The organism is Haloarcula terrestris (genome assembly GCF_031624315.1).
Taxonomy (GTDB): domain Archaea; phylum Halobacteriota; class Halobacteria; order Halobacteriales; family Haloarculaceae; genus Haloarcula; species Haloarcula terrestris.
This window is the reverse complement of record NZ_JAMQOM010000003.1, coordinates 167,139-224,809: the sequence shown is the minus strand read 5'-3', so window position 1 is coordinate 224,809 and position 57,671 is coordinate 167,139. Positions and strand designations below refer to the sequence as shown.

Annotated in this window: 52 protein-coding genes and 1 tRNA gene (2 of these 53 cut by a window edge); 24 read left to right on the top strand and 29 right to left on the bottom strand. The window is 63.5% G+C overall.

Annotated elements, in window-relative coordinates; all coding sequences use genetic code 11:
• Nucleotides 1–454, top strand: partial view of a branched-chain amino acid ABC transporter ATP-binding protein gene (locus tag NDI54_RS08185; protein ID WP_310895968.1) — the 3' portion only. It extends 284 nt beyond the left edge of the window; 454 of the gene's 738 nt are visible here — the last part of the coding sequence; its start codon lies off the left edge, out of view; its stop codon occupies nt 452–454.
• Between the two features lie 27 nt (nt 455–481).
• Here NDI54_RS08185 and NDI54_RS08180 read toward each other — a convergent pair whose 3' ends face one another.
• A complete protein-coding gene (locus NDI54_RS08180; protein ID WP_310895967.1) occupies nt 482–1,186 on the bottom strand; it encodes a helix-turn-helix domain-containing protein in 705 nt (234 codons plus the stop codon).
• 108 nt (nt 1,187–1,294) lie between these two features.
• Between NDI54_RS08180 and NDI54_RS08175 the strand changes: the two genes are divergently transcribed.
• A complete protein-coding gene (locus NDI54_RS08175) occupies nt 1,295–1,879 on the top strand; it encodes a GNAT family N-acetyltransferase (protein ID WP_310895966.1) in 585 nt (194 codons plus the stop codon).
• Nucleotides 1,880–1,960: 81 nt separating this feature from the next.
• Here NDI54_RS08175 and NDI54_RS08170 read toward each other — a convergent pair whose 3' ends face one another.
• Nucleotides 1,961–2,434 (bottom strand): FKBP-type peptidyl-prolyl cis-trans isomerase, encoded by a 474-nt coding sequence (locus NDI54_RS08170; RefSeq protein ID WP_310895965.1) that lies wholly within the window; start codon nt 2,432–2,434, stop codon nt 1,961–1,963.
• 130 nt (nt 2,435–2,564) lie between these two features.
• Between NDI54_RS08170 and NDI54_RS08165 the strand changes: the two genes are divergently transcribed.
• Nucleotides 2,565–4,247 (top strand): acyl-CoA mutase large subunit family protein, encoded by a 1,683-nt coding sequence (locus NDI54_RS08165; RefSeq protein WP_310895964.1) that lies wholly within the window; start codon nt 2,565–2,567, stop codon nt 4,245–4,247.
• 75 nt (nt 4,248–4,322) lie between these two features.
• Entirely contained in the window at nt 4,323–4,712 is a 390-nt protein-coding gene (gene mce / locus NDI54_RS08160) for a methylmalonyl-CoA epimerase (protein ID WP_310895963.1), read from the top strand.
• 23 nt (nt 4,713–4,735) lie between these two features.
• Here mce and NDI54_RS08155 read toward each other — a convergent pair whose 3' ends face one another.
• Nucleotides 4,736–5,386, bottom strand: a complete 651-nt coding sequence (locus tag NDI54_RS08155; RefSeq protein ID WP_310895962.1) for an NUDIX hydrolase — start codon at nt 5,384–5,386, stop codon at nt 4,736–4,738.
• An 84-nt stretch (nt 5,387–5,470) separates the two neighbouring features.
• Here NDI54_RS08155 and NDI54_RS08150 point away from each other — a divergent pair, with 84 nt between their 5' ends.
• Nucleotides 5,471–6,439 carry an NDP-sugar synthase gene (locus NDI54_RS08150; RefSeq protein WP_310895961.1) on the top strand — a complete coding sequence of 323 codons (969 nt, stop codon included), beginning with the start codon at nt 5,471–5,473 and terminating at the stop codon, nt 6,437–6,439.
• 200 nt (nt 6,440–6,639) lie between these two features.
• Here the strand turns inward: NDI54_RS08150 and NDI54_RS08145 are convergent, their stop codons facing one another.
• Genes NDI54_RS08145 through NDI54_RS08130 form a run of 4 tightly spaced genes read right to left on the bottom strand, consistent with a single transcriptional unit; the run spans nt 6,640 to nt 10,325 of the window.
• Nucleotides 6,640–7,359 (bottom strand): diphthine--ammonia ligase, encoded by a 720-nt coding sequence (locus NDI54_RS08145; protein ID WP_310895960.1) that lies wholly within the window; start codon nt 7,357–7,359, stop codon nt 6,640–6,642.
• A gap of 35 nt (nt 7,360–7,394) precedes the next feature.
• On the bottom strand, nt 7,395–8,516 hold the full coding sequence (locus NDI54_RS08140) for a DUF373 family protein (protein ID WP_310895959.1): 1,122 nt from the start codon (nt 8,514–8,516) through the stop codon (nt 7,395–7,397).
• Nucleotides 8,517–8,556: 40 nt separating this feature from the next.
• Nucleotides 8,557–9,552, bottom strand: coding sequence for a signal peptide peptidase SppA (gene sppA / locus NDI54_RS08135; protein ID WP_310895958.1), 996 nt, complete (start codon nt 9,550–9,552; stop codon nt 8,557–8,559).
• Nucleotides 9,552–10,325 carry a proteasome assembly chaperone family protein gene (locus NDI54_RS08130; protein WP_310895957.1) on the bottom strand — a complete coding sequence of 258 codons (774 nt, stop codon included), beginning with the start codon at nt 10,323–10,325 and terminating at the stop codon, nt 9,552–9,554. The genes sppA and NDI54_RS08130 overlap by 1 nt, the downstream gene beginning before the upstream one ends.
• Before the next feature lie 51 nt (nt 10,326–10,376).
• On the opposite strand from NDI54_RS08130, the gene NDI54_RS08125 reads away from it, so the two are divergent.
• Nucleotides 10,377–11,288: an RsmB/NOP family class I SAM-dependent RNA methyltransferase gene (locus tag NDI54_RS08125; protein WP_310895956.1), complete on the top strand. Its 912-nt coding sequence runs from the start codon at nt 10,377–10,379 to the stop codon at nt 11,286–11,288.
• Complete coding sequence (locus tag NDI54_RS08120) at nt 11,285–11,785, top strand: DUF7122 family protein (protein WP_310895955.1); 501 nt, start codon at nt 11,285–11,287, stop codon at nt 11,783–11,785. The genes NDI54_RS08125 and NDI54_RS08120 overlap by 4 nt, the downstream gene beginning before the upstream one ends.
• Nucleotides 11,786–11,802: 17 nt before the next feature.
• Here the strand turns inward: NDI54_RS08120 and NDI54_RS08115 are convergent, their stop codons facing one another.
• The 3 genes from NDI54_RS08115 to NDI54_RS08105 form a co-directional block, all read right to left on the bottom strand.
• Entirely contained in the window at nt 11,803–13,392 is a 1,590-nt protein-coding gene (locus NDI54_RS08115; protein WP_310895954.1) for a DUF790 family protein, read from the bottom strand.
• A 76-nt stretch (nt 13,393–13,468) separates the two neighbouring features.
• Nucleotides 13,469–14,740 (bottom strand): TIGR00341 family protein, encoded by a 1,272-nt coding sequence (locus NDI54_RS08110; RefSeq protein ID WP_310895953.1) that lies wholly within the window; start codon nt 14,738–14,740, stop codon nt 13,469–13,471.
• Between the two features lie 161 nt (nt 14,741–14,901).
• The gene (locus tag NDI54_RS08105; RefSeq protein WP_310895952.1) at nt 14,902–16,236 is read right to left on the bottom strand and encodes a DEAD/DEAH box helicase; all 1,335 of its coding nucleotides are present in this window, start codon (nt 16,234–16,236) and stop codon (nt 14,902–14,904) included.
• Between the two features lie 284 nt (nt 16,237–16,520).
• Here NDI54_RS08105 and NDI54_RS08100 point away from each other — a divergent pair.
• Both NDI54_RS08100 and NDI54_RS08095 read left to right on the top strand, forming a co-directional pair.
• A tRNA-Pro gene (locus NDI54_RS08100) sits at nt 16,521–16,591 on the top strand.
• 209 nt (nt 16,592–16,800) lie between these two features.
• Nucleotides 16,801–18,051 (top strand): mandelate racemase/muconate lactonizing enzyme family protein, encoded by a 1,251-nt coding sequence (locus NDI54_RS08095; protein ID WP_310895951.1) that lies wholly within the window; start codon nt 16,801–16,803, stop codon nt 18,049–18,051.
• A gap of 77 nt (nt 18,052–18,128) precedes the next feature.
• On the opposite strand, the gene NDI54_RS08090 is transcribed toward NDI54_RS08095, so the two are convergent.
• The 10 genes from NDI54_RS08090 to NDI54_RS08045 form a co-directional block, all read right to left on the bottom strand.
• Nucleotides 18,129–19,463, bottom strand: a complete 1,335-nt coding sequence (locus tag NDI54_RS08090; RefSeq protein ID WP_310895950.1) for a PAS domain-containing protein — start codon at nt 19,461–19,463, stop codon at nt 18,129–18,131.
• 55 nt (nt 19,464–19,518) lie between these two features.
• Nucleotides 19,519–21,138, bottom strand: coding sequence for an AMP-binding protein (locus tag NDI54_RS08085; protein WP_310895949.1), 1,620 nt, complete (start codon nt 21,136–21,138; stop codon nt 19,519–19,521).
• A complete protein-coding gene (locus NDI54_RS08080) occupies nt 21,131–21,985 on the bottom strand; it encodes an alpha/beta fold hydrolase (protein WP_310895948.1) in 855 nt (284 codons plus the stop codon). The genes NDI54_RS08085 and NDI54_RS08080 overlap by 8 nt, the downstream gene beginning before the upstream one ends.
• Complete coding sequence (locus NDI54_RS08075) at nt 21,982–22,137, bottom strand: hypothetical protein (RefSeq protein WP_310895947.1); 156 nt, start codon at nt 22,135–22,137, stop codon at nt 21,982–21,984. The genes NDI54_RS08080 and NDI54_RS08075 overlap by 4 nt, the downstream gene beginning before the upstream one ends.
• A complete protein-coding gene (locus NDI54_RS08070; protein ID WP_310895946.1) occupies nt 22,134–23,297 on the bottom strand; it encodes a branched-chain amino acid ABC transporter permease in 1,164 nt (387 codons plus the stop codon). The genes NDI54_RS08075 and NDI54_RS08070 overlap by 4 nt, the downstream gene beginning before the upstream one ends.
• A 136-nt stretch (nt 23,298–23,433) precedes the next feature.
• Nucleotides 23,434–24,423 carry a branched-chain amino acid ABC transporter permease gene (locus tag NDI54_RS08065; protein WP_310895945.1) on the bottom strand — a complete coding sequence of 330 codons (990 nt, stop codon included), beginning with the start codon at nt 24,421–24,423 and terminating at the stop codon, nt 23,434–23,436.
• Nucleotides 24,420–25,118: an ABC transporter ATP-binding protein gene (locus tag NDI54_RS08060; protein ID WP_310895944.1), complete on the bottom strand. Its 699-nt coding sequence runs from the start codon at nt 25,116–25,118 to the stop codon at nt 24,420–24,422. Before NDI54_RS08060 ends, NDI54_RS08065 begins: the two co-directional genes overlap by 4 nt.
• A complete protein-coding gene (locus tag NDI54_RS08055; protein WP_310895943.1) occupies nt 25,115–25,921 on the bottom strand; it encodes an ABC transporter ATP-binding protein in 807 nt (268 codons plus the stop codon). Before NDI54_RS08055 ends, NDI54_RS08060 begins: the two co-directional genes overlap by 4 nt.
• Nucleotides 25,922–25,923: 2 nt before the next feature.
• Nucleotides 25,924–27,336 (bottom strand): ABC transporter substrate-binding protein, encoded by a 1,413-nt coding sequence (locus NDI54_RS08050; RefSeq protein ID WP_310895942.1) that lies wholly within the window; start codon nt 27,334–27,336, stop codon nt 25,924–25,926.
• 493 nt (nt 27,337–27,829) lie between these two features.
• Nucleotides 27,830–28,534 carry a helix-turn-helix domain-containing protein gene (locus tag NDI54_RS08045; protein ID WP_310895941.1) on the bottom strand — a complete coding sequence of 235 codons (705 nt, stop codon included), beginning with the start codon at nt 28,532–28,534 and terminating at the stop codon, nt 27,830–27,832.
• A gap of 154 nt (nt 28,535–28,688) precedes the next feature.
• Here NDI54_RS08045 and ppc point away from each other — a divergent pair, with 154 nt between their 5' ends.
• Nucleotides 28,689–31,385 carry a phosphoenolpyruvate carboxylase gene (gene ppc / locus NDI54_RS08040; protein WP_310895940.1) on the top strand — a complete coding sequence of 899 codons (2,697 nt, stop codon included), beginning with the start codon at nt 28,689–28,691 and terminating at the stop codon, nt 31,383–31,385.
• Between the two features lie 73 nt (nt 31,386–31,458).
• Nucleotides 31,459–31,911, top strand: a complete 453-nt coding sequence (locus NDI54_RS08035; RefSeq protein ID WP_310895939.1) for a universal stress protein — start codon at nt 31,459–31,461, stop codon at nt 31,909–31,911.
• Between the two features lie 27 nt (nt 31,912–31,938).
• Here NDI54_RS08035 and NDI54_RS08030 read toward each other — a convergent pair whose 3' ends face one another.
• From NDI54_RS08030 to glpA, 3 genes are read right to left on the bottom strand one after another with little or no spacing between them, the layout of a single operon-like run.
• Nucleotides 31,939–33,315 carry an anaerobic glycerol-3-phosphate dehydrogenase subunit C gene (locus NDI54_RS08030; RefSeq protein WP_310895938.1) on the bottom strand — a complete coding sequence of 459 codons (1,377 nt, stop codon included), beginning with the start codon at nt 33,313–33,315 and terminating at the stop codon, nt 31,939–31,941.
• Nucleotides 33,312–34,586, bottom strand: a complete 1,275-nt coding sequence (gene glpB, locus NDI54_RS08025; RefSeq protein ID WP_310895937.1) for a glycerol-3-phosphate dehydrogenase subunit GlpB — start codon at nt 34,584–34,586, stop codon at nt 33,312–33,314. The genes NDI54_RS08030 and glpB overlap by 4 nt, the downstream gene beginning before the upstream one ends.
• Nucleotides 34,576–36,306, bottom strand: coding sequence for an anaerobic glycerol-3-phosphate dehydrogenase subunit GlpA (gene glpA, locus NDI54_RS08020; RefSeq protein WP_310895936.1), 1,731 nt, complete (start codon nt 36,304–36,306; stop codon nt 34,576–34,578). Before glpA ends, glpB begins: the two co-directional genes overlap by 11 nt.
• A gap of 677 nt (nt 36,307–36,983) precedes the next feature.
• Here glpA and NDI54_RS08015 point away from each other — a divergent pair.
• The 4 genes from NDI54_RS08015 (at nt 36,984) to NDI54_RS08000 (ending at nt 41,205) form a co-directional block, all read left to right on the top strand.
• A complete protein-coding gene (locus NDI54_RS08015) occupies nt 36,984–37,157 on the top strand; it encodes a hypothetical protein (RefSeq protein WP_310895935.1) in 174 nt (57 codons plus the stop codon).
• A gap of 149 nt (nt 37,158–37,306) precedes the next feature.
• Nucleotides 37,307–38,839 (top strand): glycerol kinase GlpK, encoded by a 1,533-nt coding sequence (gene glpK, locus NDI54_RS08010; protein ID WP_310895934.1) that lies wholly within the window; start codon nt 37,307–37,309, stop codon nt 38,837–38,839.
• Between the two features lie 3 nt (nt 38,840–38,842).
• The gene (locus NDI54_RS08005) at nt 38,843–39,964 is read left to right on the top strand and encodes a hypothetical protein (protein WP_310895933.1); all 1,122 of its coding nucleotides are present in this window, start codon (nt 38,843–38,845) and stop codon (nt 39,962–39,964) included.
• A 65-nt stretch (nt 39,965–40,029) separates the two neighbouring features.
• Nucleotides 40,030–41,205 carry a Cdc6/Cdc18 family protein gene (locus tag NDI54_RS08000; RefSeq protein ID WP_310895932.1) on the top strand — a complete coding sequence of 392 codons (1,176 nt, stop codon included), beginning with the start codon at nt 40,030–40,032 and terminating at the stop codon, nt 41,203–41,205.
• A gap of 28 nt (nt 41,206–41,233) precedes the next feature.
• Here the strand turns inward: NDI54_RS08000 and NDI54_RS07995 are convergent, their stop codons facing one another.
• From NDI54_RS07995 to kdgK1, 3 genes are all read right to left on the bottom strand, one after another.
• On the bottom strand, nt 41,234–42,205 hold the full coding sequence (locus NDI54_RS07995) for an ROK family protein (RefSeq protein ID WP_310895931.1): 972 nt from the start codon (nt 42,203–42,205) through the stop codon (nt 41,234–41,236).
• Between the two features lie 52 nt (nt 42,206–42,257).
• A complete protein-coding gene (pyk, locus tag NDI54_RS07990) occupies nt 42,258–44,048 on the bottom strand; it encodes a pyruvate kinase (protein WP_310895930.1) in 1,791 nt (596 codons plus the stop codon).
• Between the two features lie 100 nt (nt 44,049–44,148).
• Nucleotides 44,149–45,108, bottom strand: coding sequence for a bifunctional 2-dehydro-3-deoxygluconokinase/2-dehydro-3-deoxygalactonokinase (kdgK1, locus tag NDI54_RS07985; RefSeq protein ID WP_310895929.1), 960 nt, complete (start codon nt 45,106–45,108; stop codon nt 44,149–44,151).
• 349 nt (nt 45,109–45,457) lie between these two features.
• On the opposite strand from kdgK1, the gene NDI54_RS07980 reads away from it, so the two are divergent.
• The 4 genes from NDI54_RS07980 (at nt 45,458) to NDI54_RS07965 (ending at nt 49,380) form a co-directional block, all read left to right on the top strand.
• Nucleotides 45,458–46,651 (top strand): ABC transporter substrate-binding protein, encoded by a 1,194-nt coding sequence (locus NDI54_RS07980; protein WP_310896326.1) that lies wholly within the window; start codon nt 45,458–45,460, stop codon nt 46,649–46,651.
• 2 nt (nt 46,652–46,653) lie between these two features.
• Complete coding sequence (locus NDI54_RS07975) at nt 46,654–48,579, top strand: HAMP domain-containing protein (protein WP_310895928.1); 1,926 nt, start codon at nt 46,654–46,656, stop codon at nt 48,577–48,579.
• Between the two features lie 54 nt (nt 48,580–48,633).
• Nucleotides 48,634–49,062 carry a hypothetical protein gene (locus NDI54_RS07970; protein ID WP_310895927.1) on the top strand — a complete coding sequence of 143 codons (429 nt, stop codon included), beginning with the start codon at nt 48,634–48,636 and terminating at the stop codon, nt 49,060–49,062.
• A 168-nt stretch (nt 49,063–49,230) separates the two neighbouring features.
• Nucleotides 49,231–49,380, top strand: a complete 150-nt coding sequence (locus NDI54_RS07965; RefSeq protein ID WP_310895926.1) for a hypothetical protein — start codon at nt 49,231–49,233, stop codon at nt 49,378–49,380.
• Between the two features lie 592 nt (nt 49,381–49,972).
• On the opposite strand, the gene NDI54_RS07960 is transcribed toward NDI54_RS07965, so the two are convergent.
• A complete protein-coding gene (locus NDI54_RS07960; RefSeq protein ID WP_310895925.1) occupies nt 49,973–50,095 on the bottom strand; it encodes a hypothetical protein in 123 nt (40 codons plus the stop codon).
• Between the two features lie 1,135 nt (nt 50,096–51,230).
• Here NDI54_RS07960 and NDI54_RS07955 point away from each other — a divergent pair.
• Together NDI54_RS07955 and NDI54_RS07950 are read left to right on the top strand one after the other, a co-directional pair.
• The gene (locus NDI54_RS07955) at nt 51,231–51,644 is read left to right on the top strand and encodes a DUF5805 domain-containing protein (protein WP_310895924.1); all 414 of its coding nucleotides are present in this window, start codon (nt 51,231–51,233) and stop codon (nt 51,642–51,644) included.
• The gene (locus tag NDI54_RS07950) at nt 51,641–52,678 is read left to right on the top strand and encodes a tyrosine-type recombinase/integrase (protein ID WP_310895923.1); all 1,038 of its coding nucleotides are present in this window, start codon (nt 51,641–51,643) and stop codon (nt 52,676–52,678) included. The genes NDI54_RS07955 and NDI54_RS07950 overlap by 4 nt, the downstream gene beginning before the upstream one ends.
• 71 nt (nt 52,679–52,749) lie before the next feature.
• Here the strand turns inward: NDI54_RS07950 and NDI54_RS07945 are convergent, their stop codons facing one another.
• Together NDI54_RS07945 and NDI54_RS07940 are read right to left on the bottom strand one after the other, a co-directional pair.
• Complete coding sequence (locus NDI54_RS07945; RefSeq protein WP_310895922.1) at nt 52,750–53,220, bottom strand: MaoC family dehydratase; 471 nt, start codon at nt 53,218–53,220, stop codon at nt 52,750–52,752.
• 277 nt (nt 53,221–53,497) lie between these two features.
• On the bottom strand, nt 53,498–54,820 hold the full coding sequence (locus tag NDI54_RS07940; protein ID WP_310895921.1) for a class-III pyridoxal-phosphate-dependent aminotransferase: 1,323 nt from the start codon (nt 54,818–54,820) through the stop codon (nt 53,498–53,500).
• Between the two features lie 789 nt (nt 54,821–55,609).
• On the opposite strand from NDI54_RS07940, the gene NDI54_RS07935 reads away from it, so the two are divergent.
• The 3 genes from NDI54_RS07935 to NDI54_RS07925 form a co-directional block, all read left to right on the top strand.
• Nucleotides 55,610–56,335 carry a DUF7260 family protein gene (locus NDI54_RS07935; protein ID WP_310895920.1) on the top strand — a complete coding sequence of 242 codons (726 nt, stop codon included), beginning with the start codon at nt 55,610–55,612 and terminating at the stop codon, nt 56,333–56,335.
• A gap of 87 nt (nt 56,336–56,422) precedes the next feature.
• On the top strand, nt 56,423–57,112 hold the full coding sequence (locus NDI54_RS07930) for a YqjF family protein (RefSeq protein WP_310895919.1): 690 nt from the start codon (nt 56,423–56,425) through the stop codon (nt 57,110–57,112).
• 206 nt (nt 57,113–57,318) lie between these two features.
• On the top strand, nt 57,319–57,671 hold the 5' portion of the coding sequence (locus tag NDI54_RS07925) for a plastocyanin/azurin family copper-binding protein (RefSeq protein ID WP_310895918.1). The gene runs 157 nt beyond the window's last position; only the first 353 of its 510 coding nucleotides appear in the window; its start codon is at nt 57,319–57,321; the stop codon falls past the right edge of the window.

Below are 57,671 nucleotides of genomic sequence, written 5' to 3'. Positions count from 1 at the left end.
GATGACCGTCGACGAGAACTTCCGGCTCCCCATCTGGACCAGCGGGAAAGCCCGCGGCATCGACGACGAGGACGCGGTCATCGAGAGCGTCTACGACGTGCTGACCGAACTCGACGACCGCCGGGACGCGAAGGTCCAGAACCTCAGCGGCGGCCAGGCGAAGATGGTCGCCATCGGCCGGGCGCTCGCGCTCCAGCCCGACCTGCTCATCCTCGACGAACCGCTGGAGGGGCTAGCTCCGGTCGTCGTCGAGAGCCTCAAACGCTACATTCAGGAGATTAACGACCGCGACATCGCCGTTCTCATCGCGGAGTCGAACGTCACGCACGTTCCCGAAGTCGTCGACCGCCTGTACGTCATCGAGCGCGGCGACATCGTCGCCAGCGGCGACCCCGAGGAGCTGGCAGCCGATGAGGACATCCAGAAGCTGATGCAGGGGAGCGGGACGGAGTAGGGACAGCACAGCGCCCCAGCCAGGCAATCAGTCGGTCACGTCGTTCATCGCCGTCGTGACGCGGTCGAGTATCTTCCGCTGGCTCCGTCGGAGGTTCTTCGAGATGGCCATCTTCGACACGTCGAACTCCTCGGCGAGCGACGACAAGGTCGCGTCCCTCGGCGTGTCGAAATAGCCGCCCTCGACAGCTTTCTCCAGCGTGTCTCGCTCCACATCCGACAGCTCCCGGCAGCCGTCGACCAGCCGCTTCGCCGAGTCGATGTTCTGCAACAGGTCATAGTAGTCCTCCAGGTCGACTGATTCCCGGGACCGGATGGTGTAGTCGTTGTCCCGTTCCAGTTCCGACAGCGTCCCGTCCGCGACCCGTTCGGTGTCGAAACCGACGTGCCAGATTTCCGAGCCCTCCCGGATGCGGAACGGTCCGGTGATATAGCCGCTGTGGTCGCGGATAACGTTCATCGCGTTCGTCTCGTCGATGCGCGAGCGGATGAGCGCCAGATCGCCCTTCCGGCGGAGGAGCTGATACGACTCCATGTGGTCGTGAGCTTCGAGCGCGTTCAGCCCGCGGTCCAGTTCCTCCCGGTCCGCGCCGTTGACCATGATCCGCGTCTCCAGCTCCCGCTCGACGGGGTGGAAATCCCACTGCTTGGCCAGGAACGACACCTCGTAGTCCAGTGTCGTGTCGATGTACGGACAGTCGTACTGGACCATGTCCATCTCGAGCGAGATCATAGGTAATCAATCGTGTGGGATTGTCTTAGTGGTTGGCTATCAGTCACGTAACCCACCCACACCAGTCACGCCGCAAACCCTTTTCACCGGGGGAGTTAATTTTCAGGCATGTACGTCCGGGATGCGAAAAACAGAGAGGAGGTCTGGCTGTTGGACCGTATCGAGGAGATGGGGCTGGACGAGACGGCCTTCAGATCCCGGGACTACGTTGTCGCTATCGACGAGGAGAGCCACGAAAAGGCGGGCTTTGGCCGCATCCGTATCCACAAAGGTGACGAGGAGCGAGTCTGTGAACTCACCAGCATCGGCGTCCTGCCCGAATGGCGCAACCAGGGCGTGGGCGCGCACGTCATCGAGCGCCTGGTCGAGTACGGCGGCGACGAGGGGTTCGACACCGTCTACTCGCTGACCAACGCCGCGGAGTACCTCGCGCAGTTCGGGTTCGAGCCGATCGACCCGGCACAGTTGCCCGGCTCGCTCCGGGACCGACTCGCGACGAAACAGGAGAACATCCAGCCCGACGCGGTGCCGCTCCGGGTGGCCGTCGACCGCTTCCAGGTCCCGGGACACCTCCGCAAGCGGTTCAAAGAGGCCAGTGCCGGCGAGTCCGAGGAACCCGAACCGGAGGCGGGTCCCGAAGACTTCGGCATCGACCCCGACGAAGCGACCTACAAGTACGACACCGGCGACTGATACTGTCGGCTGTCCCTGGTGCAAGATATTCGCCGTTCCGGGATGGCGAAGTCCTTCACAGACGGACAGCCGACAGTATGACTACCGCACATCGACGACCTCGATGTCGAACACGAGCGTTTTGCCGGACAGCTCGTGGTTGAAATCGACCTCGACGGCGTCGTCTCGAACCGCAGTCACGTCCCCGTGGAGACCGTTCTCGGCCTCGACGTGGAGGCCGACTTCCGGTTCTTTGCCGACCATCCCCTCGAAGGTCTCGGGATCGTACTCGCGGACGCGGTCGGCCTGGAACTCCCCGTAGGCCTTCGTCGGGGGCACCGTGACGGTGGCCTCCTCGCCCGCGGTCATTCCGACGAGGGCCTCATCGAGTCCCTCGATGATCTCACCCGCACCGACGGTAAAGGAAAGCGGCGTGTACTCGCTCGCATCGACGCCCTGGGCCTCGATGAGTCCGTGCTCCCTGGCGATTTCGGGACGGGACGTGTCGAAGACCCCGCCGTCATCGAAGCGACCGACGTACTCGATGGTGACGCCGTTACCCGGTTCGATTGGCATACGTCTCCGTTGGACACGGACAACATAAACCCACCACGGAACGGTGCGCTATCGTTTCGACGGGAGACGGGCATTACAAACCGTGAAGGATTTGGGAACCCTTAAGCCTCCGCCGTCCGAGGGTCCGTCCATGTTTGACCCCGACGAGCTGGAGCAGATACGGGCGTCGAAGGCTCAGTGGGAGGAAGACGATGTCCAGCCTACCGTCGACCGCTTTGGCGAGCGCAAGGAGACGTTCACCACGGACACCGAGGGCCACGAGGTAGACCGTCTGTACACGCCCGAAGACATCGCCGATCTCGACTACGAGGAAGACCTGGGCTTTCCCGGTCAGGAGCCGTACACCCGCGGGGTGTACCCGACCGGCTATCGGGGTCGCCTCTGGACGATGCGTCAGTACGCCGGGATGGGGACGGCGACGGAGACCAACGAGCGGTTCAACTACCTCCTCGACCAGGGCCAGACCGGGCTCTCGATGGCGTTTGACCTCCCGACGCAGATGGGGTACGCCTCTGATCACCCGATGGCCGCCGGCGAAGTCGGCAAGACCGGCGTCGCCATCGACTCGTTAGACGACATGGAGACCGTGTTCGACGGCATCCCGCTAGACGAGGTGTCGACGAGCATGACAATCAACGCCCCTGCGTCGGTGCTTTTGGCGATGTACATCGCTGTCGGCGACAAGCAGGGCGTCGACCGCGAGGAACTCCGGGGAACCATCCAGAACGACGTGCTGAAGGAGTACATCGCCCGGAACACCTTCATCTATCCACCGGAGCCATCGATGCGGCTCATCACCGATATCTTCGACTTTTGTGCCGCCGAGACGCCGAATTTCAACACCATCTCCATCTCGGGGTATCACATCCGCGAGGCCGGCTCGACGGCCGCCCAGGAGATCGCGTTTACGCTCGGCGACGGCATCGAGTACGTCGAGGCCGCCATCGAGGCCGGGCTTGATGTCGACGAGTTCGCCCCGCAGCTATCCTTCTTCTTTGCCTCCTACAACAACATCTTCGAGGAAGTGGCGAAGTTCCGGGCGGCGCGTCGTCTCTGGGCGAAAATCATGGACGAGCGCTTCGACGCCCAGAATCCCAAGTCCAAACAGTTGAAGTTCCACACCCAGACCGCCGGGTCGACGTTGACCGCCCAGCAGATCGAAAACAACGTCGTCCGCGTCTCTTACCAGGCGCTCGCGGCGGTGCTTGGCGGGACCCAGAGCCTCCACACCAACGGCAAGGACGAGGCTATCGGCCTCCCGACCGAGCAATCCGTCCGAACGGCGCTGCGGACCCAGCAGATTCTCGCGCATGAGTCCGGCGCAGCCGACACTATCGACCCGCTCGCCGGCAGCTACTACGTCGAATCGCTGACCGACGAACTCGAAGCCGAAGCCCGAACGCTCATCGAGGAAGTCGACGAGCGCGGCGGGATGCGCCGCGCCATCGAGGAGCAGTGGGTCCAGCGCCAGATTCAGGACGTGGCCTTCGAGCGCCAGCGCGAACAGGAAGACGGCGAGCGAATCATCGTCGGCGTCAACGAGTACCAGGTCGAAGAGGAGGGCGAACAGGACATCGAGGAGGTCGACGAGGCCGTCGAGCAGGCCCAGCAGGACAACGTCGCCACCGTGCGGGAGGAACGCGACGACGAGGCCGTCGAGGCGAAACTCGAAGCACTTCGAGGGGCCGCCGAGGGCGACGAGAACGTCATGCCATACATCATCGACGCCGTGAAGGTGTACGCCACGACCGGTGAGGTGTGTGACGTGCTCCGGGACGTGTTCGGGGAGTACCAGCCCGGCTCGTCGATGTAAGCGCGGTGCGGAGGTGAGTTCGGCCGTGTTCCAGCGGCTCCCAGAACTATAAGCCACCCCGGTGTACGGTCGCCCATGCGCTTCGACCACGCCGGGATTGCGACCGACGACGCCGACCCGCTTGCGGACCTGTTCGCCGACGCCTTCGAGACACCGGTCGTCCACGAGGAGACGTTCGACGGGCTGCAGGTGACGTTTCTCGATATGGGCAATGGCTACTTCGAACTGTTAGAGCCGCTACCGGATGCAGACGGCGCAATTCCCGGATACATCGACAGCAACGGGCCGGGCATCCACCACGTCGCACTGGGGACCGAAGACATCGCGGCCGCGCTAGAGGCGGTCAGTGACTGTGGCATCGACCTGATAGACGAGGAGCCACGGCCGGGCGCGTGGGGCCACGACGTGGCCTTTCTCCATCCGAGCACGACCGGCGGCGTGCTCGTGGAGTTAGTCGAACACTAATTTACGTCTCCTCGGGTGCGGACTCACTCGCCGCTGTCGAGAAAGGCCGCGAACCGTTCCTCGGCTCCCGGCGTCAACCGTTCCGGCGGCTCCGCGAACCACGCCGCCCCCACGAGTTCCGACTCGTCCACGTCGAGAGCGCCTTTCTTGTACGCCGCTTCGAGGTAGATATCCAGCGTGTGTACCGACCCCTGCGCGTCGGTGTCCGGGTAGTACTTCGAGTGAACGACCTCCGCGACGCCGGTGACCGTACAGCGGATGCCGGTCTGTTCGTTGACGCGACGGACCGCAGTGCCCTGGACCGACTCGTACTCGTCGCCCTTGCCGCCGCCAGGCAGTGCCCACATGTCAGCGCCGCGGCCCAACACGAGCAGCACGCGGTCGCGGGTGTCGCCGGCCGCCTGGTCGGGTATCTGGTCGCTCAGCTCCGGGAACTCCGTGCCGTCGCGGGTGACGAACACGACGCTGTTGCCGGAGTAGCCGGTCCCGCGCGTCGCGGCGAACACGTCAGCGTATTCATCCGGCGACAGCTCGAAGCTCTCCTCGGTGACCGGGACCTCGTCGTAGGCTGCTTCCAGACTCGAAATGCGCTTGTCGACGTTCGTCTGATTGATCTTCTCCGTGAGATTCGTGTCACCGGCCCCCGCGTCGGCTGGGGTGTCGTCGTCAGTCATACGGGGTGATACTGCGGGGCACCGATAAGTGCCGCGGTCCAAACAATGAAAAAGAACTTGTATTTTGCTTGTCTCTTTCCGGACATGAAAGCGATTGTCCTTGCGGGAGGGTACGCCACTCGGCTCTGGCCAGTCACCAAGCACCGGCCCAAGATGTTGCTTCCCGTCGGTGACACGACCGTCATCGACCGGATTCTCGGCGAGTTAGAGGAGGACAATCGCATTACGGACGTGTTCGTCAGCACGAACCAGCGCTTTGCCGACGATTTCCGGGACCACATCGCTGCGAGTAGCTTCGAGAAGCCGTCCCTGACCGTCGAGGAAACCGCCGAGGAGGACGAGAAGTTCGGCGTCGTCGGCGCGCTCGCCCAACTAGTCGACCGGGAAGGACTCGGCGACGAGGACCTGCTGGTCATCGCCGGCGACAACCTCATCAGCTTCGACATCGCCGAGTTCATCGACTACTTCGAACAGTACGACGACCCAACGCTCGCCGCCTACGATGTCGGCTCCCGCGAGAAGGCCAGTTCCTACGGCCTCATCGAACTCGACGGCGAGGCGGTCACGGATTTCCAGGAAAAGCCAGACGACCCCAACAGCACGCTCGTCTCTATCGCCTGCTACGCGTTCCCGGCCGATGCGATCCGCTTCGAGGAGTATCTCGAAGACGGCAACAACCCCGACGAACCCGGCTGGTTCATCCAGTGGCTCGTCGACGACGGGCCAGTCCGTGCGTTCACCTTCGACGACGCCTGGTACGACATCGGGACCCCCGAGAGCTACCTGGAGGCCGTCGCCTGGGAACTCGACGGCGACAACGTCGTTGCGGAGGACGCAACCATCGAGAACACCACGCTCGGCGAGAACGTCCACGTCCTCTCGGGGGCCGAGGTCGTCAACTCCAGTCTCGACGGCACCATCGTGTTCCCCGACACGACCATCATCGATTCGGACATCCGCCAGTCGATCATCGACCGGGATACGCAGGTCGAGAGCCTGGACCTGGCCGGCGCGCTCATCGGCGCGCACACGCAGCTCACGGACGGAACCTGACCGATCTAGCCGTTTTCGACCGTCCCGATTACGCCAGCCACGCGTCTTCAATTTTGAGCGTCCCCCGGCTGCCATCGTACCTTTTTCATCGTCGGGTGTCCTCGGGCCGATGGCCCTGTGGGCACCACTCGATGAAAAATCTACGCTAAAAAGCCGGTCGCTCGTTCGCGTTGCTCACTCCCGACCGGTCCGACACCGAATCACGCCAGCCACGCATCTTCAATTTTGAGCGTCCCCCGGCTGCCGTCCCACTCCGTCTCGTACTCCAGTTCGATACGGCGGTCCATGTGTGGCCCGTCGGTCACGAGCGTCTCGAACTCGCCGCCCTCCCCGAGAATGTGGACGCCGTACTCGTCGTTGAGCGCCTCCAGTTCGTCGAGTGCGTCGGCATCGAGCGTGCGGCCCAGCCAGGACTCGTCGAGGCCGTAGGCGGCCACGCGGATGATCCGTATTTCGAAGCCGGCATCCAGCATCGCGTCGGCGAGGTCGCGGGGGTTTTCCTGCCACAGCGGCGCGAACACGTTGGCTTCAAGGCGGTCGGCCATCGATTCGATGCGGGTCGTCTGGTACTCGCTTTCGACCGCGCCGGCGGTGACACCGGTGATGCCGCCATCCAGGTCGGCGTCAAGCTCCCGCAGCGCGGCCTCCAGCGGTTCGAGTTCGGCATCGCCCTGTGCGCCGGAATCGGGCACGTCGTCGGCGTCGAAATCGTCCGGTTCGACTTCGACCAGCGGGATACCGATGCTCTCGGCGGCAAGCCCGGCCAGGCGGGTCGCCGGCACGTGGTACATGTAGGAATCTCCCTCCGGGTGCACCGTCACCAGTCGCTCGACAGGATGACCGCGTTCCAGTGCTCGGTACAGCGCCCATGAAGAGTCTTTGCCGCCGGAGAACAGCGACACCCACGCACCGTCTGTCATAGCCATCGGTAGCCGACGGCGGCGTAAATCGCTGTCTATTCCACCAGTTCGTCCTCGATGTCGGTGTGGCTGACGTAGGTCGCCACCCGGACGCCGACGAGGCTGATGAGGATGCCGGCGAGGATGAAAACCGCCAGCCGGGGGCCGGCATCCAGCGTGAAGCCCTGAATCTGGACGACACCGAGATCAGTCGGTCGAACGCGGAACGGCCCGAATACACCGCCGCGTTCGAGGAAGTACGCAGAAAAACCGCGAACGACGAGACCGACCGCGACCGCACCGAACGGCAGGTTCACGTACGCGCTCCGGACCCCTTCTTGCTGGATGAGTTCGTCCAGCAGGCGACCCAGCGAGGCGGCCAGCGCAGCGCCGGTCAGCCACGGCACCGACGCGAAGGCAAAGCGGTTCACAAGCAGGAACAGGCTGATGTCTTCGACCGCCGAGACGCCCAACACGCCAGCGAAGATGCCGACGAGCGAGAGGCCGGCGGCGACGACGTACGTCACGAGCGACACCTGGCCCGAGTACAGCGCTTCCCGAGTCTGGCCAGGCAGGCGTGAGAGGTACGTATCGATACCGAGGCCCTTGTAGATGAGGAACACGCCGATGGCGGCTGCGATAGCACCGACGGCGATGGTCGGGCTGGTGACGACGAGCAACAGCGGGAACGCGAGCATGATGATCCCGACCGGGACCAGTACGGTCTTGCGCAGTTCCTCGTCGGCCAGGAACTGCTTAAGCAGGTAGTACGTCGACTCGATGTCGCGGGCCTGGCGGACGACGACCCGGTCGACGGCGTCGACCTGAACCCGGCTCTCGATGATGGGGACCAGCCGCTCGTCGTCGGCGCTATCGACGACGACGACCGCGGAGTCCGGGTCGTGCTCGGCGACCAGGTCGTCGATCTGGCTGGCGATTTCCCGGTCCGAGCCGACGCTGTCGCTCCCGCCCCCGACGACGGCGAGGATCGGTTCGGAGCCCTCGGCTTCGAGTTCGTCCGCGACCGCAAGCCCTTCCAGAAGGCAGTTGACCCGGCTGTCTTCCGGATCCACGACGCCAGTCTGCGTGATGAGTGCCTCGACGGCGTCGCGGCCGACGACGGGACACGCCGCTGTGGCCGGACTGTCCCTGTCGATACACACCACCAGCGTAGTCACACTACGGCGAAGGCGGTCCCCGAATAAAAAACCTCCCGAGCTATCGCCGGAAGGAAAGCCCCTCAATGTCGCCGTCGGCGACGCCGGCGATACCCGCGCCGAGGGCGAAGGCGACCTGCTGTGCGCCCCCACGGAGCTTGCCCGCGAGCCCGCGCTCGGGCTCGTACTGCTTGACCGTCACGTCCTCGCCGAGTCGCTGCTCCAGGCTGGCCTCCACGTCGTCACGCGTCCCGAGCCGGTCGACAAGCCCGCGTTTCTCGGCCGCGTCGCCGAGGAAGATACGCGCCTCGGTGTCTTTGAGCGTCTCGGCGTCCATCTCGCGGCCCTCGGCCACGGTGTCGATGAACTGGTCGTAGTAGTCATCGACGATGCCCTGCAGGTACTCGCGCTCGTCGTCGGTCATTTCCTTCAACGGCACACCGGCGTCCTTGTACTCGCCGGCGGTGAACTGCTCGTAAGAGAGGCCCAGGCGGTCGGCCAGCTCCTTGCCGTTGACCCGCGAGCCGACGACGCCGATAGAGCCGACGATAGAGCCCTCCCGCGCCCACAGTTCGTCACAGCCGGCGGCGATATCGTAGCCGCCGCTGGCACAGACATCCGTCGCATAGGCGATGGTCGGGCCGTCGAACTCTTCGGCTGCGAGACGGATGTCCTCGCTGGGAACGATCTCGCCGCCGGGGGTGTTCAGTTTCAGCATGAGCGCCTGCGAACCGCGGTCATCGTCGGCGCGTTCGATCTGTTCCACGATGTCGTCGGCCGACGCGCCGACCGGCGGACTGGTGATGCCGCCACCGCCGTCGCGGCTAATCGGCCCCTCGACGGCGACTTCCGCGACGTTGTGTGCTGGCAGCAGCGACCCGGCGACGTTGCCGCCGATGCGTGCGGCGGCGACGGCAACGGCAAGGACCAGCACGACGCCGAGCAACTGGGCGAGGTTGTCGGGGACGGTGACGAACAACGCCCAGCCCACGACAACGGCGATACCGATGATGACCAGAACTAGCAGCCCACGAACGATGTCGTCTCCGCCCGCCATTACTGATACATCCCGAGCGGTCGCGCGCTCGTGCTCTCCTCCTGGTTCTCCTGAAGTTGCTGTGCAAGTTGGGCCTTGGCCCGGCCGATCTCTTCGGCCTGTTCGACCAGCGCCTCGGTGTCGACCTCGAAGTCAGCCAGCGGGCTGATAGCGGTCTGCAGGAGCGCTCGCGCCGCTTCTGGGTCGGGGAACTGCTGGTCGGCTTCGGCGATGAGCCCGATACTCGTCAGCCCGACTCGCTGTGATTCATGCACCAGCGCGCCGGTGGGGCCGGTGATCGCCCCGTTTTCCGAGGGCGGGTCCACGTTCGCCTCTTTGAGCATCGCCGCCCCGTCGCCGGTCGAAACGCCGTACACGTCCGGCACCCCGTCTTTCTCTGCGGGGCGGCCGCTGAGATAGATCGGCGTCACGTCGTTTTCCAGAAACCAGCCGACGATACAGCCGGCGAAGTCCGTCGCGCCGGAGGGCGAGATCGGCGCGTCGCTCTGGAGGACGAGCAGGTTGCGTTCCTCGTCCGCGTACAGCCGGACTGGCGGACGGATTTCCGGGTCCTCATCCGCGTACACGGCGATTTCCGGCAGCCCGTCACAGTGGACTGCAGCGTAGTACTCCATGTCGTAGGCATCGACGAGATGGTCGGCGGCTATCTTGCCGACGAGGCCGACCCCCGGGAGTCCTTCGACCAGTGTCGGCGAGTCGAGCGAAATGTCGTCGCGGTGGACCTGTACGTGTGCCATACCACAGGTATCGGCCGCCGGCGGCTTGAAAGCCATGGGCCGGTGCCGTTCGAAACCCACAAACCGACCGCCAGCGAACGCCGGACAATGGAACCACTCGACCGCTACCGACCCATCATCGACGACTTCGAGGCGTTCATCGACGCATGTGAACGCCCGTTGCCGTCGGCTGTGCGGGTCAACACCATCAAAGCCTCCGTCGAGCGGGTCCGGACGGCGCTTGCGGAATCGAACATCGCCTACGACCCCGTCGACTGGCACGACGGCCTGTTCGTCCTGCCCGAGGACTCTCCCGGCGCGAACTGGCCGTATTTCCACGGCTGGATTCACGGCCAGGAGGAGGTGTCCGTGATTCCTGCCGAAGTCCTCGACCCACAGCCCGGTGAGCGGGTCTGGGACGCCTGTGCCGCACCGGGCAGCAAGACCACCCAGCTCGCCTCGCTGATGGAGGATACCGGCGAAGTCGTCGCCACCGACAACAACCTCGGGCGGATCTCGGCGCTGCGGACCAACACCGAACGACTGGGCGCGACAACAGTGGCCGTCACCCACGAAGACGGCCGCAACCACTCGGTCAAGCCCTTCGGCGGCGAGGAATACGACCGGGCGCTCGTGGACGTGCCCTGCTCCTGTGAGGGAACGGTCCGCAAGAACCCCGACACGCTGGAGGACTGGACGCTCTCGCACGTCGAAGGCATCTCCGGCGTCCAGAAGGGCATCCTCAAACGCGCCGTCGAGGTGACCGAACCCGGCGGTACCGTCGTCTACTCGACGTGCACGTTCGCCCCGGAGGAGAACGAGGCCGTGCTGGACTACGTGCTGGAGGAGGCGGCCTGCGAAATCGTGGACTACGACCTTCCGCTGTCCCACGCACCCGGAATCACCGAGTGGCAGGACGACACATTCGACCCGAGCGTGACCAACGCCAAGCGCATCTACCCGCATCACAACGACACGGGCGGGTTCTTCTGTGCGAAACTGGAGGTGCCAGCCGAATGAGCGACCAGAGCACGGTGTTCACGCGGCTCCCCGAAACGGACGACGAGCGCGAGGACCCCGAGCGGGCGACGCGAGCCGAAGTCCTCGACTTCTGGCAGGACCGCTTCGGCGTCCCGCCGGATACCTTCGAAGGCTACACGTTCTGGGAACGCGGCGCTGGCAAACTGTGGCTGTATCAGGGCAGCCCGCCGTCGCCGGTCGACATCGAAGGCCTGGGAATGACGGTCCTGCGGACACGCCAGGAACACTGGAAGCCCACGCTGGAGGCCGTCCAGCGGTTCGGCGACCGTGCCTCGAAAAACGTCATCCACCTCGACGAGGACGCCGCCCGAGCATTCGTCGCCGGCGAGGACCAGGAACGCGACTGGGACGGCGACTGGGGGTATCTCGTCGTCACGCACGACCTGGCTGGCGGGACCGAACCGGTCGGCGTCGGCCTGTACGTCTACGGCGAACTCCGGTCACAGGTGCCGAAGGGCCGCCGGCGCGAGGTCTGACCGGCGGGTGCGGTTCGCTACGCTTCTCGGTCCCGCGGCTCGATAGTCCCGCTCCCCAGCCCTTCCCAGGCGACGCGGTACCCGAGGCGGGCGAGGGCGGCGCTGTCGTCCTCGATACCGTAGTCGGCAAGCCGCTCAGTCGCCGTCTCGTAGGCCATCCCGGGCTGGATTTGCTCGGCCAGTTCGTCCAGCACGGCGGGGTCGACGAGCGTGCGGCCGACGCGCTCGTGGGCGGGAAAAGCCATGTCTTCGAGCACGTCCTCGCTAACGCCGTGCTCCGCGGCGAGGTCGGCGAGCGAGATAACTGCGGCGTCCGGACGGAGTTCGTCGGGAATCTCCGCGGCACTTTCCCGTACCAGTCGCTCCTCGTAGGGCCGCAGCGCGTCCCGCACGTCTTTCACTCTAACTGTACCAGAATACGGAATTGCCCGGTTGTCCGTCGCTTCGATTTCGTCCCCGACGCCGAGTGACTCGTCGACGGCGACCAGCATCTCCACGTCCTCCAGCGCGTCGAGGCGAGCGAGTTTCTTCGCGACGTACTCCGGCGTCCAGAAGCCCATAATCTCGAAGAAAACGCGGAACGGGGCGTCGTCACCGGCAGTTCCGTCAGCCCCGTTCGAATCCCCGTCACCTCGCCCGGTGTCCCGCACTCCGGTATCAGCACCGGGTCGCCACTCGAAGGCGAAATCCGGGATGACGACGTGTTCGCCGGCCGCCAGGGGTTCGGGCTCGCGGATCAGGTCCCAGTCGAGGCCCAGTGCGGCGAACCGGCCGGCGAAGTCGGCTTCGACGCCGCTGTCGTAGCTGACCTCGGCCACAGGGTCAACGCCGGGAACGGAGATGTCCCCGTCCGAGAGGGTGAGTTCCCGCTCGGTTCCCCGGTCATCGATGGTCGCCGTCAGCTCCCACTCACTCGCGGCCGCGACCGTCCGAAGGAGGCGGGCGAAGCGCGTGCCGTACCGGCGCGTGTTCGAGAACAGCGCGTCCGGTCCTGTGACGACCACTTCACGGCCGGTCTCTGTCCGCCGGATCTCGTACATCAGCCGGAGGCGTTTGACCGCCGAAACGAGCGCTTTTGGGTCAGAGGAGCGAACCTGCACCTCGGTCGCGTCGAACAGCGCCGTCTGTGCCAGCGAGAGGTTGTACTGGGTCCGCAGTTCGGCCGGTCCCCAACGCGAGGCGACGTTCGTGAGAATCTGGCGCGATTCCCGGTCGGCGTACAGCGCGTCGGCCAGCGCCCCGGCGTCCGTACCGAAGTGGTCGGCCGCTTCGGAGAGTGCCTGCTCACGCTCCGCCTCGCTCACGACGCCGACGCCTGCGGCGGCTTCGAACACCCGTCGCCGCACTCGAACTGGGTCGACCGGGGCCTGCGTCTCGAAGGTGGCCTCCCGCTCGACGAGTTTCGCCAGCCCGCGAACGAGCTTGAAATCGTCGGCCTCCCGCTCTACGTTCGCGAGTGCTGCCTCCAGCGTCTCGCGGGACTCGCCGACGTGGCCCTGGTAGATACCCAGGACGCGGGCCGCCAGCCGCTCCGCCTCGGCGTCGGCGAACTGCAGGTGGTAGCCGCCGCCGGCCCGGGACACCCGCAGGAGGTCTTTCGTCAGCACACGCGTGTGTCCGCGACGGAGCGACAAAAACGCGGGGAGTCGGGGCAACCGCCCGGCCGCCTGTGGTCGGGCGGCGTCACCCGGCCGGATGCCTGTCCTCGAACGTGACTTCGACAGTGGCGTCGCCCTCTATGGACCGGGTGATGGCGCGTTCGAAGTCTGAGACGAGGTCCGGATACGCCCGGTCGGCAGGCCGACTGACCGTGACGGTGACTTCCCGGTCCAGCCGGTAGACTGAGACGCCGCCGAAGCGGGTCTGGACCGACTGGAGTCGGAGTCGCTCGTAGGCTTCCTCGGACAGCACTTCGGTGACCGCATCGTTCACGGACGTTTCGACCTGCATCTGCTGGGCGGTGACTGTTCCAGCACCGGCAAAGGCGACCAGCAGCGCCAGAACGGCCACGACGGTCGGTGCGTAGGTCCGGACCGTCTCGGTCGGGGCGCGGTCGGTCGCCCAGTCCACCGGGCGGAATCCGAGTCCCCAGAGGACGAGAAAGCCGGTGAGGTTGATCGACGCGACGTTGACCAGCAGGAGGATTCCGGCACCGAGTGCGACGGCCGGCAGTCCCCAGGCGATACCGACTCCGACGGCCGCAGCGGCGGGGATGAGCGCGGCGGCGATCATCACCCCGACGAGCGAGACCGGCAGCGCCGTCGCCAGCCCGAACGCCCCGGCGGCTCCCGCACAGAGGCCGACCGCGAGCGAGAGGAAGCCCGGCGAGATGCGCTGGGCGATCTGCTGGACCATCGTGACACGGAGCTGTCCGGGGACGAACCCGCTGTGGCGGATGAACAGGCCGAACAGGCCCGCGCTTCCGATGGCGACGGCGAGCCCGAGCAACTGATCGCGGACGCCTTCGACGATGAGCCGGCGGTCACTGAGCGTCGTCCCGACGCTGGCGATGAGCGCGGAACTGACCTGCGGCGCGATGACCATCGACCCGACGACGATAGCCGGCGAGTCGAGTAGCAGCCCCGCCGTCGCGACGATTGCACTCAGGACCGTCATCCCGTAGTAGGTCCCCTGTCCGGGGTTCATGCCGACAGCGCGGCCGCGGAGTTCGTCGTGCGAGATGCGGTCCTCGTGGCGACGGGCCGAGTCCGACTGGTCCGGCCTGGCGGTCTCGGCGTTCCCGACGACCGTGTACCGGTCGGCGTCGAGCCCGGTCGCTTCGAGGTCTTCGAGCACCTCGTCGACGGCCTCCGGCGGGAGCGGAAACTGCAACAGCCACGCTTCCTCGTCGTCGCTCGCCTCTTCGGTCCGGACGTAGCTGATGTCCCGGTCGTCCAGAACGTCGCGGACGCTGTCGAGGCTGGCGTCCGGAACGCGGATGTGAATCAGCCGCACTCGACATCACTCCGCGGCCCGCGACGCCGGCGGGTGGCATCGCGCATCTGTCTGTCCCTCGCCGGAGACGACGATAGTTATCAAGGAGGTAAAGCCGGTCATCGTGACGGGAACATGCAGGCAATCGGGCACAGATCGCTTCGGCGTCGGCCGCCGGCCGCTTATCTGCGACGCCTAGCGACCCGCTCCTCGGCGGTCTCCTCGGTCACGAGTTCGTACAGCAACGCCCGTCCACCGTCGGCTTTCGGCCGGAGAATCCGGCCGAGCCGCTGGGTGAACTCCCGTTCCGAGCCACTGCCCGAGAGCACGACCGCGACGTTTGCGTCGGGCACGTCCACGCCCTCGTCGAGGACGTTCGCCGTCACGACCCGGGAGTACGTCCCGTCGCGGAACCGCTCTAAGATCTCCCGGCGCTCGCTCGCGCCAGTCTCGTGTGTTATCGCCGGGATAAGGAACCGCTCGGAGAGGCGATACACGAGGTCAGTGTGGGCGGTGAAGACGATGATTCGGTCCCCGCGGTGACGGTCAAGAATCGTCGCCAGCCGGTCGACCTTCCGCTGGGCGTTCATCATCACCTCGCGTGCGCGCTGTTTCGCCAGCAACGCCTCGCGGGCCGCCGGGTCGTTGCCCGAGCGCTTCACGAGTTCCTGGTAGTCGCTTCCCGACCGGAGTTGGATATTGGACTGCTTGAGGTAGTCGGTGAACGTCCCCTGGTGCTCCTCGTAGCGGTCCCGTTCGTCCGGCGTGAGCGCGACTTCGATTCGCTTGATGTCGTAGTCCGCGAGGTGCTCGCCGGCCAGGTCGTCGACGCTGACCCGCTGGACGAGCGGGCCGACGAGGTCCGCGATTATCTCGTGAGCGCCGTCCGGGCGTTCGAACGTCGCCGTCAGCCCGACCCGTGCCGGCGCAGCGAGCAGCCGAGCGATGTCCCGATACCCCTCCCCGCCGAGGTGGTGGACCTCGTCGAAGACCGCGAGCCCGAACCGGTCGCCGAGTTCGTCCGCCCGCAGGTACGCCGAGTCGTACGTCGACACCGTGATGTCCTCGACGCGCTGTTCGCCGCCACCCATGCGGCCGACCGGCTGGTCGAACTCCCGCTGTAGCTCGCGCTGCCACTGCTCCAGCAGGTCGATGGTCGGGACCACGACCAGCGCCGGCGTCCCCAGCGCGACCATCGCCGCGATGCCGATGACGGTCTTGCCGCTCCCCGTCGGGAGTTCCAGACACCCCCTGTCGCCGGCGTCGCGCCAGGCGTCCAGCGCCGCCTGCTGGTACTCTCGGAGGTCGTACGCCGTCGAGAGCGACAGCGACGGGAGGGAGCAGACGCGGTCCTCGTACGCCAGCCCACGCTCTTCAAGCGCGTCCACGAGTTCGGCGTACCGGAAGGCCGGCGCTCTCGCCGACTGCGTTCGCTCGTCGTACTCGACGCCGGGCAGATCCGACGGCGGGTCCCCGGTCACGCGGATGGTCCCCGACTCGTACGTCAACTCCAGCACATTCCGGGGTTCGCCGGTCCGGCCGATAACGCTTTCGCGGCCACCGCTGCTGGCGGCATAGCACGACCGACCACTGCGGTTTCCGTCTGTTCGAACCGCCGTGCAACTACGAGCGACGCCCGCTCAGCGGGTCTGGATGGTCGCTCAAGGATCTCGCTATCGATAGTCCCGATGTTGAGGCCGCCGAGTGGGGTTGCGTCCCGTCATTGTCACCCTGTTTCAGGTTCCCAATCTCGCTGCCAAAGCGAAGCCCTTAATTAAAACACCCCCCTCTGCCCGAGTACGGGACCGTGGGGTAGCGGTATCCTCGGCGGATGGGGTCCGTCGGACCTGAGTTCGAATCTCGGCGGTCCCACTTCAAAATTTTGCGCAGGAAATACGACCGGTCAGCTACGGCTTCAAATTTGGATGACGAGTGGCTGTCACAGTCCTCGACGAAGGGATCGAGCAGACACCGAAGACGGAAGCAGACGGGGACTGACAGCCAAATTGTGATTTGTGCAGCACTGCCAGAGCGAGACCGATTTCCTCTACACTTTTGTGACGGCGCTAGCAAGCGGGGGTATGGGAAAGGCAAACGACGTAGACTACGCTGACCTGCACGACCCGAACGCAGAGTACACGATGCGGGAGCTCTCCGCGGAGACGATGGGGATCACCGCGAAGCGGGGTGGCGGCCGCGACGTGGAGATCACAGACGTTCAGACGACGATGGTCGACGGGAACTTCCCGTGGACACTCGTCCGGATCTACACCGACGCAGGCATCGTCGGCACGGGCGAGGCCTACTGGGGCGCTGGTGTCCCGGAACTCATCGAGCGGATGAAGCCGTTCGTCGTCGGCGAGAACCCGCTCGATATCGACCGTCTCTACGAGCACCTCATCCAGAAGATGAGCGGCGAGGGCAGCGTCGAGGGCGTGACCGTCACGGCCATCGCCGGCATCGAGGTCGCGCTGCACGACCTCGCGGGCAAGATCCTCGAAGTCCCGGCCTACCAGCTCCTCGGTGGCAAGTACCGCGACGAGATGCGCGTGTACTGTGACTGTCACACCGAGGAGGAGGCCGACGCCGACGCCTGTGCCGAGGAGGCCCGCCGCGTCGTCGACGAACTGGGCTACGACGCCCTGAAGTTCGACCTCGACGTGCCAAGCGGCCTCGAAAAGGACCGCGCGAACCGCCACCTCCGTCCCGGCGAGATCCGCCACAAGGCCGAGATCGTCGAGAAGGTCACCGAGGAGGTCAAAGACGAGGCCGACGTGGCCTTCGACTGTCACTGGACGTACTCGGGGAGCTCCGGCAAGCGCCTCGCCGAAGCTATCGATGAGTACGATGTCTGGTGGCTCGAAGACCCCGTCCCGCCGGAGAACCTCGAAGTGCAGGAAGAGGTCACCAAGTCCACGAACACGCCGATCACGGTCGGCGAGAACCGCTACCGCGTCACCGAGGAGCGACGGCTCATCGAGAACCAGGCCGTCGACATGGTCGCGCCGGACATGCCGAAAGTCGGCGGCATGCGCGAGACCCGAAAGGTCGCTGACGTGGCGAACCAGTACTACATCCCGGTCGCGATGCACAACGTCTCCTCGCCGATTGCGACGATGGCGAGCGCCCACGTCGGGGCCGCCGTCCCGAACTCCCTGGCCGTCGAGTACCACTCCTACGAACTCGGCTGGTGGGAAGATCTGGTCGAGGAAAGCGTCATCGAGGACGGCTACATCGAGATTCCGGAAGAGCCGGGCCTCGGCCTGACGCTCGACCTCGACACTGTCGAGGACCACGTCGTCGAGGGCGACACCGTCTTCGACGAAGCGTAAGGTTCGGACCCCGTAGTTGGTGTTGACTGAGGCGGCACCGGGTGACGTGGTGGTCACCCGGTATCACGGCGATACGGTTACGCCGTTTCGAATTCGACGCCGGTGATCTCGAAGCGAGCACCACCGTCGTCGCTTTTTGTACCCGTTATCGACCAGCCGTGGGTGTCGGCGATTTCATCGACGATTCGGAGCCCGGGTTCGGGCTCCGAAGCCAGCGAGTGGCTGCCCTCGAACACGCTGTCGCGCTCCTCAGCCGGAACCCCGACGCCGTCGTCCGCGACGTAGAAGCCGTCGTCCAGTTCGCCGACGGTTATCGTCAGGCCGGCGGCTGCTCCCTGGGACTGCGAAAGTGAGGTCGTCGAACGCTGTTCACCAGCGTCGTTCTGTCGCTCGGTGTGCGAGGTTGAGCCGCGGTCCACGCTGTCGTCGGCTCCCGTCCGACTGCTCGTGGAGCGATGCTCCACGGTGTTCCAAATGAGGGTCTCGAACAGTTGCCGGAGCCGTCTCGGGTCTGCCCGGACTACGGCCGATGTCTGTAACTCCAGCGTCGCGTCACCGGACGCGACGGTTTGCCAGCACTGCTCGACGACCGTCTGGAGCGGGACCGGCTCGCTGTCGAGCGGCGACTCGCGTCGCTTCCGTTCGGTGATATCGCGGGAAGCGCCAACGATTCTGGCGACCGTGCCGTCCTCGACAACCGGTTGTGCCTCGGCCCGCACCCAGCGCTCTTCGTCGTCCGGCCGGGTGATGCGGAATTCGAGTTCGACGGACTCGCCCGCCGAAACTCGCTGCATCGCCTGAATGACCCTGTCTTGATCGTCCGGATGGATCGCCGTCATGAACTCCGCAGGGTTGGCCTGCAGCGATTCGACGGACCGACCGTACAGCGATTCGTACCGCGAATTGACGAACTGTATCTCGGTCCAGTCCCCGGAAAACACCCACAGCAGTTCGTCGGACTGTTCTGTCAGTTCCGTCAGTCGCTGTCTGGCCCGGGCAGCGGTTTCGGCCGACTTGTGTCGCTCGACGAGTAACCGAATCCGGTTGGCGAGGAGGTCGCTGTCGCCCGCATGTGCGCCTTTGCTGAAAATATCGGTGACGCCCCGCGAAACCGCGTCGCTGGCGACAGATTCGGACTCGGTGAGCAGGAGAATCGGGACCGCACTATATCTCTCGCGGACCGCGTCGACGAACGCGAGCCCGGCCATGTCCGGGAGGTGGTCCGCAACGACGATGCCGTCGACGGCGTTCGTGTCGAGGATGTCGAGCGCGTCATCGGCCCGGCCGGTCGTCGTCACCGTGAGCGAGTCCGTCTCCCGAGCATCCGGAAATTCGACGGTCTCGTCGAGCAGCGGGGTGTCGTCTACCTGCAATATGTGCCTCGAATCTGCTGTCCCATACATGTCAATCATTTATTGAATGAGGTAACTGCACCCGCCCTCTTGAAGATACGCCTGGATTGACGGATTACCCCCCGAACCGGGCCGAGATCGCATCCCGGTCGATCTTGTCCGGGCCGCTGGTCGGCATCGACTCGACGAACGCGATTTCGCGGGGATGTTTGTACCGGGCCAGGCGGTCATCGAGGAACGTCCGGAGTTCGTCGAGCGTCACCGGCTGGTCGCTGTTCTCCGCCGTTGTGACACCTGCTGCCGGCTCGATGACGGCCTTCCCGACCTGGCCCCACGTGTCGTCGGGGACCGGAATCACGACGACATCACCGACGGCGGGGTGCTCGGCGATGGCGTCCTCGACCTCCGCGGGATAGACGTTCTCGCCGCCGCTGACGAACATGTGTTTCGTGCGGCCCTCGATGTAGTAGTAGCCGGCGTCGTCGATGCGGGCAAGGTCACCGGTCGACACCCAGCCGTCGCCGAACGTCTCGGCGGTGGCCTCGGGGTTGTCGAGGTAGCCCGTTGCGGCGTGGGGCGAGCGCAACTGGAGTTCCCCCACCGTTCCGGGGTCCACCGTCTCCCGTGGACCGGTTGGACCGTCACCGTCGGTTGAATCCTCGGGTTCGACGACCCTGGCGTCGACGTGTAGGACCGGCTTGCCGACGGAATCGGCCTTCTCGCGGGGCCAATCCTCTGGCATTGCGAAGTTGTTGGGGCCACATTCGGTGAGGCCGTATCCCTGCGAAAGGTCGACGCCGCGGTCCCACCACGCCTCCATCACACTCTTGCGGCAGGGGCCGCCGCCGGACTTGGCGAAGCGCAGCGTCGAGAGGTCCGTCTCCGCCCAGCGGTCGTGTTGGGTCATCATCCGAAGCACCGCGGGGACGGCGACGAGGACGGTCCCGCCCTCGGTGTCGATGGTTTCCAGCACATCGCCGGGGTCGAACTCGCGGGCGATGACGACCGTCCCGCCCATGTGCCACAGCGGGACGGTGAGGACGTTCCAGCCGCCGGTGTGGAACATCGGGAACACCATCGGCGTCACGTCGTCCTCGCGCAGCCCCCAGGCCGTAATCGTGTTCAGGGAGTTCCAGACGATACCGCGGTGAGTGATTTCCGTCTCTTTGGGCGTCCCCGTCGACCCGCCGGTGTGCAGGAGGAGGTGCGTATCGCCGGGGGCCGGGGTCGCCGTCTCGACGGGCGCGTCGTCCTCGGGGAGGGCCGAAGCGTAGGGCGTGCTGTCAAGCGTGGAAGCCGAGGACGCACCGTCGGTGGTTTCGAGATGGATGAGTCGGGGCGCAGCCTCCTCGGCCGTCTCCAGGGCGGTCGAGACGGCGTCGGTGAAGGTGGCCTCGACGACGAGGATATCGGGGTCCACGCGGTCGAGCAGTTCGGCGAGTTCAGGGGGCGCGAGCCGATGGGACAGCGGGGCCAGTCGGCTCCCGGTCTTGCCGGTGGCGAAGAACAGGTCGACGACGGCGGGGCGGTTCCGCGAGACGACGGCAACACTCGATTCATCGCCGACGCCGTACTGCCGGAGCAAGCGAGCGGTCCGGTTCGCTCGCCGGTCCAGTTCGGCGTAGGTGAACCGCTCGCCGGTCGTCGCGTCCACCAGGCCCTCGCGGTCCGGCGTGAGCGCGGCCCGGCGCTCGCTCCAGGCACCGACCCACTCCTGTGGCGTCCCCCTAGACATCGCCGATGAACTCCCGTATCTGTGTGTTGACGCGTTCGTATTCCTCGATGAACAGCAGGTGCGGGCCGCCGTGGACGGTGACGAAGTCGGCGTTCGGGAGGCCGCGGGCCAGTAGTTTCCCGTTCTCGTAGGGGACCACCTCGTCGGCGGTGCCGTGGATGACGAGGGTCGGGGTCGTGATTTCTCCAAGCCGTTCCGACACATCGTGGGCCTGAACGGCCGCGCCTTGCCATTCGAGTGCCTGGTCGGTGGCGTCGCTGTCGATGCGCCAGTCGATGATGCGTTCGATGAGGTCCTCGTGGGCCTCCATGAACGATTCCGAGAGCGCCGGCTGCATCTTGTACCGCCGAAGTTCGCGCTCGTCGAGGTCCTCGGGCACATTGAACATCCGCTGTTGCGTTTCCTCGGGGACCGGCTTGGCCTCCGGGCCGCCCGGCGAGGTACACATGAGCGTCAGCGACCGAGCCCGGTCGTACTCCAGGGCGTACTGCTGGGCGATCATCCCGCCCATACTGGCCCCGATAACGTGGGCCTGTTCGACGCCGGCGTCGTCAAGCACGGCTTCGAGGTCACTCGCCATCTGTGCCATCGTGTACGGTCCCTCGGGTTCGTCCGAGTCGCCGGTGCCGCGGTTGTCCCACACGATGGTCTGGTACTCGTCGACGAGGGTCTCCTGTTGCCACAGCCACATCCAGCGGCCGTAGCCGATGCCTTCGACGAAGACGACGGTCTCGGCGTCGGACGGCCCCTCGCGCTCGTAGGCGATGTCGACGCCGTCGTTGGTCGCGTATTGCATACTGACTCGTTCTGGTTGGATATCCTTCAAGTGATCCGGTTCCGCAGTCATTGCTCTACTGGCTTCGTGTTCGGGTTGTCACACTGCGTGTCGTCTGGCTGGCGATACCCTTCCGTGGGCCGACCAGGAGGGGAGCGGCCGCCCCACGCCCAGGTCGTCGTTCTGTCTGGCGGTTCGACGGTCGTCGTCACTGTGTTCGTCATTCCGAATCACCCCAGAGCTTCGCCGGCAACGCCTCTGCGAACGTCCCGCCGATGCGCGCTCGCAGCGTTCCGAGTAGGCCGTCGGGGACGTAGAGGACGAACAGCACGAACACGAGGCCGACGTAGAGGCTCGCGTGACCGTTCAACAGCAGGTCGATGAGCCCGCCGATGGTCGTCTCGCCGACCAGTGTCGCGTCCAGCGTCTCCTGGCCCAGCAGCGCGCGGAGATAGGGCAACAGGCCGCCGCCCTGCCCGGCTTTCGAGAGGAATTCTCGAACTGTTTCGTCGAACAGGTGCCCGTACAGCGAGCCGGCGAGCGTCCCGAAGCCGCCGATGATACTCGCAAGCAGAGCGTCACCGGTCACCAGGAAATAAAAGGAGTTCTCGGGGCTGGCCGAGCGCTTGAAGCCGGCGAACAGGCCGCCGGCGACGGCCGCGAAGAAGCCGCTGATGGCGAAGGCCCCGAGCTTGTAGAGGTAGGTGTTGTAGCCGATGGCGACGGCGCGCTCCTCGTTTTCCCGGATAGCGATCATCACCCGGCCAAAGGGGGAGTGGATGACCCGCTGCATGGCGAAGTAACAGGCGAGGACGACGAGGCCGATCATGTAGTACGACACTTCGGTCCCGGACAGCGTCGATCCGAGCAGGGCCACCTCGTCGCCGGTGAGCACGCCGATTGACAACGAGAGCTGGTCGATGCCGGGGATCCCGATCTGGAACCCCTCGGCGTGGCTCGGCCCGACCGCGGGGCCGTCCCGGGGGTTGGTCGCCACGTAGTCCCAGCCGCGGACGAACACGTAGAACACCTGCGCGAACCCGAGCGTGATCATCGCGAAGTACACCCCAGAAAGGCGGAACGACACCAGCCCGACCAGCACCGCCAGAACGACGGCGAGTAGGCCCCCGACCAGCAGCGACAGCATGAACGGCGTGCCGGGGCCAAGCAGCGGCAGCTTCCCGTTGGCGATGAGGATGACCGTGTACGCGCCGGTGCCGTAGAACACCGCGTGGCCGAAGGAGAGGTAGCCGGTGTAGCCGCTGATGAAGTCAAAGGAGATGGCAAAGAGGCCGAAATAGAGGACGCCGACCATCGTCTCCACGGTCGGCAGGAGCATCTGCGTCTCGGCGCCCACCGGCGAGTTCAACAGCGTGTGATACACCGGCGGGTACAGCGCCAGCAGAGCGATGACGAGGATGTGGGCGGTGTGGTCCCGCAGGTACTCGCGGGGCCACCCCGTCTCGACGGCCGTCGCCGGTGGCTCGGACGCCGCCTCGGCGTCGGCCTCGGGTTCGGCGCTAATGGCCCCCCACCTCCTCGACGCCGAACAGTCCCTGCGGGCGGACGATGAGCGTCACCACGAGCACGAGGAACAGCACCAGTTCCGGCAGGCCGGTGAACTCGATGACGTTCTGGAACCACCAAGTCGTCACCGCGTCGGCCATCCCCACCACGAGGGCGGCGACGACGGTACCCCGGAACGTCCCGAGGCCGCCGACGATGACGACGATGAACGCCGGCAGCAGCGTCTCGGCCGCCAGCGGAACGCTCGCGCCCCACGTCGGGTCCCACATCAGCAGCGTGCCGGCCGCACCAGCCAGGCCGATACCCAGCGCGAACACCACGGTGAACACCTGCCGAACGTCGATGCCCAGCGCCGACGCCATCTCGGTGTCCTCGCTCCCGGCCCGGATATACAGGCCATAGCGGGTCTTCGTGAGGAACGCCCAGATGCCGACCACCGTGATCGTTCCCAGCAGTATCTGGAACAGCGACATCCACCCGGCGCTGACGGGGCCGAGCGCGACCGGTTCCCGGAGGAACTGGGGCTTGGTCGCCAGCGCGGCCTGCCAGTCCGACAGCGGCTGGAGGTCGTAGATACCCAGCACGATACGGACGATCTCCTCGATGACGAGCGTCAGGCCGAACGTTAGCAGAATCTGGTATATCGGCGGCCGGTCGTACAGCGGCCGGATGATGGTCGTCTCGATGGCCCCACCAAGCGCCGTCAACAGCGCGAACACGACAACGATGGCGACGAAGAAAAGTCCGAGACGGGTCAGCGGGGCCGTTCCGCTGGTGACCGTGACGACCATCAGGAGGCCGCCGAGATAGGCCCCGACCATCGTCAGCGACCCGTGGGCGAAGTTCAACACGCCCATCAGGCCGAAAATCAGTGTCAGGCCGCTTGCGATCATCACGTATAGCGCCGACTTGGCAAGGCCGTTGACGATGACGCCGCCGAGTTCGCCGAGCGTCAGAAACTCCGCGAGCGCTTCGAGTATCATGCCGACAGGTACCTCCTGAACCGTTCGTCGTCGGCTGTCACCGCCGCCGTGTCGCCGTCGTCGACGACGCGGCCCTTGTCGAGGATGTAGAACCGGTCGGCCAGATCGAGCGCCAGCGGGAGGTTTTGCTCGACCAGCAGCATCGTCACGTCCGCGCTGGCTTTCGACAGCGCCTCGGCTACGTCGGCGACGATCTGGGGTGCCAAGCCCTCGCTCGGTTCGTCGACCAGCAGCAGGTCGTTGTCGCCGACCAGCCCGCGGGCGATGGCGAGCATCTGCTGTTGGCCGCCCGACAGCGTGCCGGCGTCCTGGCCACGTCGCTCTTCGAGGATGGGGAACGAGTCGAAGGCCAACCGGAGGCCGTCACCCACGTCGTCGGGGTCCGGAATCGCCGCCCGGAGGTTTTCTTCGACGGTGAGCTGGCCGAATATCCGACGGTCCTCGGGAATCCAGCCCAGTCCCCGAGCGGCGACTTCGTGGGTCTCCAGCCCGACCAGCGACTCGTCCCGGAACGTGATGGACCCCTCGCGGGGCGGCGTTAGTTGCAGAATCGTCCGGAGCGTCGTCGTCTTGCCGACGCCGTTGCGGCCGGCCAGCGCGACCACTTCCCCCTCCTCAACCGAGAGGTCGACGCCTTCGAGGATGTGGCTGTCGCCGTAGTACGTGTGGACGCCGGAGAGGTCGAGCAGGCTCACGCCGTCCCCTCCTCCGAGTCCGGGTCGGACCCAACCGTACTATCGTCCAGGCTGCCCGGTTCGTAGCCGCCGAGATACGCCGACTGCACGTCGGGATTGGCCCGTACCTCCGCCGGCGGCCCGTCGGCGATGACCGCGCCCTGGTGCAGGACGACGACGCGGTCGGAGACACCCATCACGATGTCCATGTTGTGCTCGACCAGCAGGACCGGATAATCCTCGGCGACCGCTTCGATGAGGTCCCGGATTTCGTCGACACTCTCCGAGGAGACGCCGGCGTTTGGCTCGTCGAGCAGGAGGACCGCGGGGTCGCCGGCCAGCGCGATGGCGACTTCGAGCTTGCGCTTTGCGCCGTGACTCAGCGTGCTTGCGAGGTCGCCAGCCCGATGGGTGAGCCCGACCCGGTCCAGAATCTCGTGTGCGCGCTCGGTGAACTCGTCGTAGTGATCGACGTTGCGCCAGAACGTCGTCGCGTCGTCGCTGTGGGCCTGCTCGGCGACCCGGACGTTCTCCAACACGGTACTGTTGGGGAAGACGTTCGTCACCTGGTAGGAGCGGTGGATGCCCTTGCTGGCCGTCTCGTGGGGCGAGGCGTCGGTGATGTCCTCCCACGACCCGTCGCGGCGGAGTTCGACCGTCCCCTCGGTGGGGGTGAGGCTCCCGGTCAACAGATTGAAGAACGTCGTCTTGCCCGCCCCGTTCGGGCCGATGAGCGAGCACAGTTCCGCCTCCAGCTCGAAGTCGACGCTGTCGACGGCGACGAGCCCGCCGAACCGCTTTGTCAGTCCCTGTGTTCTGAGCATGCCTACAGTGAACAGTCCATCTGATCGCTGTCCTGCGGAATCGTCGTCTCGTCGGCGCTGATGCGGGCCAGCGGTTCGCCGGGCATGATAGCGGCCCCCCAGTTGTCGGCCCACTCGTCGGTCGTCGGAATCGGGTTCGCGACGGTCATCGCCGACCGCGCCTGGTTGTTGTACTCCTGGAAGGTGTAGCCGTTCTCGCCTTTCGGCGTGTCGGTGACGGTCATCCCCTTCAGCGCGTCGGCGATGTCGGCCCCCTCGGTCGACCCGCTCTCCTGGATGGCCTGGTGAATGGCTGACGCGCCCGTGAACGTCCCTGCGGTGAACAGGTCGGGAACGACGCCGTAGGCATTGGTGTAGCTCTCGACGAAGGCGTCGTTGATCGGGTTGTCGTACTGGTTCCAGTGGTAGCGGGTCGTGAACGGTCCCAGTCGGGAGTTCCTGATTTTCTCCTCGGTCAGTGGTTCGCCGAGCACGCTCTGCATCGTCCCGCCGACGACGTTGTTGGTGATCCGGGTGGCAAAGCCACCGAACACCCGATAGGAGTAGTCGCCCGAGAGGAAGGCGTTGAACATGGCCGGGAGCGTCGCGACTGTGAAGCCGCCGACGACGCCTTCGGCCCCGGCTTCCTCGGCGTTGTCCAGCAGGCCGTCCCACTCGGCGTACCCCTGTTCGACGAAGCGCTCCCCGACGATGTCGACGCCCTCCGCTTCCAGCACGGCCCGGTAGTTGTTGACGACAGCCCGGCCGAAACTGTAGTCCGCGCCGAAGAGGTAGACGCTCGACACGTCCGTCTCCCTGGCGACGTACTTCCCGCCCGACCGGGCGTCCATCGCCGTGTTCTCGCTGGCCCGGTAGACGAGGTCACTACACGTGTCGGAGTTGGACGTGATGTCCGCCGACGCCGCCGGGCCGAGCATGATTGGGACCTGTGCCTGATTGACGACCGTCGTGACGACCCGGCTGGCGACCGCCGAGGACGCACAGCCGGCGAGCATGTCCACGTCCTCGTTCTCGACGAGGTTCGTCGCCGCAGTCTGGGCGGTGTCCGCCGAAAACTCCGTGTCGCGTACCAGCAGCCGGTACTCGGTGTCGCCGGCGGTAATCGTAATCTCGCCGCTGCCGGGGTCGGTCGGCGGGTCCGTTTCGCCCTTGTAGGCCAGCCCGGAGAGGAACCCCCACAGCGCCTGGTCACCGTAGTACTTCAGGTCGCCGGCGCGGGGCTGGAGGACGCCGATGGTGACCGTCTGTGTCGAGTCCCCGCCCGTCGATCCGCCGTTCGTTCCACTGTCCGTCGTACCGCCGTCCGAATCGTCCTGTTCAGTCATGGATGAGTCGTCTCCGACACAGCCGCTGAGCCCGACAACACCGGCACCGAGCGCGCCGAGAACGCGCCTCCGTGTAGCCGTATTCTGCATAACAGATAATCGTAGACTCGCCACCCACATAGTGCGTCGAGTTAACATGTTAACGCGGGCGAAGATTGAGTTTCGGAACGCAGGACTCGTTCACAGAACCGTCTGCTAAAACGGCTATGCGTACTGAAGAGAAAACTATCAGCTATAGTTACACAAAGAACTCAACTGGCCGTGCGCTGTGAGTGAAATAAATCCCGGAGTAGGAGGAAGCCGCCGACTACAGATAATAAACCACCGAGTAACAGTACTAACGACTGGGTGGGTACTGTAGAAATCGACCCTGCAACAGACGGGTTCAGGGCTATCAGTAAACTCCCACAGGCAATCATTCCGAGGGCGCTGTTGTTCATCTATTGAATAAACAGCCGATAGGTATGTGTGTTTTTGGACAGTAGTTATATCACCAATACCGATTGGCTCCAGTCAGTCTGATCTTGCTGTATATCAGTTGGCACTTTGGCCGGAGAACAACCAGGCCGAAAGCCACGCAGAATCAGTCCTCGATGTCGTCCAGCGCGTCAACGACGCGCTCTATCAGCTTCCGCTCGCCTCGCCGGAGGTTCTTCGAGACGGCGGGCTTGGACACGCCGAAGTCCTCGGCCAGCGACCCCAGCGTCGCGTCCCGTGGGGACTCGAAGTAGCCCTCGGAGACGGCGGTTTCCAGCGTCTCGCGTTCCGTATCAGAGAGGTCCCGACAGCCGTCGACGAGGGTCATCGCCGCGCCGGCATTCTTCACGAGGTCCTGCAGTTGCGGGAGCGTCGTCGACGTGCGCTCGATCACGTCGTACTCGTTGTCCCGGTCCAGTTCCGAGAGGGTCGTGTCGGCGTCCCGGCCGCGGTCGAAGCCGACGTGCCAGGTCTCGCTGCCAGCCTCGATGTGGAACGGCCCGGTGATGTAGCCGCCGTTGTCCCTGATGGTCTGCATCGCCGCGGTTTCCTCGATGGTCGTGCGGATGTGGGCAGCGTTGCCTTCACGGCGCAACAGCGCACAGTCGTGCATGTTCCCGTGGGCCTGCAGACTGTCAAGCCCCGTATCGAGCACCCCCGCGTCCTCGGCTTCGACGACCATCCGCGTCTCTAGCTCCCGCGCACGCTGGTCGAAGTCCCAGTGTACGGCCGCAAAGGCGACATCGTGGTCTGCCGTGGTGTCGATGAAGGGACAGTCGTACTGCTCCATGTCCAGGGCGATATCTATCATTGGCAGTCCACTGTATTGTACGCCGTTCGTGTGATACGGTAAAGAACCCCACGGTTAATAATAGATATCCCGCACCGGCCCAGTTCTTCACGAACGTCTATCCCCGATACACCGTTTCAATAGTGTTTTAGGTCTCGGTTTTGGAGGAATTGGTATGACTTTGCACGCCAGAGAGATTAACCAGGACGTACGGGAGTTGGGTGAGCTCCTGGGCGAGGTTCTGGAAGCACAGACCTCAACCGAGGCGTTCGAAACGGTGGAGACGATCCGAACGTCGTGTATCGACTACCGCCGCGGGGACGCCGAGACGCGGGACGAAGTCCACCGGGCGCTGAACCGACTGAACCCGGAGACACAGGATATCGTCGCCCGCGCGTTCACGACGTATTTCGAACTTATCAATCTCGCCGAGGAACGCGAACGAGTCCGGGAGATCCGCGAGGGGAGCCAGGAGGGCGTCCTGGCCGATAGCGTCGAGGAGGCCGTTCGGGACCTCGCCGACCGCGGGGCGGACGCAGAAGAGGTCCAGCAGGTGCTCGAAGACGTGCTCATTCAGCCGACGTTCACGGCCCACCCCACCGAAGCCCGGCGGAAGACGGTGAAGGCGAAGCTCCGGTCGGTCGCCCGAGACATCGAAAAGCTCGACGAGCGGCGGCTCACCGACCGCGAACAGAAGCGCATCGAGCGCGACCTCGACGCCGAGGTGACGAGCCTCTGGCAGACCCCGCAGGTCCGGGACCGTCGGCCGGAGGTCACCGACGAGGCGCTGAACGTCCAGTGGTACCTGGAGAACGTCCTGTTCGATGTCATCGACGAGGTGTACGACGAACTCGAACACACCCTCGAAGACGAGTACGGCGAGGATATCGATGTCGACACCCTCTACGAGTTCCGTTCGTGGGCCGGATCCGACCGTGACGGCAATCCCTTCGTCACCACCGACGTGACCGAGGAAACCCTGGAGCGACAGCGCGACACCGTTCTCCCGCTGTACCGCAACAAGCTCAAGGAACTCTCCGGCGTCCTGAGCCAGGATGCCTCGAACATCGCGACCGACGCGCTGTTCAACGAACGGCTGGACCGGCACAAGTCACGGCTCCCCGGTGTCGCCTCGGAGGCCGAGGAACGCTACCCGGACGAGCCCTATCGCCAGAAGCTCCGGCTGATGCGCGAGTCCGTCATCCGAGTCAGCGACGTTCGCCAGGGCGGCTACGAGAACGAGGAAGAACTGCTGACCGACCTCGAAGTCATCGCCGACAGCCTCCGGGAGAACGACGCCGAGGTCATCGCCGAGGCCCACGTCGACCCGCTCATCCGCAAGGTCGAGACGTTCGGCTTCACCCTCGCCAGCCTTGACCTGCGCGACCACCGGAAGATGCACACCGACGCCATCGACGAGGCCGTCGACCGGCAGGGCATCGACTACGCGGCGATGGACGAGGACGAGCGCGTCGAGTTCCTGACCGAGGCTATCCTCCAGGACAACCGCGTCATCGACATGGAGGACACCGAAGGCCTCTCGGATGACTCGACCCGCGTCCTCGACCGCTTCCGTGCGGCCGCCGACTGGCAAAACGAGTTCGGCATCGACGCCATCGACACCTACGCTATCTCCTGGTGTGAGGAGCCCAGCCACGCGCTTGAGGTCCTGTTCCTGGCCGACCAGGTCGACATCGTCGACCTGCCCGGCTACTGTGGGTTCGACGTAGTCCCGCTGCTGGAATCGGAGTACGCGCTCTCCGGTGCCCGCCGCATCATGGGCACGCTGTTCGAGAACGAAGCGTACTCCCAGGCGCTGGAGGCCCGGGACAACATCCAGGAGATCATGCTGGGGTACTCCGACTCGAACAAAGAAAACGGCTTCCTCGCCGCCAACTGGTCGCTGTACAACAACCAGAAGCGACTGGCGGACATCACCGACGACTACGACGTGGAGATGCGCCTGTTCCACGGTCGCGGTGGCTCCATCTCCCGCGGCGGCGGCCCGATGAACGACGCCATGCTGGCCCTGCCAAACGAGACGGTGACCGGCCAGATCAAGTTCACCGAACAGGGCGAGGCCATCGCCGAGAAGTACGCCAACCACGACATCGCCGAGCGGAACCTCGAACAGATGCTCAACGCCCAGATCAGGGCGCGCAAAAACGCTATCGAGGAACCCGTCGAGGAGATCCCCGACGAGTGGGAAGAGGCGATGGAGACAGCTGCCGACGCCGCCCGCACCGAGTACCAGGACCTGCTCGAAACCGACGGCTTCGTCGCGTTCTTCGACCAGGCGACGCCGATCACCGTCATCGAGAACCTCAATATGGGTTCGCGACCGGCCTCCCGGAGCGAGGACCGTAGCGTCGAGGACCTTCGGGCGATCCCGTGGGTGTTCTCCTGGACGCAGGCCCGCTGTATCATCCCTGGCTGGTACTCCATTTCCACCGGGTTGGACGCCTACCTCGAAAACGGCGGCGACATGGAGACCCTCAAGGAGATGTACGAGAACTGGCCGTTCTTCCGGACGAAACTCGACAACGCGTCGCTGGCGCTGGCCCGTACCGACCTCGAAATCGCCGAGGAGTACGCCGACCTCGCCGACCCCGAACTCCGCGAGCGCATCTTCCCGCGCATCGTCGAGGAGTACGAGGAGACCGTCGAGAAGGTCCTCGAAATCACCGGCAAAGACGGGCTGCTCTCACGGGAATGGCTTCAACAGAACCTCGAACGCCGCAACCCGTACGTCGACCCGCTGAACCTGTTGCAGGTCCGCCTGCTCAAGCAGTCCCACCGGACCGAAACCGAGCGCCGGACCCTGCGACTGACCGTGCAAGGGATCGCAGCCGGGATGAAAAACACCGGATAAGGTCGTGTGAGCGAATTACAACGGGAATAGGACCTATCGAAGGATTTACGCGTCTTCCCGCGGAGTAGCCGACATGGCACTCGAAACTGTTCTTCTCGCAGTTGGGCCGAACGACGCCGACCGAATCGACGAGCTCGCAGACGCCGTCCTCGACATCGCGGGGCCGGCCGGCGCGACGGTCGTCGTCGCGCACGTATTCACCGACGACCAGTACGACGGCGTCGTCGACCGACTCGAATTCGAATCGACGGGCGAAGCAAACCCCGACGAGGTCGCGGACCGCCACACGACCGTCCGGGAACTCATCTCGCGGTTCAACGACGCCGGGCTGACGACGAAAGTCCGCGGTGCCGTCGGCAACCACGGCGAGCAGATCGTCGATCTCGCCGAGACTACCGCGGCCGACCTCATCGTTGTCGGTGGCCGCAAGCGCTCGCCGACCGGCAAGGCCGTCTTCGGCTCCACCGCACAGGAAGTCATGCTGAACGCGCCGTGTCCGGTCACGTTCGTCCGCGGCGAGGAGTAAGACCCCGACGCAGCAGTTTTCGCGCCGTTACTCGACCAGCGCGGCTTCAAGCAATTCGAGCGGATGCCGGATCTCGTAGCCGCTGCCGTGTTCCATCTGCATCGCACAGGTCGGGCACTCGGTCATCCCGGTCTCGCCGTCGGCGTGGTCCATGTGCTCGAACATTTCCTCGCCGATCTCCATGGACTTTTCATATTTCTCCTCTTTCCAGCCGTAGGTGCCGGAGATGCCGGAACAGGAATCGCCCACGTCCTCGATTTCAGCGCCGTCGAGGTCGCGGAACAGTTCGACAGCCTGGCGGTCCAGCCCCTGGTTCCGTGAGTGACACGGGGCGTGGTAGGCGAACTCCTCAGCGAGGTCGCCGTCCACATCGGCCGCCTGCACCTCGCCTTTGAGGTCCTCATGGATGCGGAGGTACTCGATGGCCTCGAAGGTGTTTTCGGCCACTTTGTCGATACCGTCGATGTCGAACAGTTCGGGGTACTCCTGACGGAGCGCCATCGAACAGGAGGTACAGGAGGCGATAGCGTGGTAGCCCTCGTCGACGAGTTCGGACATCGAGGAGACGTTCGTCTCGGCGTGGCGACGGGCGTCGTCGAGCATGCCGTTTGCGAACATCGGGGTCCCCGAGCACTTCTGCTCGGGTGCGACGACTTCGTAGCCAAAGTCCTCGAACACCCGGACCATCGCCTTGCCGACCTCTGGCGTGTTGTAGTTGGAGTAACAGCCGTGGAAGTACGCCACCTTCTTGTCGGCGTCCTCGGGGAGCCCGCGGCGTTTTCGGGCGGCTCTGGCGTTCTCCCGCGACTGGACCTGCCCGCCGCGGTCGGCCCACCACTCGCGGAAGGTTTGATTTGCGAATTCGGGGAAGTCGCGTTCGCTTGTGACCCCGAGCGTCTTCTCCATGACCCAGCGGGCCGGCCCGAAGTTCATCGCGAAGTTCGCGATACGCGGGACCTTGCTGGCGAAGAACGCCGAGGTCCGATAGTTCGCGAGGATGCGGTTGCGGATGTACTCGACGGAGAGCTTGTCCATCTGCTCGCTGACGTACTCCCCGCGGGCGGTGTTGTGCATCTGGCTGAGCGGGACGCCCGACGGGCAGGCGTTGTCACAGCGCATGCAGTTCGAGCAGTCCATCACCGAGTCGTCTATCTCGTGGTCGTCGTCGGACTGCTTGAGCCGCCACTGTTCTGGCCCCTGGAACTTCGGGCCGGGGAAGTCGTCGTCGACCTCCGCGACGGGGCAGTTCGTGTCGCAGGTCGAGCATTTGTAACAGGAGTCCGCGCCGGGTCGGAGGTCAAAGTCGTCGCTGTCGGGGAAGACATCGACGGGTTCGAACTCCTCGCCTGTGTTCGGTGCAACCGGGTCAAACTCTGATTCTGGTGGGGTTTCAGCGTCACTCATCGTGCCTCCTGTGCGGCGCGCTGGCCCGCCGCGTAGCCTGTCGCAATCGAGACGCCGCTACCGGATTTCTCGGCGGCGAAGTCGTAGCCGCCAAGCACCGAGCCGGCGGCCCGCAGGTTCTCGAACTCGCTCTGCTCGCTCGCATCGAGAGGCCGCAGGTCGTCGTCTGTCGCCACGCCGTAGCGGGCGAACTCGTGATCGCCGAACAGCTCGCCCTCGAACCAGTCGTAGCGGTCGGCGGCGTGGGGGACGTGACAGTCGAAGACGGGCTCATACACGCCCTCGCGGTCGGACTCGACGCCCTTGCCGACGAAGCCGCCGGTCGCGAGGACGTACTGGTCGGCGCTGTTTGGTATCTTCGCGCCATTCTTCTCGATGAACACCCGTTCGATCCGGTCCTCGCCCTCGAAATCGACGACGGGGTTGCCGGTCTCGATGCTCACGCCGGCCTCGTCAAGCGCCGCAAACAGCGCGTCCTCGAGTCGGAGGCCGGGAAGCGACGGCGGCCCCATCGGCACCTCGAACACGTCGACGCCGAGGTGATCGCCCAGCGCATCCCGGATAGCTGCCGGGCTGTCATCGCCGAGAATCGCTGGGAAGCCGACTCGCTCCTCGCCCTCCAGCAGCGGGTTCACGCGCTGGGCGAGCGCCTCGCGGGCCGGAACCATTCGCCCGCGGACCGCCACCTCGCTGTTAGTATCGAGCAGTTTGGCGTATCGCGTCACTTTCGCGTCGGCTCGCAGGTCGCCCGGGAACCGGATCGTCTCGCCGCGCACGTCGAAGGGGACCCCGGTCGCATCGAGATGGGCGGCGACGTGGGGCGCGTCGAAGTCGACCATCTCCTCGATGCCGACCAGCAGCGTGTCCCGGGTATCGCTGGCGAGGCCGGCGCTGGCCCCGGCCGGATAGCGGGCGGTCGGTTTGATGCTCCCACCGTGGGTCGGCAGGAGCGCGTTCGTGTCCGTGTGTTCGCCCTCGTAGGTCGGGACGGCGTCGTCGAACAGCGCCATCGCGTCTCGAACCGTCCCGACGCCCACTTTTCGGTACGGATGCTCCGCCGGCAAGGACGGAATGGCCTCGTAGGGGTCGGTCAGCGGCCCGTCACCGTCGGGCGTGTAGCCGAGCACGTCGACCAGGCCCGACGCCTGCCGGAGCGTGCTCTGCTTGTACGACACCAGGCGCACGTCGGCCCCGTCACGAGCCGCCGCCAGCGCGCTGGTCAGCCCGCCGAGGCCACCACCGATGACAAGCACCTCCGACTCAATAGCCATCCGTCCCTCCGTCGGCAGCCACGTCCGCGCTGTCGACGCTGCCGCCCGTCTGTCCGCGGCCCAAGTCGAACGCCGAGAAATCGACCGAGTCGCCGTCCGCCGGGTCCTGGTCGCGGTTCTGCGTGGTGGCGTGTAGCGCGTAGTTCAGTGCGGCCTGGGAGAGCTGTTCGCCCCAGAGAGCGTGTCGCTGCCCCTTCCAGCGCTCCTGGAGCAGTTCGTCCCAAGCCTCGCGGACGACCGGCTCGTCGTACTCCGAGTGGAGTTCGCTCGCCATCCGATGACAACAGAAGCCGCCCTGGCAGTTCCCCATCGACGCGCGAGTGCGGATGCGGACGGCGTTGAGATCCGAGCCGGATCCCTCGATGGCGTCGTGAATCTCGGCCCGGGTGACGCCTTCGCACTCACAGACCGTCGGGTTCGGGCCGTCGGTCGTGAGCACCTCGTCAGCCCGGGAGCCGAGCCGCTCGACGCTCCGGCGGCCGATTGGCGAACGAAGCCCGAACTCGTCCATGTAGTCCCGCAGCACGGAGAAATCCTCGCTGCCGGGGAGGGGCACGTCGGCGGTCCGGCAGTCGGCGTCGATGCCGAACTTCCCGCAGACGTGGTCGGAAATCTGTTCGCCCATCATCCGGTAGGTGGTGAACTTCCCGCCGACGATGCTTGTCATGCCGGGCAAGTCGTCGCGCTCGTCGTGGTCAAGCAGGAAGAAATCTCTCGTGATGTCCGTCGGGTCGGTGCTGCCCACGTCCGGCGGTTCGTACAGCGGCCGGACGCCCCAGAACGAGCGGATGGTGCGGGCGTCTTCGAGCATCGGAATCAGCTCGGAGAGGGTGTCGATCATCATGTCGACCTCCCACCCCTCCTCGGGGTAGTCCTCGGGGTCCTCGACTTCCTCGTCGGTCGTGCCCAGAATCGCGGTCGTCTCGTGGGGCACGACGATGTCGGCGTCGCCCTTGGGCCGACAGCGGTTGATGACGGTGTCGACCTGGCGGATGTTCATGATCGTCATGACGCCCTTGGAAGGGCGGACTTCGATGTCCAGCCCGGCCATGTCGCCGATACGACCGGCCCAGGCTCCCGTCGCGTTCACGACGTAATCGGCGCGGATCTGCTCGGTCCCACCTTCCGTGCCGTGGACGCGTTTCCCGGGACCGGAGTCGTGCTCGACTTCGATACCGACGACCTCGCCGCTCTCGACGAGGAGGTCGGTCACTTTGGAATGTGTCTCGATGCGCGCGCCGTGTTCCTGTGCGCTCGCGGCGTTGGCGACCACCAGCCGGAACGGATCGATCGCCCCGTCGGGGACGCTGATGGCCTTGTCGATGTCTTTCGCCAGGTGTGGCTCCATGGCGCGGGCTTCCTCGCCCGAGACGACTTCGGCGGGGATGCCACATTCCTCACAGCCGCTGAGTTTCTGCTGGAAGTACTCCTCTGAGTCCTCCGGGCGCTTGACGAACAGGCCGCCGGTCATCTCCACGCAGTGGCTGGCGATGTCCCGGAGGACGCGGTTCTCCTCGATACATTCGGTCGCACTGGCCTGGTCCGAAACGGCGTACCGCCCGCCGCTGTGGAGTAGCCCGTGCATCCGACCGGTGGTCCCGTGGGTCAGGTTCCCCTGTTCTACGAGGGTCACGTCGAGTCCGCGCATCGCGAGGTCCCGCGCGATGCCCGCCCCGGTCGAACCGCCGCCGATGACGGCGATGTGTGGTGTCGGTCCCATCTATCTTTCCGTGGGTTTGGAGCGCATACACTTCACTTTACCGTTGACGCCATCTAGGTAGTAAATTTTCTAGGTAATCATGTAGAATATCGGTATTCGCTGTCGATACTTGTGAACATACAACACATTATTTTTGCCTGAATAGTCGAGTAGCCGCCCGACCAAACCGATCGCCATGTGGCAATTAGGGCCGCATTCTTTCGGTTTCACACGCTATGTGTATCGACATCCAGGGCGTTCCTGTTTTCACAAAATAATTACTACCGATACCGTCCTGGCAGTATTTATTATCTACTTTGATACTATCTGTGCCGAATGACCATGTCGATTACTCGGCTCCCGGGAGCGACAGTAGGTAGGTCCGTGCGCGTGCGCGACACTGCAATTCAGATTCTCGGCAGTCCACGTCGACGCACTGCTCAACCCGGCGACGAACGGCTACTGCGCTCCACTCCCTGCTGTTCGGACAACAGCTATGAAATTCGCCAGAACGTCTTTCTGGGTCAGAACTGTGGGTACCGAGGCCTGACACGACGCCATCGCCAAATTCCGTACCTAGCTCATCGAATCGGCCCAACAGCGATGATACCATCAGGAAACAGTGTTCCTGAGTCCACGAGAAAGCGACCAACAGCTCCAGTCGACAGAGATCGGAGCAAAATCCGCAGTCCCGGCCGGTGTCCGACCAACTTATGCGGTTGCGTGACACCACGTCGACACAGGGCGCACAGATCGGTCCGTTCGATACGGTTCGGACGGTCATCGAGGAAGCCGTCGACAGTATGGACGGGGTGGATTCGGTCCCCGACGTGCTCAAACGGTTCGATACCCAGGTCGGAAAACAGCCCTAACGGTGCGAATCTAGCCGGTAACGGCGTTCTTCCACTTCTTTACTATCTAAACATCACCATTAGTAATCTTTATAATGGTTCAATATGTTGTTTACTGCCAAGGTGGTAGCTTTCATAAATAAGCTACCCCCACCACGGAGAACACAACAATGGCAGACACATACGTTGGCGCAATCGACCAGGGAACGACCGGGACTCGCTTCATGGTATTCGACCACAGCGGCCAGGTCGTCGCAAACGCCTACGAGAAACACGAACAGATCTATCCGGAGCCCGGCTGGGTCGAACACGACCCCGTCGAAATCTGGGAGAACACGCAGGAAGTCGTTACGCAGGGGCTCGCCGACGCGGGCGTAGGTGCCGAACAGTTGGAGGCGCTTGGCATCACGAACCAGCGCGAGACGACGATCGTCTGGGACAAGGAGACGGGCAAGCCAGTCCACAACGCGCTGGTCTGGCAGGACCGTCGGACCACCGACCGCGTCGAGGAGATCCAGGAAGAGGACAAAGTCGAGTGGATCCGCGGCAAGACCGGACTCGAATGTGACGCCTACTTCTCGGCGACCAAGACCGAGTGGATCCTCGACAACGCTGAACCGCTCAAGATGCAAAGCTCGCGCGGTGCCGACCTCCGCGACCGGGCCGAGGACGGCGAACTCCTGATGGGTACCATCGACGCGTGGCTCATCTACAAGCTCACTGGCAACCACATCACGGACGTGTCGAACGCGTCGCGAACGATGCTGTACAACATCCACGACATGGAGTGGGACGACGAACTCCTCGACGAGTTCGGCGTGCCCAAGTCCATGGTGCCGGAGGTCCGCCCGTCCTCCGACGAGAGCCTGTACGGCCACACCGACGCCGACGGGTTCCTCGACGAGGAAGTCCCCGTTGCGGGCGCGCTGGGCGACCAGCAGGCCGCGCTGTTCGGCCAGACCTGTTTCGACGAAGGTGACGCCAAGAACACCTACGGGACCGGCTCCTTCTACCTGATGAACACGGGCAACGAAGCCGTCGAGTCCGATCACGGTCTCCTCACCACAATCGGCTTCCAGATGTCCGGCGAACCCGTCCAGTACGCGCTGGAGGGGTCGATCTTCATCACGGGCGCGGCTATCGAGTGGCTCGAAGACGTGGACCTCATCAACAATGCCGCACAGACGGCTGAACTCGCCCGCTCGGTGGAATCGACCGATGGCGTGTACATGGTCCCGGCCTTCACGGGCCTCGGTGCGCCCCACTGGGACGGCCGCGCACGCGGAACGATTGTTGGCATGACCCGCGGCACCCGAAAGGAACACATCGTGCGTGCCACGCTGGAGTCCATCGCGTACCAGACCCGCGACATCGCGGAAGCGATGGAAGCCGACTCCGGTGCCGAGACGACGACGCTCCGAGTCGACGGCGGCGCGGTCAAGAACAACTTCCTCTGTCAGCTCCAGTCGGACATCATCCAGACCGATATCGCCCGACCGGAGGTCGACGAGACGACTGCGCTCGGGTCGGCCTACGCGGCCGGCCTCGCCGTCGGCTACTGGGACACCGTCGACGAACTGCGTGACAACTGGCAGGTCGACAAGGAATTCTCGCCGGAGATGGACGCCGAGAAGGCCGACAAGATGTACGCCCGCTGGGACGACGCCGTCGACCGTTCCCGCGACTGGGCACAGGAGGACTAACGGATGGTAGAGAGCTTACTGCTTCAGATTCCGGTGTTCGATATGGGCGCCGCGGATCTCCTGCTGTTGATAATCGCCGCCTTCGCTGGCGGTGCGTTCGGCGCGGCACTCGGTGCGCTGCCGGCGTTCTGTTTCACCGGCTTCATGGTCATCGCCGGGCAGGCCGTGGCGATTCTCCGTGGCAGCCTCGTCGGTCAATTCGGCGAACTCGGGAGTGGAGCCCTCGCAACCGGCGTGACCGGCGCGGTCGCGTTCGGTCCCGTCTTCGGTCCGCACGTCTCCTTCGCCGGCGGTGCTGCGGCGGCCGCCTACGCCGCCAAGAGCGACGGCATGTACGAGCCGGACGACGGCGACTACCACCCCGCGAAGGACATCGCCTACGCGCTCGGGACGCGACCCGACATCCTCGCAGTCGGTGGCCTGTTCGGTATCTTCGGGATGGTCGTCCGCCAGGTCTCCGGGGGACTCGCGCTCCCGTGGGACCCGATCGCAATGGGCGTCGTCCTGTCGGCTGTCGCCCACCGTATCGCGTTCGGCTACCCGCTCATCGGTGCCGGCAGTCGGAACATCCTCGACATGTCGCCGTTCGAAAGCGGCGAGAAACGCATGGCTACAGACGGTGGCGAAGCCCAGACTGACGGCGGAACGGCGGAATCGTACCGCCTGGCCGTCGAACCGTGGCTCCCCCACCAGTACAAATGGGCCAACGTCGCGATGATCGGCCTCGTCACCGGCATCCTCGGCGGCTGGATAGCCATCCAGACCGGTAGCGCCTTCCTCGGCTTCGGCATCTCCGCCGCGAGCCTGACGTTCCTCAACCTCGGCGTCGAGAAGATTCCGGTGACCCACCACATGACCCTGCCCGCGAGCACGGCCGCGCTGGCCGTCTTCGGCGGGGCGCCCGAAACCGGCTCGATGGCAGCTGTCATCGCGATTCTCGTCGCAGGCGCGTTCGGCGTCTGGGGTGCGCTGGCCGGTGAAATCATCCAGCGTGTCTTCTACGCTCACTCGGACACTCACTTCGACCCGCCCGCGGCCGCTATCGTCGTCGCGACGCTGACTATCGCGATTCTGGCGATTGTCGGCGTCTTCGGCAGCTCCTCGTGGGTTCCGGTCCCGGTGTGAGAGCCACTCTAAAACGGTACCTCTATATTTCCGATTCCAAACGCTAATACATATCTCCCTGAACGATGGACATTGAAGCGAGAATCAAGCGTCGACAGCGCCGGAACGGTGAGCCACGGCTCATACAAGATTACGAAGCCATCTCACCGGTCGTCCACATCGAGGAACCGGCCGACCGCGGCCCGGTCCTCGAACGGCTGCTCGACCATCTCGACCCGGTGTTCGACGGCCAGCTGCCGCCGAACGCGTACGTGTACGGCCCACACGGGTCCGGGAAGTCCGCCGTTATCACGGCGCTTTTTGCCAATTTAGAACAGCTCCCGACAGCTCAACAGCCGATTATCCACACGACGACCCGCGCCCAGCCACCGACTTCGCCGTCGTTCGTCTACGTGAACGCCCGGGAGACTGCAAGCGAGTTCGCGTTTTACCACGCGGTTCTGGATTCGCTGGTCGAGGAGTCGGTGCCGGAACACGGGATCGGGACAGAGACGCTCAGGTCCCGCCTCCACGAACTGGTGCGAGAACAGCGCACCGGTATCGTCATCGCGGTTGACCACGTCGGCGAGCCGGAAAGCATCGACGCCTCGGCGCTTGTCGACTTGTTTGCCGGCCTGCCGAGCAACGTCAGCTGGCTCGCCATCGGCCGTGACGACCCGTCGGCAACGGAGCTGACGCGGTACACCGCCGAATCCATCGGTATCGACCGCTACCAGCGCCAGATGCTCGTCGACGTGTTGATGACCAGAACCTCGAACGGGCTGGCCCAGCAGGGCCTCGATCATGGCCTGGCGCGGCAAATCGCCGACTGGGCTGACGGCAACGCCCACGACGCTCTCGCGGCCCTATTCATCGCGGCGGAACTGGCAGAGGAGAACGGACAGGACCGCATCACGCAGGCGAACGTGGATGCGGCCATCGAGGAAGTACCCGTCCCCTGCGTGTCGCTTGGCATCGTCCTCTCCCTGCCGACGAACCGCCAGGCCGTCCTCAGGGAACTCATCGACCTGGAGGAGAGCGAGCGCTCGTCGGTGACGGCAACGACGGAGGCAATCGCCTCCGCCCAGTCGCTCGACCTGTCGGCCGGAACGGTCAAACGCTTCCTCTATGAGATGGCCGAGTCCGGCATCGTCGACCGCGTCGAGGCAACGACGACCAACGGCCAGGGCCGCCCGCCGAGCCGGGTCGAACCGCGGTTCCCGCCGACGGCGTTCCGCCGGCTGTACGACCTGCGACAGTAATCCCCGTTTTGCCGCTGTTCGTGACTTTTCAGACGCGCTGTGACGGGTCGCCCGTCCCGCCGGTCAGCGCCGACGCCAGTGCGCCACGAACCACTACGTCGTCGCCGAACTGCGTCAACTGGATGTCCGGGATGTTCGACATCACCATGTCGTCGAGCCGGTTCCGGATCGGCTCTAGCACCTTCTCGGGGTTGTGGAGCGCGACGGCACCGCCGACGTAGACTACGAGCGGCGCGTAGGCGTGGACGATGTTCGCCACGCCGATCGCGTTCCAGTGACAGATCTGATCGAGGACGTGGGACGCGAACTCGTCTTCGCCGGCGTACTCGAAGATGTCCGCCGCGGAAAATTCCTCTGTTTCGATGGGAAGCGCCGTCTCGACGGGGTCTTCCCGGTGCAGTTGCGTGGCGTACCGCGGGATGTTCTCGCCCGAACAGTACGCTTCCCAGTGGCCGTCGTGCCCACAGCCACAGGTCATGAATCCCTGCGGGTCAATCGTCAGGTGGCCGACTTCTCCGGCGTTGCCGTCCCAGCCAGAGAGGATGTTCCCGTCGACAGCGACCCCAGCACCGACCCCGGACGAAATAGTGAGATACACCATGTCGTCGGGGTTCCGGTCCGAGTAGAACCGCTCGCCGATGACACCGGCGTTGGCGTCGTTGTGCAGCGACACCTGCTCGCTGCCGATGAGGTTCTCGACCGGGCCGGTCAGCGGAATCCGGTCGATGGTGTCCGGGAGGTTCGCGGGGTTTTCGACGACGCCCTCGGCCAAATCCATCGGACCGAAGGACCCGATACCGGCGGCAAGCACGTCTGTCGGGGCGATGTCGGCAGCGTCACAGGCCTGTCGAATCGCATCGAGGACTGCTTCCGTGACCGCGATACCCGCCGGTCCCCGCGGCGTCTCAGTTTTGTGTGACGCGACTATTGAACCCGTCTCGTCACCGATAACAGCCCGAATATGTGTCGCTCCGAGGTCGACCCCTGCGTAAGCGCCCATGCTGGTCGAAGGGTTGCCCCACCGATACTTAACTACACAGATTCTACCGCGATCAGTAGTCCCGCTCCGCGCCGGAGATGTCCTCGCGTCCGACGGCCTCCTCGTAGACGACGCCGCGCTCCGAGTCCAGCGTGATGGTCGACCCGTCCGAGACACCGTCGGGCAGGTCCGCGTTCGAGATCATCGGGATCGAGAGTTCGCGGGCGATGATGGCCGCGTAGCTCGTGACACCCTCGTGAGCGTCGATGATGCCGCCGATGCGGCTGGTGTCACCGACGAACTCGCCGTCGAACCCTTCCGGCACCACCAGAATCGCCCCGTCGGGAACGTTCGAGAGGTCGCCCGGCGACTCCCGGGGCGGGGCCGTCGAGATCCGGTGGACCGGGCCGGTCACCAGCCCGTCGACGATGGACCGACCGCTCGCGACCGTTTCGGCCGCGACGTGGACTTTCAGCATGTTCGCCGTGTTCATCCCCTCCAGTTCAGTCATCATCCCGGAGAGGACGACGACCGTATCGCCGCCATCGGCGGCCTCGGTGTCAAGCGCCGCCTGGACCGCTGTTTGGATGACAGCATCGGCCCCTTCGGTGGTGTACTCGGTCGTCACCGGCGTGATCCCCCACGAGAGCGCGAGCTTCCGGCGGACGCGCTCGCTCGGCGTCGACGCGACGATCGGAATCGACGGACGGTACTTCGCTGCTTTCAGCGCGGTGTAGCCGGACTCGGACGCGGCGACGATCGCCGACGCGCCGATGTCGCGGGCGAGGAACCGCCCCGAGCGAGCGAGCGCGTCCGTTCGGGTGTCGCCGGCGTTTGGCACGCGCTGTTCGCGGGACTCGGCGTACTCCTCGCTGCCCTCGACATCGCGGATAATCCGGTCCATCGTCTCGACGACGCGGGTCGGGTGGTCACCGATAGCCGTTTCGCCCGAGAGCATGACTGCATCCGTTCCGTCGAGGACGGCGTTTGCCACGTCAGAGGCCTCCGCGCGGGTCGGTCGCCGGGAGTGGACCATCGAGTCTAGCATCTCGGTCGCCGTGATGACCGGGACGCCGGCCTCGTGACAGCGGCGAATGATGCGCTTCTGGATGATCGGCACGTCTTCCAGCGGGCACTCGACACCGAGGTCCCCGCGGGCGACCATCACGCCGTAGGCCTCGTCGATGATCGAATCGAGGTTCTCGACGGCCCCGGCCCGTTCGATCTTGGCGATGATCGGGATGTCGACCCCGCGCTCTTCGAGTGCCTGGTTGATTTCGTAGATGTCCTCGCCGTCACGGACGAACGATGCGGCCACGAAATCCGGTTCCTTCTCGGCGGCTACATCGAGTTCCTGCTTGTCGTTTTCCGTAATCGTCGGCAGATCGAGTTCGACGCCGGGGACGTTGACACCCTTGCGGGCGGCCAGTTTGCCGCCGTTCTCGACGGTCGCAAACACCGTCTCGCCCTTGACGCGCTCGACGGTCGTCTCGATGCGTCCGTCGTCGAGCAACACTCGGTCGCCTGGCTCGACCGCCGTGATCGACTGCGAGAGACCGACTTCCTCTGGGGTCGCGTCGTCGCCGACGACGTAGCGGATGGTGGACCCTTCCGTGAGCTGGATCGGTGCATCGATTTCCGCGGTCCGGACCTCCGGTCCCGGCATGTCGAGCATGGCTGCGACCGGCTCCTCGACCGCCTCGTCGACCTCGCGGATACGGTCGATCATCTCGCGGCGATGCTCCGGCGAGCCGTGGCTGGCGTTCAGTCTGGCGACGGACATGCCGGCTTTCGCAAGCGACGCGATATCGTCGACCGAGTCCGACGCGGGACCGAGGGTACAGACGATCTTTGCGCTACGCATTATGACCTCCGTCACCGGGGGTCCACAGTTTACAGCGTTCATAGTTAATCATATCCTGCTGTTCCCCGCGAAGGGATAAGAAGCTTGCTGGACGCCGTAGCTACCGCGAAATCGCTTCCGTATCGCCGCTGAGAATCGAACGGATTTCGTCGGGCGAGACGACGGCAATATCGCCCGGGATGGACCGCTTGAGTGCGGCCGTCGCGGCACCCCAGGCCAGCCCCTCGGCGACACTGCCCCCGGAGAGGTACTGTGAGAGGAAGCCGCCGACGAACGAGTCACCGGTTCCGACCGGATGGGCGTCCGTCGCCTCGAAGGTCGGCTGCTCGACGACGGTACCGTCGGCAAGCGCGAGTGCGCCCTCGCTGCCCCGGGTTATCACCGTCACCTCGAAGCCGTACTCGTCGGCGAGGTCCCGAGCAACCGCTTCCGCGTCACCGTCCCGGTCCAGTACGACGTTGGCGTCGCGCTCGGCGACCACGAGCACGTCGACGGCCGGGAACAGGTCGGTCAGAACGGACCGGGCTTCCGATGGCGTCCAGAGCTTCGAGCGGTAGTTCAGGTCGAGGCTCGTCGTCGTCCCCGCATCCTGTGCGAGCGAGAGGAGGTCGGCAGTCGTCGATTCGAGCGTTTCCGAGAGTGCCGGTGTGATTCCCGAGGTGTGGAATCCGGTGGCGGCCGCGATGGTATCCGTCGGCAGTTCTTCAGGCGTGGCCGTCGTGACGCTGGCGTTTCGCCGGTCGTAGATGACCTCGTTCCCACGGGGTTGACTGCCCTGTTCGAGGTAATAGGTCCCCTGCCGGGCGCTGTCGGCGTCGTCCCAGGCGATATCGACCGACACGCCGTGGTGTTTGAGTTCCCCGGTGACCCGGCGGCCGACCGGCGAATCTGGGAGCTTCGAGGCCCACATCGCATCGAGTCCGAGCCGCTGGGCGGCGACTGCGACGTTTGACTCCGCACCGGCCGCCCGGACGGTGTACTGGTCTGCAGTCTCCAGTCGTTCGTCGTCGGGCGGCGATAACCGCAACATCGTCTCGCCGAACGTAACTAACTCGGTCATATCCGACGTTCCTCACTGGGTGGGTATAAATCCCGGAGAACCAGTCGCCTGTACGAGATATTAATCCTCTCCTACAAGCTGGTAGGAAGACATTACGCCGCTTGAACCTGGACAACCGCCGTCAGAAGGGCCTCCAAAAGCTTATGTGCGATACTAATTTACACTCGCGGGTATGGATTCAGGGAGAGATGGTGGTGGGAGGTCCGTCTTTAGGCGGAACCTACTACGTTCAATCGGCGCGTCCGGGCTCGCCGGACTTGCGGGTTGTGGTGGCAGCGAGGGTGTAACAGATGGGGACGGGACGCCGACTCCCACCCCGGTCGGGAACTATCCGGTTTCCGGGGACTCGGTGACGTTTGGGTTCAACGTCGCGTCCTCCGGCACGTATTCGACGAGCGGGCAGCAGGAACTGCGAGGGTTCGAACTCGCAGTCAAACACATCAACAACGGCGGTGGGTGGGTAACGAACGACAGTTACGAGTCGCCCCTGGACGGTGATGGACTGCTCTCGAAAAACGTCGAGTACGCTGTCGAGGACACCGGCGGTAGTTCTGACACGGCCCGGACCAACGCACAGCGCCTCGTCGACAGTGAGGAGGCTATTATGCTTGCCGGCGGCACGTCCAGCGCTGCGGGAGTGGCCAATCAGGAGGTCGCCGCCCAGAACCAGGTCGTGTATATGGCGACAATGGCTCATGGGAACACGCTGACGGGTGCCGACTGTAACCGGTACTCCTTCCGCGAGCTGTTCAACAGCCACATGACGGCTGAGGCACTGGCGCCGGTCCTCCGTGAGGAGTACGGGGAGGACGTAAACTACGCCAAGTTCTTCGAGAGGAACGACTGGGGGAAGGCGCTGCAGGACGACATGGATAGGGTCCTCGGCGAACTCGGATGGTCGCCCGTCTGGGAACGGAGTTCGCAGGTCGGCACGACCGACTTCTCGCAGTACGCTTCGGAGATCGAGTCGGTCGACTTCGACGTGATCGTGCTCGGGCTTCGCGGCCTCAACGCGGTGAACGCGCTCAGAGCGTTCCGGGAGACGTTCCCCGACTCGGATATCGTCCTCCCCTTGGCCTCGCTGGAAGTCGCACAGACCGCAGGTGGCGCTATCGACGGCGTTATCGGCACCGTCGCCTGGACTCCGGCGATTACCTCGTCGCTGTCCGATGCCTTCCGGGAGACGTTCCGCGAGGAATACAGCAGTACCACGGGGTCCGCGAAATCGGCTGTCCCGTCGGGATCGGCCTATATCGCATACACGCAGACGCTCCAGTACGCCAGCGCAGTCGAGCGTGCGGGGACGTTCAACCCGATAGAAGTTATCGGGGAACTCGAAGGTCACGAGTACGACGCAGGGCTCGGTACGCAAACGCTTCGAGCCTGTGACCATCAGGCGACGCGACGAGTGCCAGTCGTGAGAGGGAAACCGGAGGTACAGCAGTCATACGGCACATACTACGGCTTAGTCGGGCAGCCAGCGAATGTACAGTACGCATGTGATAGCGGTCCAGCAGCCAGCTGCTCGCTTGGAGGGAACTAACTATGAGCGCAGACGACACACAGACACCAGATAGTGCAACGACTGATTCGAACGCTTCCGGTGGGATTCTGGCCACGGTGGTCCCGAATTTCATCCGGCGAAACTTCGCACTGAAGTTCGGTATCGTCCTCTTTATCATGGCGCTGTCGGTGGGGCTTGTCGGTCTCGGCGCGACAGAGCAAGTCCGGACCTACACGGAACAGCAGGTCCTGAGCGACTACGAAAACGCCGCGGCACAGGAAGCCGATATCCTGTCACAGTGGACCGACCGGAATCGGTTATCGACACAGTTTGTCTCTTCCGACGATATCTGGGCCAGTAGCAATACCGACGATATCGAGATCGAACTCAACAATCGGAAGGCCGCCTTATCTGCGGACGCCGCCGACATCCACCTGGTCGAACGCGGTGTCGGGCAGACACAGGTCGTTGCCAGCACATCCAACTCGCAGGTGTTGACCAACTCACAGCTGGAATCGACGAACAGGGCGTGGGTTGTCGATGCGAACTTCGAAGCGGCGAGTGATGTCGTCGTCTCAGACGTGTATCAGACGAACTCCGGCCCGGTCGTCGGCTTCGTCAGCCCCGTCGACGCCACACAGAACCGATATATCCTCATCGAGTACTCCCTCGATGAGATCGCGAACTCGCTGCAAGGAAACAACAGGGCCGAAGGTGGGTTCACGCAGGTCGTCAACGGATCGGCAGTCGTCATGGTCGATGAACCCAGAGACGGGAGCCGTGGCCTCGGCGAGAACATGCTACAGCCCTACAGTTCGAACACCCGGGCTACCGAACCGATCGACGCGGCAAACGACCTCCGCTCGTCGGACCAGCAGTCCGGTGTCACCCCGAACATGCCCGCGGGCGACGTGCTCAACGAACGGTACACCGTGGGTTATGCGCCGATCCAGGGGACCGACTGGGTCGTTCTCGTACACGCGCCTAACTCCGCCGTGTTCGGGTTTGTCCAGAACGTCCAGCAGTACGGACTCATCGGCACGGCACTGATGGTATTACTCATCGCCGGTGTCGGAGCCATACTCGGGTACAACACGGCGACATCGATCGACCGGCTGACCAGGAAAACGGACCAGATGCGACAGGGGAACCTCGATGTCGATATCGCCACCAGTCGTATCGACAACATCGGCCGGCTGTACAGCGGGTTCGCTGACATGCGCGACGCGCTCAAGGAGCAGATCAACGAGGCCGAACGCGCTCAGAAGGAGGCGGAGGTCTCCCGGGCCGAAGCGCTCGAAGTCAACAAGTACCTCCAGCAGAAGGCCGACGAGTTCTCCAACGTGATGGAGGAGACGGCGGCTGGAAACCTCACCGAACGGATGGCAACCGACGGCGAGAACGAGTCGATGGACCGCATCGCCAGCGAGTTCAACGGCATGGTCGACGAACTCGAAAAGACCGTTGGTCAGCTCAACAGTTTCGCCGACGAAGTCGCGGAGTCCGGAGAGGTTGTCCTGTCCAGCGCGGAATCTGTCCGTGATGCGTCCGAACAGGTCGCCGAATCCACGCAGAAAATTTCCGACGACGCGTATGACCAGAAAGACCGTCTCGCATCCATCTCGGAGGATCTCGACGCCCTCGTCGACACGCTCGAAGAGCTAGAAACGAACAATCCGGACATCGATCTGGGCGACTCACTCGAACGGTTCCGAACGGTAGCGACGACGCTTCAGTCAGCCGCTGAAACGAGCGACCAGATGATGGCCGAAACCCAGACCGTTGCTGGGGCGGCCGAAGAGCAGGCCGCGGAACTCAACGAAGTGTCCTCGCGTGCCGAACAGCTCAAACGCTACGCGAAGCCACTGGGTGACATCCTGAACCGGTTCGAGACCGAAGCCGAACACGAGTTCGTCTTCTCCGGCGGTCCATCCCAGAGCCTGGGCGAAGAGGAAGAAGAGGAGTAGTCAGTTTCTACTGTCACCGAAACCGGTTTTCGCGCTGGCGTCGTACTGTGTGCAATGAGCGACGACACAGGCGATATCTCACAGGCGGAACTCGCCGAGTACTGTCGAACCCAGGCTGCGATTCTTGCGGGCCATCTGGAACAGCGCAGCGAGGAACTTTCCGATTTGCTCGAAGCAATAGAACAGGACACTGCCGATGCTCGTGCAGCGCTGACCGGCGGCGACAACGAATCCCTCACTGAGAATCCGGAGGCAACTGTCGCGGACATCGAGGCCAAACAAGAGCGGGCCCAAGCCAAGCAAGCGGAGATCGACGAGTACCGAACGCTCACCGAGGGGTACACGGATCTCGCAGAACAACTCGCCGACGGCACCGGTGACCTCGAAACAGTGCTGGAGTTCGAGATGGACACTGACGCTCCGACGTATTTTGACACCGAGACGACGATTCTGGGAGTGGCGACCAGCGAGGATACCGACTGACGGGATGACCTACAGAAGGCATATGCCCCGCTAAAATATTACATTTCAGTAATGAATTCCCCGCTGTCCCGTCGACGGGTCCTCAAAGCCACTGGAGCGACGGTTACAGTACCCGTGAGCGGGTGTTCTTTCCAGACGGATGAAAGCCGTGAACCCGACAGTGAACCAGTGAGTCAACTCGGTGACGCACCGGCCGTCGCGATAACGGCTGAACCGACTCAGGACTACGAGTATCTCCGGGATGAGAACCGTGTCCGCATTCGGTATGCTTCCGGGAAAACACGCACGTATCCGTTCCCCGAGTGGGGGACGATGTGAGCCGCTCACCATGGGGCAGCTCATATCTCGTCGGTACTCGATGGCGAGTCGCTGCTCGTTGATGGCGTCTCCGTTGGATGGGGACGTGTTGTCCTTTCAGAGATCGACTGGACACCGACTGGGGACGAATTCGATCGGGATGCTGAGTTCGCTCCGATCGTGTCCCATGAATATCACTACGACCGCAACGGGAACCTGTTACAGAAACCTGGGGTCTCGTTCGATGCCGTCGCCGCAACGACACCGCGCCAAATCGAAGTGACCGTCCTGTTCTCCGAGAATGAATACACCGCGACACTACTGCTCTGTGAACGAACGGTGTTACAGAATTCGTAGCCTCCAGGTCGTGGCCCGTCAGATAGCGTTGAACAGTGGCACACCGCCATGCTGTGTCTGACTGTCTCCCGTCGCGCTTCGGAGGTAGTCACGCCCCAATTCGATATAGCACTATATGATTTATTAGTTCGACATGGACCGTCAGAAACTGATTCCACAGTGACACTATGGCGGATTTTTGGCTTCGCAGAATCGGTGAGAACTATCCAGTCCGCCGCGTACGTCCTCTTCGGCTTGCAATCTCGCTGCTCCGCGATTACGAATCAAACGTGTAATCGACGACGTATTTGACCAGATAGAACCCGCCGACAAGACCAACGACCATGACCATCAGTACAATCGCGATCATGAATAGGAGGACGAGTGCGTCGTTAGCCATCAGATCCCCCTTCCTGTCTGTTTGCATGACGTTGCGGTTGCATACTGGCCCATTTAGGCTGGAAACGCTAATGCAGTAGGGTTTCACCCTGTGTAGTGTGAACTCACTGCTCACCACAGGTGGGTTCCATATCTTGTCTACCGTTTCTTGAGCCAGCCATGCGACGGACAACACCGGAAGCCCGAACCACGGTACAGACTTGCTCTGTCTCCAGGACACCGGTACCCGCACCCCTGGTCTATACAACTGAACCGACCACCGATCCCTGTCGGTCGGAGAGAGCTGTTTTCACATATTTCAACGAGTTCTGCGGCTATGAGACTAGATACCCACTGTGAACATGAGTGCGGACCCAACTCTGCAGAGTAACCCCAAATGGGTTCTCAGAGCTACGGCGACTGGGTTGTTCCAATCACAAACTGTGGACTACACAGCCGGTTCACCGTGCAGCCGCAAGCCAGTATCGTAGCTACGTAGCGATCCGGTCATGGAATCGGGATAGTCTCAACTGTTCCCTCCCAGCAATACTCGTCGTGTTGGGTTTCTACAACTGATGGTCTCGAGTGGGTTCTGTTTCGGCGGATGGAGTGTTTGGAACGGGCACGGAAAGATCACGTTCGCTTTGAGTCAACCGAGTACCAAGTAGTGGTTTGTCAAGATAGAACGAGTGGACAGAGACCAGTGTGCTGGAGATGTATCTCAGCCAGTAATCGGTCAGTGTGCAGTATACAGTGAAGACACCGCGCCGAGTGATAGCTGCGAAGCCAGAACACGGGCAACGAACGGAGATAGGAATGCGCACTAGGTTAGGGGAAAAACCATTGGTTTTTCGAAGCGGTCGGAAGACCTGGGGTACGAGCTGAGCGGCCCCAACCACATGGTGAAGTTCTCTCATGGATAGCTACCGGCTCACTGGACGGCATGCAGTTCTGAAGACGACCCCACAACCAGTGTGCCACTACCTGGTTCGTCCGATTTTTATATTTGTGCTAGTAGTACTATAATCCAGATAAAAGTAATATGATTGTCATTATGGGGGCTTGAACGACGGATATAGGGGTTCAGCCACCCAAATAAAGGCTTTTATCTCCGAGAATGGGACTACTTTGAAGTTCCCGGCGTTCGAGGGTGTAGTATGGCCAGCGAGAGCGAACGAACGACGGTCCGGACGTACATACCGGCCTATCAAAAAGAGCGGTGGCAGGCTCACGCCGATGATCTGGATATGAGCCAAAGCGAGTTCGTTCGAACGATGGTACAGGCGGGCCGGAGCGGGTTCGAGCCGCCAGAGGCCGAATCGAGGGAAGAAGATACTACTGAGGGAGATCCTGTGGAACCCCGTTCTCCGGACGCTACCCCTGGGGGTGACGGGCTGAAAGACCGGGTCCAGGACATCCTCGCTGATGGGGACTACTACGAATGGGACGACATACTCGCCGAGCTAACTGACGATATCGAGGACCGTCTCGAAGAGACACTGCAGGAGTTACAGTCCGAAAACGAGGTTCAGTACAGCGGACGACACGGGGGGTACGTTCGAGACAAATGAGTACCGATACGACTGCGCCGGATGCCGAATCGGACCCGGTCGGCTATTTCCTTGACGATATCACGTATCACGGCAAGAGCGACCGAACCCGTGGGTCCTACGAGCGCGTCCTCCGGGACTTCGAGTCATTCCTGGCCGACGGCCAACAGCCCTGCCCCGTGCGAGACGCCTCGCATCGGGACTGTATGGCATACGTCCATAGCCTTCGTGGTACTGTCGAGGAAAGTACCGTTGCGACGTATGCGTCCTATCTACACCGGTTTTTCGCATACATGACACAGGTCGGGGCCTTCGAGTCGAACCCGATGACGCTCGTGATGGAAGAGATGGACGAGTCGATCAACACCGACCCGACCCGTCGTGAGATAGGCCTCCAATCGATGCACACGTTCGTGGACAGTATCTCACACCCGCTAGAGCGGGCTATTGTGGTGACGTTACTGAAAACGGGAATGCGGGCCGGGGAGCTGTGTAACCTCGATGTTCGAGACCTGAACCTCGACACGCCTGGCCCTCGGCCGGACATCCCTGTCCGGGCAGGGTTAGAGGGGCGTCCGGACTCGCTGTTCGTCGCCGCAGACCCTACCCGTGGCGAGGCCACCAACGGGGAAGAGCGGACAGCCTCCAACAAACGAAAGCGTGAGACGACGATCCCTGTCGATGCCGAGCTGGCCGCTGAACTCCGACGCTGGCTCGCGATACGACCGGATACACAGTCACCGGCAGCGCCGTTGTTCGTCTCGACAAGCGGCAGTTGGGGGGAGCGTCTCACACCAAACATGGTCCATCACATCGTCGAATCCCACGCCAGAGAGTTCGGCTGGTACACGGACGGCGGCGGTGCCGAGGAAAACGTCACCCCGCATTATTTCCGGCACTTCTTCACCACACACCTCCGGGACCGGACCGGGGACCGCGGCGTCGTCAAATACCTCAGAGGTGACGTTGCACAGGACGTTATCGACACATACACCCACGAATGGGGAACCCGCGTCAGAGACGTGTACGTAGCCGAAATCTACTCGCTATTGTAGATCTCGCCGTATTAGTTGTATCCATTACACTTCCTGTGACGGTGGCACGCGACCAAATAAATCACATAGCGCTATACAGAATTACCCGAATCGTCAGAGTCGATTTCGGTGTCTCGTTTGACGATAACGATGGCGTCATACGAGATGACGCGGGTTTCGCCCTCAGTCAATCCCTCGAAGTGCCTGGTGACATACCCCCGGTCATCACGGCTCTCCGAGATTCGTTTGTCGAGTACCTCTGTCCGGACGTGAAGGGTATCGCCTGGTCGCAGTGGCTCGTGCCATCGGAGGTTGTCGACACCGAGTCCACCGAGCGTCGCAACGTCGGTGATGTTCTCCACGGTCAGTCGCATGCAGATGGCGGCCGTCTGCCAGCCCGATGCGACGAGTTCGCCAAACATCGACTCCTTCGCGGCTTCCTCGTCGAGATGGAACGGTTGCGGGTCGTACTTCCGTGCGAACTCGGTGATTTCGTCTTTCGTAATCTGAAACTCGCCGAACTCTCGCTGGTCGCCAACGGTGATATCCTCGTAGAATTTCACACGTCCAGGATGGGAGGGAAGATACATAGTCACACTGGAAACCTATAGAAACTACGGACCGGTTCTCAATTTCGCCTTTCGCGCGGACTGAACGGGCTAGCTGCGGATCCAGCGTTGTGGAATCTCGCCGCTCAACACTTCACAACTGTATATCTCTCCGTACGATACAAAATAGCCACTCTGGAAGTCCCAAACATGCGCATCGATACAGAACACGTTCGGGCGATTCAGAGTTGCGTAATTTGGGGAATTCCGCTGTGGCTTCGGGAACGAGTAACTACGGGGACGACACAGCGTCGCCACCCTCAGTAAACACCGAGTCGAGGATGTCAAGCCCCAGCTCAAGCTCCCGTTCAGTAACGTCAAGCGGCGGGAGCAGCCGGAGCGATTTCCGCCCACAGCCGAGCGTGAGGAGGCCGCACTGTAGTGCTGATTCCATTACAGCGTCACGGCGATCAACCGTATCGAACTCCAGCGCGATCATCAGACCGACCCCGCGTACGTCTTCGACCATCGCGTGGTCAGCAGAGATTGTACGGAGGCGATCCATGAAGTACGTCCCCATCTCGGCGGCGTGGTCGAGTAGTTCGTGGTCTTCGATAGCGGCGAGGGTAAGAGCGCCACGCATCGATCCCAGGATATCGCCAGCACCCCACGTCGAGGAGAGTCGCGATGTCTCTGAGGGGAAAATATCCGACCGGGAGATCGTCGCACCGACCCGAAGCGCCTTCGCGCTCGTGATGACATCCGGTTCGATATCGTAGTGGTCGACGGCCCACATCTCCCCCGTTCGGCCGATCCCGGACTGGATCTCATCCGCGATGATCGGGATGTCGTGTGTCCGGCAGAGGTCATCGACTGCCGAAAGGAACTCGGGACTCGGGACGTGATAGCCGCCCTCGCCCTGTATCGGCTCCAAGATCAGAAAGGCGACTTCCTCGGGCGGGATGTGGCCAGCATCCGGATCGAGTTTGGTTCGCAGTCGCTCGACGCCGGCCATCGAGAACTCGATGTCGTGGATTCCGCTGAGTTCCGGAAACTTCCGACGGTAGACGGACTTTGAGCGGTTCAGCGAGAGCGCACCCAGGGTTCGACCGTGGAACGCACCGTCGAAGGTAATTGCGTACTTCGGCGTCTCGCAGTTGTCGTAGCAGATTTTCATTGCGTTTTCGACGGCTTCAGCGCCGGAGTTCGAGAGGAAGACAGTATCGAAGTCGTACTGACTGGAGATCTCGGTCAGTTTATCCATCAAGTGGGCGGGCGCGGGCATCGAAGCGTTGTCTGGTGTCCCACCGGTACTCACATAGAAATCCTGGCCGGCAATCTTCAGTGGATCGACCAGATCGAATTCGTCGACGCGGTCCAGTACCTTCGGATTGTTGTAGCCAAGCGGGGCGGATGCGACGTGACTCGTAAAATCCAGAAGCACGTTGCCGTCGGCGTCGGTACAGAACGGGCCGATAGCGTCTTCGGTGATGTCCCAGACGAAATCATACACATATGTGCTCGGAGCGGCCGTTTCGTGGTGATAGGCGACCCACTCGCTGCTCCGGGGACCGGGGAGGGACTCGACATGCGGTTCTACAGTATCGCGGTCCATGCTAGCATATTATCAGTCACGAAATATAAATCACTATGCTAACCGGCGGTAGCGGTAGTTACACAGGTACAGCTTTGAGCAGCCCGAACACAGCGAGACCGGATCTGTTGCCGGTCGCCACTCACTCGATAGGACGAAGGCCGACAGTCACTCGAACCAGCTACCGTTGGTATCTGACTCGATACAAGTGGACTGTGGTCGGACGAGCATGACTACTAACGACGGTACGATTGTTATTCTAAACAACCAGTTACACGTGAAACAGTAGTGTGTGACGATAGCTCCCGATTTAGCGTCACCCAATCAAATGTGCCTACAAAAGAGAACATAGTTACAGTCATCCGACAGTATCCAAATTATAGATCGAGATTTGAAATAGTAAGGCCAGATGTGGCTTATACGGAATTTAAATTTGGGAGTATATATTTAATTTGGTATATCTGGTTCTAATATAGTATAATAGTCTAGTTTTAGATGTAGGCTAGGCCTCACCACCAGGATTTCAAAATGGAGTCCGATATCCGAAGATCACATCCTGTATTTATACATATATTCGGCGTTTGAATAGAGTCTGTCGTAGTATTCGAGGAGGGCTTGCTAAACGCTGTTGTGTCGGAGTCAAGTACTGTAACGTGCAACTCATCCAGAACGGAAGGCTGTAAAACCGCAAGACATCTCCCGAAAATGGCCGTCACTCAGGTTAGTATAGTATATAAATGGCCACCCAGAACGCAGCGGTGTTGACCGGTAACTAAAACACTTATTGTTGTTACCGAACGAGTCACTAGTATGTCAACGACGCCTGTGCGGGACGGCACGCAGTGGTTCCTGCATACATGGCGAGACCACATTCTCGAGCCGATAGAGACGGCTCTCACCGTTCTTGACGAGGAGCATACGGAGCTTGTTGCCGAGCAGTCTGGTTTCGAAGCATTTCTTCAGCGGCTCCGTGCCGTTGACCCCGTCGAACAGCCCTCCACCCCCGTCGGGACGCAGAGTCAGCGGTCCGTCTCCGCACCCGTCGAGGCGTTGCGTGACGCCTACACTGAGACGGTTCTCGCTGTCGATCACTACGAATCTGTGTACGACGAGTCGCTGGTCGAGAACGTCGCGGTCGAGTTCGGACCGGACTACGCAGCGCTGTTTCACCCTGCGGCGAACGTTCGGTTTTCCCCGCCGCTCAAACGCTCGCTAGTCGCCGCGGCCCGACAGGCCATCGACGAACGCGACTCACTGGATCGGGCCGTCGAAATCGAACAGGACTCGATACAGAAGTACCGGGATAACCTCGGGGAGATCATCGACACGCTTGACAGCACCGTCGTCCCAGAGTGGTACCGCGAGACGTTCCAGAACAACATCACAACGCTGTTGCAGGAACGCCAGGACCAACTGCACTCAAGCGTTCACCGGTTCGAGACCCACGAGTTCTGTGCGTACATGTACGAGGAACAGCTCTGGACGTATCCGGTGTTGACCAGTCTCGCACGGTTACAGGAGTCCGTCGACAGTTGAGGCCGTAGGGTATAGACAGTCCCGCACGCGAGCAGGTGTGTCCGTTCTAACGGGAGACTCTTCTCGCTACGGCGCGAAACGGTGCGTATGGTCCTCCCCCTAGAGATGGGCTGGCGGCAGTTGTTGTTCGAGAACTGGCCGGTCGACCCCGAACTGATGGACACCCATCTCCCGGCATCGCTCGACGCCGACCGCTACGACGGGGCCGCGTGGCTCTCGGTCGTCCCCTTCACCAACGTTGCCGTCCGACCGAAAGGTTGTCCCCAGTCTCTCGGCGTTCGGCTCCCTGAGATCAACGTTCGAACGTACGTTACTCACGACGGAGTCCCCAGCGTCTATTTCTTCAGTCTCGACGCACAGGGCTTGGCAAGCGTCGTCGGCGCGCGACTGGTCCACCACCTCCCCTACTACTACGCCCGCATCTCACTGGAGTTGCGCGACGGGCGCGTGCAGTTCGACAGCCGGCGACGCCATCCCGGGGCGCGTCCGGGCAGGTACACGGCGACGTACTGGCCGACGGACGACCCGTTTAGTGCGACCACGGATCCGCTGGCGGAGTTCCTGGTCGAACGGTATCGCTTCTACACGGAGGCCCCGGACGGGTCGCTTCGCTACACCGATGTTGACCACGATACGTGGACGCTGTACCCGGCGTCTGCGACCGTCGAGACAGATACGTTGTTGCGAGCCGACGGGTTCGCTCGCCCCGATGCTGAACCGGTGTACTACTACAGCCCCGGCGTGGACGTTGTCGCGTCACGGAGCAAGCAGGTGTGAGACAGCAACGAGGCCTCGGTCGGGACTCCCGATGACCGGATCAGGCAGTTCGTCGGCGGGGAGACAGTCACTGGATTCTGAAGCGCACCTGAGAGACGACTCGGGTCACTAGACACCGACGAACATATTCGCCCGGCTTCCTGCGGAATGGGAGCACGGTTCCCTATATATACAGGTTGGTCTTCGAGTTGCATCCGTGAGCTATCATGGCAACACGTAGAACCTTCGTGCGTGGACTGGCTGTCGCGACTGGCGCAGCGCTGGCTGGCTGTTCATCGAGTGGCGGCTCCGGCGGTGGCGGCGACGGTGACTCGGGTAGCGACGGCGACACGGCGACCGAAACCGCCGAATCCAGCGACGGCGGGAGCGGGTCCGAGTGGACCGAGACCAGCACCGTCGAGATGACCGACGGGCTGGCATACGAGCCCAAGAAGATTCAGGTCGAGGCTGGCACGACGATTACCTTCGAAAACGTCGGCAGCATCGGCCACACCGTGACGGCCTACGAGGACAAGATCCCCGACGGCGCGACGTACTTCGCCTCCGGCGGCTTCGACTC

Coding starts and splice junctions, on each gene's coding strand:
- NDI54_RS07960 (WP_310895925.1), bottom strand. CDS start 50,095: ATGGCTAACGACGCACTCGTCCTCCTATTCATGATCGCGATTGTACTG.
- mce (WP_310895963.1), top strand. CDS start 4,323: ATGCGCTTCGACCACGCCGGGATTGCGACCGACGACGCCGACCCGCTT.
- NDI54_RS08045 (WP_310895941.1), bottom strand. CDS start 28,534: ATGATAGATATCGCCCTGGACATGGAGCAGTACGACTGTCCCTTCATC.
- NDI54_RS08065 (WP_310895945.1), bottom strand. CDS start 24,423: ATGATACTCGAAGCGCTCGCGGAGTTTCTGACGCTCGGCGAACTCGGC.
- NDI54_RS08090 (WP_310895950.1), bottom strand. CDS start 19,463: ATGATTGACATGTATGGGACAGCAGATTCGAGGCACATATTGCAGGTA.
- NDI54_RS08125 (WP_310895956.1), top strand. CDS start 10,377: ATGGAACCACTCGACCGCTACCGACCCATCATCGACGACTTCGAGGCG.
- NDI54_RS08095 (WP_310895951.1), top strand. CDS start 16,801: ATGGGAAAGGCAAACGACGTAGACTACGCTGACCTGCACGACCCGAAC.
- kdgK1 (WP_310895929.1), bottom strand. CDS start 45,108: ATGACCGAGTTAGTTACGTTCGGCGAGACGATGTTGCGGTTATCGCCG.
- NDI54_RS08000 (WP_310895932.1), top strand. CDS start 40,030: ATGGACATTGAAGCGAGAATCAAGCGTCGACAGCGCCGGAACGGTGAG.
- NDI54_RS07950 (WP_310895923.1), top strand. CDS start 51,641: ATGAGTACCGATACGACTGCGCCGGATGCCGAATCGGACCCGGTCGGC.
- NDI54_RS08035 (WP_310895939.1), top strand. CDS start 31,459: ATGGCACTCGAAACTGTTCTTCTCGCAGTTGGGCCGAACGACGCCGAC.
- NDI54_RS07935 (WP_310895920.1), top strand. CDS start 55,610: ATGTCAACGACGCCTGTGCGGGACGGCACGCAGTGGTTCCTGCATACA.
- NDI54_RS07930 (WP_310895919.1), top strand. CDS start 56,423: ATGGTCCTCCCCCTAGAGATGGGCTGGCGGCAGTTGTTGTTCGAGAAC.
- glpK (WP_310895934.1), top strand. CDS start 37,307: ATGGCAGACACATACGTTGGCGCAATCGACCAGGGAACGACCGGGACT.
- NDI54_RS08085 (WP_310895949.1), bottom strand. CDS start 21,138: ATGTCTAGGGGGACGCCACAGGAGTGGGTCGGTGCCTGGAGCGAGCGC.
- sppA (WP_310895958.1), bottom strand. CDS start 9,552: ATGGCGGGCGGAGACGACATCGTTCGTGGGCTGCTAGTTCTGGTCATC.
- NDI54_RS08055 (WP_310895943.1), bottom strand. CDS start 25,921: ATGCTCAGAACACAGGGACTGACAAAGCGGTTCGGCGGGCTCGTCGCC.
- NDI54_RS07970 (WP_310895927.1), top strand. CDS start 48,634: ATGAGCGACGACACAGGCGATATCTCACAGGCGGAACTCGCCGAGTAC.
- NDI54_RS08175 (WP_310895966.1), top strand. CDS start 1,295: ATGTACGTCCGGGATGCGAAAAACAGAGAGGAGGTCTGGCTGTTGGAC.
- NDI54_RS08155 (WP_310895962.1), bottom strand. CDS start 5,386: ATGACTGACGACGACACCCCAGCCGACGCGGGGGCCGGTGACACGAAT.
- NDI54_RS08145 (WP_310895960.1), bottom strand. CDS start 7,359: ATGACAGACGGTGCGTGGGTGTCGCTGTTCTCCGGCGGCAAAGACTCT.
- pyk (WP_310895930.1), bottom strand. CDS start 44,048: ATGCGTAGCGCAAAGATCGTCTGTACCCTCGGTCCCGCGTCGGACTCG.
- NDI54_RS07995 (WP_310895931.1), bottom strand. CDS start 42,205: ATGGGCGCTTACGCAGGGGTCGACCTCGGAGCGACACATATTCGGGCT.
- NDI54_RS08005 (WP_310895933.1), top strand. CDS start 38,843: ATGGTAGAGAGCTTACTGCTTCAGATTCCGGTGTTCGATATGGGCGCC.
- NDI54_RS08150 (WP_310895961.1), top strand. CDS start 5,471: ATGAAAGCGATTGTCCTTGCGGGAGGGTACGCCACTCGGCTCTGGCCA.
- glpB (WP_310895937.1), bottom strand. CDS start 34,586: ATGGCTATTGAGTCGGAGGTGCTTGTCATCGGTGGTGGCCTCGGCGGG.
- NDI54_RS08080 (WP_310895948.1), bottom strand. CDS start 21,985: ATGACTGCGGAACCGGATCACTTGAAGGATATCCAACCAGAACGAGTC.
- NDI54_RS08030 (WP_310895938.1), bottom strand. CDS start 33,315: ATGAGTGACGCTGAAACCCCACCAGAATCAGAGTTTGACCCGGTTGCA.
- NDI54_RS07955 (WP_310895924.1), top strand. CDS start 51,231: ATGGCCAGCGAGAGCGAACGAACGACGGTCCGGACGTACATACCGGCC.
- ppc (WP_310895940.1), top strand. CDS start 28,689: ATGACTTTGCACGCCAGAGAGATTAACCAGGACGTACGGGAGTTGGGT.
- NDI54_RS08050 (WP_310895942.1), bottom strand. CDS start 27,336: ATGCAGAATACGGCTACACGGAGGCGCGTTCTCGGCGCGCTCGGTGCC.
- NDI54_RS08170 (WP_310895965.1), bottom strand. CDS start 2,434: ATGCCAATCGAACCGGGTAACGGCGTCACCATCGAGTACGTCGGTCGC.
- NDI54_RS08130 (WP_310895957.1), bottom strand. CDS start 10,325: ATGGCTTTCAAGCCGCCGGCGGCCGATACCTGTGGTATGGCACACGTA.
- NDI54_RS07975 (WP_310895928.1), top strand. CDS start 46,654: ATGAGCGCAGACGACACACAGACACCAGATAGTGCAACGACTGATTCG.
- NDI54_RS08075 (WP_310895947.1), bottom strand. CDS start 22,137: ATGACGAACACAGTGACGACGACCGTCGAACCGCCAGACAGAACGACG.
- NDI54_RS08120 (WP_310895955.1), top strand. CDS start 11,285: ATGAGCGACCAGAGCACGGTGTTCACGCGGCTCCCCGAAACGGACGAC.
- NDI54_RS08165 (WP_310895964.1), top strand. CDS start 2,565: ATGTTTGACCCCGACGAGCTGGAGCAGATACGGGCGTCGAAGGCTCAG.
- NDI54_RS08180 (WP_310895967.1), bottom strand. CDS start 1,186: ATGATCTCGCTCGAGATGGACATGGTCCAGTACGACTGTCCGTACATC.
- NDI54_RS07940 (WP_310895921.1), bottom strand. CDS start 54,820: ATGGACCGCGATACTGTAGAACCGCATGTCGAGTCCCTCCCCGGTCCC.
- glpA (WP_310895936.1), bottom strand. CDS start 36,306: ATGGGACCGACACCACACATCGCCGTCATCGGCGGCGGTTCGACCGGG.